Source organism: Escherichia sp. 93.1518, assembly GCF_013368915.2.
GTDB lineage: Bacteria > Pseudomonadota > Gammaproteobacteria > Enterobacterales > Enterobacteriaceae > Escherichia > Escherichia ruysiae.
Genome location: NZ_JABWMT020000020.1, coordinates 1 through 57,671, shown reverse-complemented (window position 1 = coordinate 57,671; position 57,671 = coordinate 1). Strand labels below are relative to the sequence as shown.

Annotated in this window: 55 protein-coding genes, 1 tRNA gene and 4 pseudogenes (1 of these 60 running past the window's edge); 14 read left to right on the top strand and 46 right to left on the bottom strand. The window is 50.3% G+C overall.

What is annotated here, in order from left to right:
- On the bottom strand, positions 1–1,043 hold the 5' portion of the coding sequence (gene hcxA / locus HEN21_RS15395) for a hydroxycarboxylate dehydrogenase HcxA (protein ID WP_105284722.1). 46 nt of this gene lie to the left of the window's left edge; the window shows 1,043 of its 1,089 coding nt (coding positions 1–1,043); it begins with the start codon at positions 1,041–1,043; the stop codon falls past the left edge of the window.
- 108 nt (positions 1,044–1,151) lie between these two features.
- Between hcxA and ybdL the strand changes: the two genes are divergently transcribed.
- On the top strand, positions 1,152–2,312 hold the full coding sequence (ybdL, locus tag HEN21_RS15390; RefSeq protein WP_176251617.1) for a methionine-oxo-acid transaminase: 1,161 nt from the start codon (positions 1,152–1,154) through the stop codon (positions 2,310–2,312).
- Here ybdL and HEN21_RS15385 read toward each other — a convergent pair whose 3' ends face one another.
- The 4 genes and pseudogenes from HEN21_RS15385 to dsbG form a co-directional block, all read right to left on the bottom strand.
- Positions 2,313–2,942 carry an IbrB-like domain-containing protein gene (locus HEN21_RS15385; RefSeq protein ID WP_000528560.1) on the bottom strand — a complete coding sequence of 210 codons (630 nt, stop codon included), beginning with the start codon at positions 2,940–2,942 and terminating at the stop codon, positions 2,313–2,315.
- A pseudogene (locus tag HEN21_RS15380) lies at positions 2,915–4,136 on the bottom strand (phosphoadenosine phosphosulfate reductase). The gene HEN21_RS15385 and the pseudogene HEN21_RS15380 overlap by 28 nt, the downstream one beginning before the upstream one ends.
- 140 nt (positions 4,137–4,276) lie before the next feature.
- Positions 4,277–5,182 (bottom strand): DNA-binding transcriptional repressor CitR, encoded by a 906-nt coding sequence (gene citR / locus HEN21_RS15375; protein ID WP_000002458.1) that lies wholly within the window; start codon positions 5,180–5,182, stop codon positions 4,277–4,279.
- Positions 5,183–5,390: 208 nt separating this feature from the next.
- Positions 5,391–6,137, bottom strand: coding sequence for a thiol:disulfide interchange protein DsbG (gene dsbG, locus HEN21_RS15370; RefSeq protein WP_000913741.1), 747 nt, complete (start codon positions 6,135–6,137; stop codon positions 5,391–5,393).
- A gap of 373 nt (positions 6,138–6,510) precedes the next feature.
- Between dsbG and ahpC the strand changes: the two genes are divergently transcribed.
- Both ahpC and ahpF read left to right on the top strand, forming a co-directional pair.
- Positions 6,511–7,074, top strand: coding sequence for an alkyl hydroperoxide reductase subunit C (ahpC, locus tag HEN21_RS15365; protein WP_000052804.1), 564 nt, complete (start codon positions 6,511–6,513; stop codon positions 7,072–7,074).
- Positions 7,075–7,202: 128 nt separating this feature from the next.
- Positions 7,203–8,768 (top strand): alkyl hydroperoxide reductase subunit F, encoded by a 1,566-nt coding sequence (gene ahpF, locus HEN21_RS15360; protein ID WP_105282573.1) that lies wholly within the window; start codon positions 7,203–7,205, stop codon positions 8,766–8,768.
- A gap of 119 nt (positions 8,769–8,887) precedes the next feature.
- On the opposite strand, the gene uspG is transcribed toward ahpF, so the two are convergent.
- The 11 genes from uspG to citC form a co-directional block, all read right to left on the bottom strand.
- Positions 8,888–9,316 carry a universal stress protein UspG gene (gene uspG / locus HEN21_RS15355; protein ID WP_010352343.1) on the bottom strand — a complete coding sequence of 143 codons (429 nt, stop codon included), beginning with the start codon at positions 9,314–9,316 and terminating at the stop codon, positions 8,888–8,890.
- Positions 9,317–9,439: 123 nt separating this feature from the next.
- Positions 9,440–9,529, bottom strand: a complete 90-nt coding sequence (gene yldA / locus HEN21_RS23455) for a small membrane protein YldA (RefSeq protein WP_016231624.1) — start codon at positions 9,527–9,529, stop codon at positions 9,440–9,442.
- Between the two features lie 142 nt (positions 9,530–9,671).
- Positions 9,672–10,082 (bottom strand): nucleoside diphosphate kinase regulator, encoded by a 411-nt coding sequence (gene rnk, locus HEN21_RS15350; protein WP_016159108.1) that lies wholly within the window; start codon positions 10,080–10,082, stop codon positions 9,672–9,674.
- A 228-nt stretch (positions 10,083–10,310) separates the two neighbouring features.
- On the bottom strand, positions 10,311–11,117 hold the full coding sequence (gene rna / locus HEN21_RS15345) for a ribonuclease I (protein ID WP_010355769.1): 807 nt from the start codon (positions 11,115–11,117) through the stop codon (positions 10,311–10,313).
- 113 nt (positions 11,118–11,230) lie between these two features.
- The gene (citT, locus tag HEN21_RS15340; RefSeq protein ID WP_000050310.1) at positions 11,231–12,694 is read right to left on the bottom strand and encodes a citrate/succinate antiporter CitT; all 1,464 of its coding nucleotides are present in this window, start codon (positions 12,692–12,694) and stop codon (positions 11,231–11,233) included.
- Between the two features lie 50 nt (positions 12,695–12,744).
- The gene (citG, locus tag HEN21_RS15335) at positions 12,745–13,623 is read right to left on the bottom strand and encodes a triphosphoribosyl-dephospho-CoA synthase CitG (RefSeq protein WP_000062486.1); all 879 of its coding nucleotides are present in this window, start codon (positions 13,621–13,623) and stop codon (positions 12,745–12,747) included.
- Positions 13,598–14,149 (bottom strand): citrate lyase holo-[acyl-carrier protein] synthase, encoded by a 552-nt coding sequence (gene citX, locus HEN21_RS15330; RefSeq protein ID WP_000550395.1) that lies wholly within the window; start codon positions 14,147–14,149, stop codon positions 13,598–13,600. The genes citG and citX overlap by 26 nt, the downstream gene beginning before the upstream one ends.
- 3 nt (positions 14,150–14,152) lie before the next feature.
- Entirely contained in the window at positions 14,153–15,685 is a 1,533-nt protein-coding gene (citF, locus tag HEN21_RS15325) for a citrate lyase subunit alpha (protein ID WP_176251616.1), read from the bottom strand.
- A gap of 10 nt (positions 15,686–15,695) precedes the next feature.
- Positions 15,696–16,604: a citrate (pro-3S)-lyase subunit beta gene (citE, locus tag HEN21_RS15320; RefSeq protein ID WP_000622357.1), complete on the bottom strand. Its 909-nt coding sequence runs from the start codon at positions 16,602–16,604 to the stop codon at positions 15,696–15,698.
- On the bottom strand, positions 16,601–16,897 hold the full coding sequence (citD, locus tag HEN21_RS15315) for a citrate lyase acyl carrier protein (RefSeq protein ID WP_000700703.1): 297 nt from the start codon (positions 16,895–16,897) through the stop codon (positions 16,601–16,603). The genes citE and citD overlap by 4 nt, the downstream gene beginning before the upstream one ends.
- Before the next feature lie 14 nt (positions 16,898–16,911).
- Positions 16,912–17,970, bottom strand: coding sequence for a [citrate (pro-3S)-lyase] ligase (citC, locus tag HEN21_RS15310; protein ID WP_176251615.1), 1,059 nt, complete (start codon positions 17,968–17,970; stop codon positions 16,912–16,914).
- A gap of 378 nt (positions 17,971–18,348) precedes the next feature.
- Here citC and dpiB point away from each other — a divergent pair, with 378 nt between their 5' ends.
- Both dpiB and dpiA read left to right on the top strand, forming a co-directional pair.
- Complete coding sequence (dpiB, locus tag HEN21_RS15305; RefSeq protein WP_016235164.1) at positions 18,349–20,007, top strand: sensor histidine kinase DpiB; 1,659 nt, start codon at positions 18,349–18,351, stop codon at positions 20,005–20,007.
- Complete coding sequence (dpiA, locus tag HEN21_RS15300) at positions 19,976–20,656, top strand: two-component response regulator DpiA (RefSeq protein ID WP_000126492.1); 681 nt, start codon at positions 19,976–19,978, stop codon at positions 20,654–20,656. The genes dpiB and dpiA overlap by 32 nt, the downstream gene beginning before the upstream one ends.
- Before the next feature lie 38 nt (positions 20,657–20,694).
- Here the strand turns inward: dpiA and dcuC are convergent, their stop codons facing one another.
- The gene (gene dcuC, locus HEN21_RS15295) at positions 20,695–22,080 is read right to left on the bottom strand and encodes an anaerobic C4-dicarboxylate transporter DcuC (RefSeq protein ID WP_000955045.1); all 1,386 of its coding nucleotides are present in this window, start codon (positions 22,078–22,080) and stop codon (positions 20,695–20,697) included.
- A 568-nt stretch (positions 22,081–22,648) separates the two neighbouring features.
- Here dcuC and pagP point away from each other — a divergent pair.
- Together pagP and cspE are read left to right on the top strand one after the other, a co-directional pair.
- Positions 22,649–23,088: pseudogene (gene pagP / locus HEN21_RS15290) on the top strand (lipid IV(A) palmitoyltransferase PagP).
- A gap of 174 nt (positions 23,089–23,262) precedes the next feature.
- Positions 23,263–23,472, top strand: a complete 210-nt coding sequence (gene cspE, locus HEN21_RS15285) for a transcription antiterminator/RNA stability regulator CspE (RefSeq protein WP_000034825.1) — start codon at positions 23,263–23,265, stop codon at positions 23,470–23,472.
- Between the two features lie 53 nt (positions 23,473–23,525).
- On the opposite strand, the gene crcB is transcribed toward cspE, so the two are convergent.
- Complete coding sequence (gene crcB / locus HEN21_RS15280) at positions 23,526–23,909, bottom strand: fluoride efflux transporter CrcB (protein ID WP_000939738.1); 384 nt, start codon at positions 23,907–23,909, stop codon at positions 23,526–23,528.
- A 92-nt stretch (positions 23,910–24,001) separates the two neighbouring features.
- Here crcB and HEN21_RS15275 point away from each other — a divergent pair, with 92 nt between their 5' ends.
- On the top strand, positions 24,002–24,790 hold the full coding sequence (locus tag HEN21_RS15275) for a deaminated glutathione amidase (protein WP_010351627.1): 789 nt from the start codon (positions 24,002–24,004) through the stop codon (positions 24,788–24,790).
- 128 nt (positions 24,791–24,918) lie between these two features.
- Positions 24,919–25,122 carry a twin-arginine translocase subunit TatE gene (gene tatE, locus HEN21_RS15270; protein ID WP_000503931.1) on the top strand — a complete coding sequence of 68 codons (204 nt, stop codon included), beginning with the start codon at positions 24,919–24,921 and terminating at the stop codon, positions 25,120–25,122.
- A gap of 98 nt (positions 25,123–25,220) precedes the next feature.
- Here the strand turns inward: tatE and lipA are convergent, their stop codons facing one another.
- The 14 genes from lipA to leuS form a co-directional block, all read right to left on the bottom strand.
- Positions 25,221–26,186: a lipoyl synthase gene (lipA, locus tag HEN21_RS15265; protein ID WP_000042625.1), complete on the bottom strand. Its 966-nt coding sequence runs from the start codon at positions 26,184–26,186 to the stop codon at positions 25,221–25,223.
- A gap of 411 nt (positions 26,187–26,597) precedes the next feature.
- Entirely contained in the window at positions 26,598–27,239 is a 642-nt protein-coding gene (gene lipB, locus HEN21_RS15260; RefSeq protein WP_105284729.1) for a lipoyl(octanoyl) transferase LipB, read from the bottom strand.
- 101 nt (positions 27,240–27,340) lie between these two features.
- Positions 27,341–27,604, bottom strand: coding sequence for a DUF493 family protein YbeD (gene ybeD / locus HEN21_RS15255; protein WP_000850550.1), 264 nt, complete (start codon positions 27,602–27,604; stop codon positions 27,341–27,343).
- 108 nt (positions 27,605–27,712) lie between these two features.
- Positions 27,713–28,924: a D-alanyl-D-alanine carboxypeptidase DacA gene (gene dacA / locus HEN21_RS15250; protein WP_001092444.1), complete on the bottom strand. Its 1,212-nt coding sequence runs from the start codon at positions 28,922–28,924 to the stop codon at positions 27,713–27,715.
- Positions 28,925–29,063: 139 nt separating this feature from the next.
- Complete coding sequence (rlpA, locus tag HEN21_RS15245) at positions 29,064–30,152, bottom strand: endolytic peptidoglycan transglycosylase RlpA (protein WP_001231395.1); 1,089 nt, start codon at positions 30,150–30,152, stop codon at positions 29,064–29,066.
- 10 nt (positions 30,153–30,162) lie between these two features.
- On the bottom strand, positions 30,163–31,275 hold the full coding sequence (mrdB, locus tag HEN21_RS15240; RefSeq protein ID WP_000131717.1) for a peptidoglycan glycosyltransferase MrdB: 1,113 nt from the start codon (positions 31,273–31,275) through the stop codon (positions 30,163–30,165).
- Between the two features lie 2 nt (positions 31,276–31,277).
- A complete protein-coding gene (gene mrdA / locus HEN21_RS15235; RefSeq protein ID WP_000776182.1) occupies positions 31,278–33,179 on the bottom strand; it encodes a peptidoglycan DD-transpeptidase MrdA in 1,902 nt (633 codons plus the stop codon).
- 30 nt (positions 33,180–33,209) lie between these two features.
- Positions 33,210–33,677: a 23S rRNA (pseudouridine(1915)-N(3))-methyltransferase RlmH gene (gene rlmH / locus HEN21_RS15230; RefSeq protein ID WP_176251614.1), complete on the bottom strand. Its 468-nt coding sequence runs from the start codon at positions 33,675–33,677 to the stop codon at positions 33,210–33,212.
- 3 nt (positions 33,678–33,680) lie between these two features.
- Positions 33,681–33,998 carry a ribosome silencing factor gene (rsfS, locus tag HEN21_RS15225; RefSeq protein ID WP_001161665.1) on the bottom strand — a complete coding sequence of 106 codons (318 nt, stop codon included), beginning with the start codon at positions 33,996–33,998 and terminating at the stop codon, positions 33,681–33,683.
- A 259-nt stretch (positions 33,999–34,257) separates the two neighbouring features.
- On the bottom strand, positions 34,258–34,869 hold the full coding sequence (locus tag HEN21_RS15220; protein WP_176251683.1) for an adenosylcobalamin/alpha-ribazole phosphatase: 612 nt from the start codon (positions 34,867–34,869) through the stop codon (positions 34,258–34,260).
- Between the two features lie 23 nt (positions 34,870–34,892).
- Positions 34,893–35,534: a nicotinate-nucleotide adenylyltransferase gene (gene nadD / locus HEN21_RS15215; protein WP_024191079.1), complete on the bottom strand. Its 642-nt coding sequence runs from the start codon at positions 35,532–35,534 to the stop codon at positions 34,893–34,895.
- A gap of 1 nt (position 35,535) precedes the next feature.
- Positions 35,536–36,567, bottom strand: coding sequence for a DNA polymerase III subunit delta (gene holA, locus HEN21_RS15210; RefSeq protein WP_105286575.1), 1,032 nt, complete (start codon positions 36,565–36,567; stop codon positions 35,536–35,538).
- Positions 36,567–37,145 (bottom strand): LPS assembly lipoprotein LptE, encoded by a 579-nt coding sequence (gene lptE, locus HEN21_RS15205; protein ID WP_176251613.1) that lies wholly within the window; start codon positions 37,143–37,145, stop codon positions 36,567–36,569. The genes holA and lptE overlap by 1 nt, the downstream gene beginning before the upstream one ends.
- Positions 37,146–37,159: 14 nt before the next feature.
- Positions 37,160–39,742 carry a leucine--tRNA ligase gene (leuS, locus tag HEN21_RS15200; protein ID WP_176251612.1) on the bottom strand — a complete coding sequence of 861 codons (2,583 nt, stop codon included), beginning with the start codon at positions 39,740–39,742 and terminating at the stop codon, positions 37,160–37,162.
- A gap of 234 nt (positions 39,743–39,976) precedes the next feature.
- On the opposite strand from leuS, the gene HEN21_RS15195 reads away from it, so the two are divergent.
- Positions 39,977–40,459: a zinc ribbon-containing protein gene (locus HEN21_RS15195; protein ID WP_001044880.1), complete on the top strand. Its 483-nt coding sequence runs from the start codon at positions 39,977–39,979 to the stop codon at positions 40,457–40,459.
- Between the two features lie 74 nt (positions 40,460–40,533).
- On the opposite strand, the pseudogene HEN21_RS15190 reads toward HEN21_RS15195, so the two are convergent.
- Positions 40,534–40,779: pseudogene (locus tag HEN21_RS15190) on the bottom strand (hypothetical protein); the annotation flags it as partial.
- 4 nt (positions 40,780–40,783) lie between these two features.
- Here HEN21_RS15190 and HEN21_RS15185 point away from each other — a divergent pair.
- Positions 40,784–41,053, top strand: a pseudogene (locus tag HEN21_RS15185) (J domain-containing protein); the annotation flags it as partial.
- Between the two features lie 9 nt (positions 41,054–41,062).
- Here the strand turns inward: HEN21_RS15185 and HEN21_RS15180 are convergent.
- A complete protein-coding gene (locus tag HEN21_RS15180; protein WP_176251611.1) occupies positions 41,063–41,617 on the bottom strand; it encodes a tetratricopeptide repeat protein in 555 nt (184 codons plus the stop codon).
- Between the two features lie 101 nt (positions 41,618–41,718).
- On the opposite strand from HEN21_RS15180, the gene HEN21_RS15175 reads away from it, so the two are divergent.
- The gene (locus tag HEN21_RS15175; protein ID WP_105284734.1) at positions 41,719–42,426 is read left to right on the top strand and encodes a DUF1266 domain-containing protein; all 708 of its coding nucleotides are present in this window, start codon (positions 41,719–41,721) and stop codon (positions 42,424–42,426) included.
- Entirely contained in the window at positions 42,423–43,874 is a 1,452-nt protein-coding gene (gene djlC / locus HEN21_RS15170) for a co-chaperone DjlC (protein WP_176251802.1), read from the top strand. The genes HEN21_RS15175 and djlC overlap by 4 nt, the downstream gene beginning before the upstream one ends.
- 59 nt (positions 43,875–43,933) lie before the next feature.
- Here the strand turns inward: djlC and hscC are convergent, their stop codons facing one another.
- From hscC to miaB, 11 genes are all read right to left on the bottom strand, one after another.
- The gene (gene hscC, locus HEN21_RS15165; protein ID WP_176251801.1) at positions 43,934–45,604 is read right to left on the bottom strand and encodes a molecular chaperone HscC; all 1,671 of its coding nucleotides are present in this window, start codon (positions 45,602–45,604) and stop codon (positions 43,934–43,936) included.
- 83 nt (positions 45,605–45,687) lie between these two features.
- Positions 45,688–46,623 (bottom strand): pyrimidine-specific ribonucleoside hydrolase RihA, encoded by a 936-nt coding sequence (rihA, locus tag HEN21_RS15160; RefSeq protein ID WP_021550427.1) that lies wholly within the window; start codon positions 46,621–46,623, stop codon positions 45,688–45,690.
- A gap of 117 nt (positions 46,624–46,740) precedes the next feature.
- Complete coding sequence (gltL, locus tag HEN21_RS15155) at positions 46,741–47,466, bottom strand: glutamate/aspartate ABC transporter ATP-binding protein GltL (protein ID WP_000631384.1); 726 nt, start codon at positions 47,464–47,466, stop codon at positions 46,741–46,743.
- Complete coding sequence (gltK, locus tag HEN21_RS15150; RefSeq protein WP_000272809.1) at positions 47,466–48,140, bottom strand: glutamate/aspartate ABC transporter permease GltK; 675 nt, start codon at positions 48,138–48,140, stop codon at positions 47,466–47,468. Before gltK ends, gltL begins: the two co-directional genes overlap by 1 nt.
- On the bottom strand, positions 48,140–48,880 hold the full coding sequence (gene gltJ, locus HEN21_RS15145) for a glutamate/aspartate ABC transporter permease GltJ (protein WP_000020950.1): 741 nt from the start codon (positions 48,878–48,880) through the stop codon (positions 48,140–48,142). The genes gltK and gltJ overlap by 1 nt, the downstream gene beginning before the upstream one ends.
- A gap of 169 nt (positions 48,881–49,049) precedes the next feature.
- Complete coding sequence (gene gltI / locus HEN21_RS15140) at positions 49,050–49,958, bottom strand: glutamate/aspartate ABC transporter substrate-binding protein GltI (protein ID WP_016231629.1); 909 nt, start codon at positions 49,956–49,958, stop codon at positions 49,050–49,052.
- 396 nt (positions 49,959–50,354) lie between these two features.
- Positions 50,355–51,893 carry an apolipoprotein N-acyltransferase gene (lnt, locus tag HEN21_RS15135; protein ID WP_105284737.1) on the bottom strand — a complete coding sequence of 513 codons (1,539 nt, stop codon included), beginning with the start codon at positions 51,891–51,893 and terminating at the stop codon, positions 50,355–50,357.
- Between the two features lie 24 nt (positions 51,894–51,917).
- A complete protein-coding gene (gene corC / locus HEN21_RS15130) occupies positions 51,918–52,796 on the bottom strand; it encodes a CNNM family magnesium/cobalt transport protein CorC (protein ID WP_001278605.1) in 879 nt (292 codons plus the stop codon).
- Between the two features lie 89 nt (positions 52,797–52,885).
- On the bottom strand, positions 52,886–53,353 hold the full coding sequence (gene ybeY, locus HEN21_RS15125; RefSeq protein ID WP_000084457.1) for an rRNA maturation RNase YbeY: 468 nt from the start codon (positions 53,351–53,353) through the stop codon (positions 52,886–52,888).
- Positions 53,350–54,390 carry a PhoH family protein gene (locus HEN21_RS15120; protein ID WP_001018040.1) on the bottom strand — a complete coding sequence of 347 codons (1,041 nt, stop codon included), beginning with the start codon at positions 54,388–54,390 and terminating at the stop codon, positions 53,350–53,352. Before HEN21_RS15120 ends, ybeY begins: the two co-directional genes overlap by 4 nt.
- 152 nt (positions 54,391–54,542) lie before the next feature.
- Positions 54,543–55,967: a tRNA (N6-isopentenyl adenosine(37)-C2)-methylthiotransferase MiaB gene (gene miaB, locus HEN21_RS15115; RefSeq protein WP_000162741.1), complete on the bottom strand. Its 1,425-nt coding sequence runs from the start codon at positions 55,965–55,967 to the stop codon at positions 54,543–54,545.
- Positions 55,968–56,112: 145 nt separating this feature from the next.
- Here miaB and ubiF point away from each other — a divergent pair, with 145 nt between their 5' ends.
- Positions 56,113–57,288 (top strand): 3-demethoxyubiquinol 3-hydroxylase, encoded by a 1,176-nt coding sequence (gene ubiF, locus HEN21_RS15110; protein WP_176251800.1) that lies wholly within the window; start codon positions 56,113–56,115, stop codon positions 57,286–57,288.
- Between the two features lie 216 nt (positions 57,289–57,504).
- On the opposite strand, the gene HEN21_RS15105 is transcribed toward ubiF, so the two are convergent.
- Positions 57,505–57,579: transfer RNA gene (locus HEN21_RS15105), tRNA-Gln, on the bottom strand.
- Positions 57,580–57,671 lie beyond the last annotated feature (92 nt).

Below are 57,671 nucleotides of genomic sequence, written 5' to 3'. Positions count from 1 at the left end.
TCTGATGTCAGCGTAACAGGCAGATAATGAATGGACTCTACCGGACGCAAAGTATGGGCAATCACTTTGTCGATCTCCGCCTGATTATTGATATCCACATCCAGCTCCGCCAGCGTGGTCGGCAGATGAAAACGCTGATACGCCTTGGTTAATTGCGCCAGCACATCATCTTGCCCCAGCAAGGCGCTTTGCACCAGAATGCCGTAAGCGACTTTGGTGCCGTGGAGAAACTTCTCGGTTTGCGGCAGCACAGTCAGACCGTTATGTACGGCATGAGCCGCCGCCACACGCGTAAAACGATCGCCCAGACCGCCGACCATTCCGCCACCAGCGATAATGGCATCCACCACATCGCAAAATGATTGCGTTAACTGCTGATTTTGCTGATCGGCAAGCGCCTGTTCGCTACTGTTTAACAAGACGTCGCGAATGGCTTGCGCGTTATTAATCCCCAGACGCACGGTTAGCGGCAAGGTTTCTGGCTGCGGAGCCAGTACCACCGCTTCATACCATTTCGCCAGCGTGTCGCCGATCCCCGCCAGCAGATATTCTTGCGGCGCATTGAGGATAATCTCCGGTTCCACCAAAACCATAAAATTGGCGTCGTCGAAAATCTCATAATGCAGCGCCTGTCCGGCATCGTTATACCAGACGGAGAGCGGTGTCCAGGCGGCGCAAGTAGCGGCGATCGTTGGAACGGCAACAAACGGCAGACCGAGACGGCGGGCGAGGGCTTTCGCGGCGTCGAGCAGTGCGCCGCCACCGACGCCAATTACTACGCTGCGATCGTCACCAGACTGTGTCGCCAGTTGTTGCACATCGCTTTCGCTGCAATGACCGCGAAACAAAATATGCTTTGCTCCTGGCAGTTCAAACGCTAGTGGAAGTTTGGTTTGCGCCGCAGCAATGGCACGTTCACCATAAATCCACACAGCGCGAGAAAGCTGTTCAGTCGTGAAAAAATCATGCAGGTGATTGAGACTGCCGGGATGAGAAAAGTAGTTAGCCGGGCCGACGACGACGCGGATAGGATTGTGAGGCATGTTGTGTTGTCCTTATTGTTTTATTTAGACATCTAAACGTCTTGATTGCCAAATACTAGCATCGTGTTATAGTGCCTTCAACACGCAACTTCGTCAGGCACAATAAAAATGACAAATAACCCTCTGATTCCACAAAGCAAACTTCCACAACTTGGCACTACCATTTTCACCCAGATGAGTGCGCTGGCGCAGCAACACCAGGCGATTAACCTGTCGCAAGGCTTTCCTGATTTTGATGGTCCGCGCTATTTACAGGAGCGACTGGCGTATCACGTTGCCCAGGGCGCAAATCAATACGCGCCAATGACCGGCGTACAGGCATTGCGCGAGGCGATAGCTGAGAAAACAGCACGGCTGTATGGCTATCACCCGGATGCCGACAGCGATATCACCGTAACAGCAGGGGCGACGGAGGCGTTATACGCGGCGATTACCGCGCTGGTACGTAGTGGCGATGAAGTTATCTGTTTCGACCCCAGTTATGACAGTTATGCGCCTGCCATTGCGCTATCAGGTGGGATCGTGAAACGCATTGCGCTACAGCCGCCGCATTTTCGCGTTGACTGGCAAGAATTTGCTGCGCTATTGGGCGAGCGCACCCGGCTGGTGATCCTCAACACGCCGCATAATCCCAGCGCCACCGTCTGGCAGCAGGCTGATTTTGCCGCTTTGTGGCAGGCAATTGCCGATCGTGAGATTTTTGTCATTAGTGATGAAGTTTACGAGCACATCAACTTTTCACAGCCGGGTCATGCCAGCGTGCTGACGCATCCGCAATTGCGTGAGCGGGCGGTGGCGGTGTCATCGTTTGGTAAGACCTATCACATGACCGGCTGGAAAGTGGGGTATTGCGTTGCGCCAGCGCCCATCAGCGCCGAGATACGTAAGGTGCATCAGTATCTGACCTTTTCGGTCAACACCCCCGCACAACTGGCGCTTGCCGATATGTTGCGGGAAAACCCTGAACATTATCTTGCATTACCGGACTTTTATCGCCAGAAGCGCGATATTCTGGTGAACGCGTTAAGCGAGAGCCGGCTGGAGATTTTACCGTGTGAAGGCACATACTTTTTGCTGGTGGATTACAGCGCCGTGTCTACGCTGGATGATGTTGAGTTTTGCCAGTGGCTGACGCGGGAGCATGGCGTGGCGGCGATCCCGCTGTCGGTGTTTTGCGCCGATCCCTTCCCGCATAAACTGATTCGTCTCTGTTTTGCCAAGAAGGAATCGACGCTGCTGGCGGCGGCTGAACGCCTGCGCCAGCTTTAGTTATTTGACAGTCCAGGCGCGGGAATATTGGCGGTCGGCAAACAGTTCTTGCAGGCCGTTAATTTGCTTCAGGCGCAACACTTCGTCGCTGTCCATTCCCAACTCTTTGCCGATTTTATTGTCATCCCAACCTAACTGGCTGAGTTCACGAACAATTTCTGACATTGCCGTGACCTGGTGGCGACCGCGCGCCCGGTTGTGGCGAATAGTTGCAGCGATACGTTCGTTACGTGTTCCTTCCAGGCAGGTGACCGGTAAATACCCTTTTAATCGCAATTTTAACGTGTTAGAGCCTTTACCAATTTCATGACGGTGAAAACCATCAACAATTTCAAGTGTGCTGGCTCGTGTGTTGGTCACCACAATTGGCTGGGTAAAACCATCGACCTCAATTGATTTTTGCAGTAATCGTTTCTCTGGCGGCGCGACATTATTCGGATTGTAATCATTGGGAGTGAGTTGGGTGTTCTTAACCCACAAAACACAATCTACCGGTTCGTCGCGAAATGGACTTACTTGATGGATCGCCGTTCTGATCTCATTGATCGCCTTAATGCGATCTTCTTCCGCCAGACTGGCGAGAAATTGAGTTAAATCCTGCGTTAATCGCTGCTGCATAGTATTCCCCATTCCTGACGTTTTCCTTTAATCCGTTCGTTATAACGTTGATAATTTTTGGCTTTTGTGGGGCTGAATGATAATGCCCGACACCAATAATCATTGTTGAGCAATACTTTGCAGATACGTCGCCAGGAAGGGACATCTTTTGAGCCAATATCTCCATGCTGTGTCTGAGGGATCTCGATGCCTTTTTTTTGATACCAGTGCAAATAAACAGCAATCTTATTGCGATAATGTTCAGCCGTTTTTTCCGGCATACTATTAAGCAGTAATAAGGCATATTCTTGCCAGTCTAAATGGTCGGGCTTAAGGATTTTCCTATGCCCATAAAATTGATTGTCATGACCAGCGTAAATTCCACCGCTTTTTACGCCACTGACCCGGGCGCACATTGCGGCCCATCGGTCAGGTTCAAGAACATGATATAGCCATAAACCTTGCCGTTGCTCTGGACCAAAAGGTTCGCAGATTCGCATATGACGCAGAGGGACGCCAGCCTGGTACATCAGGTTATACAAAGGGTTAGATAGAGTCTGGTGTTTAGCATACCAGGTCCAGATATCGGCCACCTTCCAGTCGTAAATGGGATAAATATACCAACAATGACCACCTGGTGCGGCGGTGGTCCACGGTTTATCGTCAGCAAAACGTTGTTTATTTAAGCTGGCAATGGCGACGAAACGATTATAAGACTCGTCGGCACGGATACCGACTAACATTGCGGCTGGACGATGTTGTGAAAACCATTCGGCAAATTCACGCACAAAATGTTCAAAGGTCATGCCTGATTGATAAAACGAGAAAAATGCCGGATCGGTTATCGCATCTTCTGGCGGCTGACGAACCCATTCAATATCAGGCTGCCAGCACTGCCATTCGGGTTGATATTGGGATAATGAATTTTGCGTTGTTAGCGGTAGTGCTACCCAATAAAACTCTTCGATAACATCGGCATACTGCTCACGTAGCGATTGAACATAGTCAATCGTACAAGAAAACTGAGCTTCCCAGTCGATAAACAGGACGTGTATTTTTTTTTCCCATTTTTCTGGCCAGATCTGCGGTCAAATGGAGCATTAAGCCAGAATCTTTACCACCAGAAAAAGAGACGCATACGCGAGGCAGAGTATTAAGTGTCCAGGTGATACGGTCTTGTGCTGCTTCCAGGATATTGAGAGGTAGCGGGATTTTATAAATGGACATCTGAAGACGCTCTCTTAACGTGACCGTGAGAAAAGTGCGATAGTTTCCTGATTATAATATTAATAAATTAAAATGAGGTATCTTATTTTATATTCACATGCTGAATTTTTAAGACGAATATTATCCATGCCGGCAGATGTTTAACATAAGTTGTCATTCAAACGATCAATAAAACGAGAGAAACTCAGGTTGTTTAATGATGATTTATTATAGGAAATATAAAGTGTATTAGACGGTAGATTCTGTTCTATCTTTATTTGTTTTAATTGAAGGTTTTTTTGATAGCTACGATATAATTCGAAGGGCACAATGCCCAGTAAATCGGTAACCGCAATAGTATTGACAATAGTAAACAGTGAAGAGCTACGGAATGCTATTTTTCGGTTTGTAAGAATCGCTTCTATTTCCATCTGAAAATCTTCAAGGCCAGGTGCTTTCGATGTCAGAGAAGTGAACTCTTCATCAAGAATTTCTTCGCGGCTACTGTGTTCCGTTATTCTCGGATGGGATGCGCTACAGATAAGCGTGTTTCGTATCGACTGAAAAGGCATACAGCTTACCGAGCGACTGATGACCGGCATTAATGTGATGACCAGATCTGCTTTGCGATAAGTCAATAAATCTTCGGCGCTTTCTGCTGACATCATGATGTCATGATGTTCAATTTCTACGGCTGTATCTTGTCGCAGACATCCGATCAAGAGGCTACTGTTGGTTGAAGAGATGAGTTGCGGGCCATAAATAATAAATTTTTTCTTCAGTTCTGCTTTATTGACAATGTTGATTGTTTGCTCAAGGTTCTTGAGATTTTTCTCAAGGTGATGATGCAAATTTAACCCTGTCGTTGTTGGTGCAATACCTTTCCCGGAGCGAATAAATAAGGGGTCATTAAATTGTGCACGTAGACGTTGTAAAGACTGACTCACCGCAGAAGGGGTTATATATAACGATTCTGCGGCCTTGCTAATGCTAAGATGTTGGTATATGCATTCAAAAATGACAAGCAAGTTCAAATCGAATTTTTTTAAGTCGTAAAGATTAGCCATGATGCGCTCCATTCATATGCTTGTTCTCATAATATTCATCAAGTCAATGATATGGCTTTATGTATTTATATATATTATGTTGTTTTACTTAATTTACGATTAAGTTTTTCTAAAATACCATAGTTGATATGAGCGGGGTGAACAATACTTGCGATTTTATGGATAACTGAAAAGGAGTGAACAATTTCAGCTATCCATACAATGAATGTTATTTATTTCCCATAATAATATTTAAGGTCTTTTGATCCGGTAATCCGACAGCCTGCTGCAATGTGTTCTCTGGACTCATGTAATAAATCGCAGGTGTGACATTTGCACCCAGTTCGTCCATCAACGCCTCATTGGCACTTAGAATCTTCATCTGTTCCGGGCCCACGCTCCCGGAGAGGTTCAGCTTTAACTTGCCGCCTGATGCTTCATACTCTTGCCACGTTTTTGCCGGATCCTTAGACGCAAGGATTGCCGCCGCAGTTGCTGGGCTTTCGGGTTTTATCACGCCAACCAGTAGGGTACGGATTTGTACTTTACCGGCATCAACCCATGGGCGCGCTTGTTGCCAGAATTGTTTGCAATACGGACAGAAAGGATCGGCAAAAACATAAACCACGACTGGTGCATCTTTTTTACCGTCAAGTAACCAGCTTGATTGTTCCATGCGTTGCCACATTTCGCGTCCGGCAGGTGCGTAAATCTCTTTTTCAATAAGGGCGTTACTGAGGTTCTCTCCCTTTTCGTTGTACATATAGCCAGATATGGCATGTTTGCCGTCGGGCGTAAGGTAGATAGTGACTCCCATGTCCTGATATTTCCCCAGATAACCTTTCATGCCGCCAGGTGCATCGAACGATTTGATAATCGTAATCCCCTGTTTTTCAATCGCTTTAACGGGTGCAGGAAGCTCTTCGGCGTAAGCAAATCCAGGGAGTAGGGTAAACAAAATTATCTTTTTTAACATTGCTTTGTCCTTTTCGTTCAGTGCAAATACACAATAAAAGGCTTAACCTATCACTGTCATAGTTAAGACCTTATGTCAGATGATTGCCCTTTGTTTATGAGGGTGTTGTAATCCCTCTCGTCGTTGCGATCATCATTGCAACACCGCAGCCTGTTGAACAGGCGCTGAAGATACCAAAGGGTAGTTCAGGTTATGCGGTCACCTGGAAAGGGGACCCTTTTTACTTTTTATCGCCGCTGGCGGTGCAAAGTTCACAAAGTTGTCTTACGAAGGTTGTAAGGTAAAACTTATCGATTTGATAATGGAAACGCATTAGCCGAATCGGCAAAAATTGGTTACCTTACATCACATCGAAAACACGGAGGAAGTATAGATGTCCTTGATTAACACCAAAATTAAACCTTTTAAAAACCAGGCATTCAAAAACGGCGAATTCGTTGAAATCACCGAAAAAGATACCGAAGGCCGCTGGAGCGTCTTCTTCTTCTACCCGGCTGACTTTACTTTCGTATGCCCGACCGAACTGGGCGACGTTGCTGACCACTACGAAGAACTGCAGAAACTGGGCGTAGACGTATACGCAGTATCTACCGATACTCACTTCACCCACAAAGCATGGCACAGCAGCTCTGAAACCATCGCTAAAATCAAATATGCGATGATCGGCGACCCTACTGGCGCCCTGACCCGTAACTTCGACAACATGCGTGAAGATGAAGGTCTGGCTGACCGTGCTACCTTCGTTGTTGACCCGCAAGGTATCATCCAGGCTATCGAAGTTACCGCTGAAGGCATTGGCCGTGACGCGTCTGACCTGCTGCGTAAAATCAAAGCAGCACAGTACGTGGCTTCTCACCCAGGTGAAGTTTGCCCGGCTAAATGGAAAGAAGGTGAAGCAACTCTGGCTCCGTCCCTGGACCTGGTTGGTAAAATCTAAGTTCCGCAATCGCGTAATTAATCGGGTGCTGCGGCACCCGATTTTCTTCCCCGCACCATGATGCAAGCTGCATCCAGGTAGCCGATGAGGCCGCTTGCATGATGATGTTTAAAGCCCAGGAGATAAACATGCTCGACACAAATATGAAAACTCAACTCAAGGCTTACCTTGAGAAATTGACAAAGCCTGTTGAGTTAATTGCCACGCTGGATGACAGCGCAAAATCGGCAGAAATCAAGGAACTGTTGGCTGAGATCGCAGAACTGTCAGACAAAGTCACCTTTAAAGAAGATAACAGCTTGCCGGTGCGTAAACCGTCATTCCTGATCACCAATCCAGGTTCCAACCAAGGGCCGCGTTTTGCAGGTTCCCCGCTGGGTCACGAGTTTACCTCGCTGGTACTGGCGCTGCTGTGGACCGGTGGTCATCCGTCGAAAGAAGCGCAGTCTCTGCTGGAGCAGATTCGCCATATTGATGGTGATTTTGAATTCGAAACCTATTACTCGCTCTCTTGCCACAACTGCCCGGACGTGGTGCAGGCGCTGAACCTGATGAGCGTACTGAACCCGCGCATTAAGCACACGGCGATTGATGGCGGTACGTTCCAGAACGAAATCACCGATCGCAACGTGATGGGCGTTCCGGCTGTGTTCGTGAATGGTAAAGAGTTTGGTCAGGGTCGCATGACTATTTCCGAAATCGTCGCCAAAATTGATACTGGCGCGGAAAAACGTGCGGCAGAAGAGCTGAACAAGCGTGATGCTTATGACGTATTAATCGTCGGTTCCGGCCCGGCGGGTGCAGCGGCGGCCATTTATTCCGCACGTAAAGGCATTCGTACCGGTCTGATGGGCGAACGCTTTGGCGGTCAGATCCTCGATACTGTTGATATCGAAAACTACATTTCTGTACCGAAGACCGAAGGGCAGAAGCTGGCAGGTGCACTGAAAGTTCACGTTGATGAATACGACGTTGATGTAATCGACAGCCAGAGCGCGAGCAAACTAATCCCGGCAGCAGTTGAAGGCGGCCTGCATCAGATTGAAACAGCTTCCGGCGCGGTACTGAAGGCACGCAGCATTATCGTGGCGACCGGTGCAAAATGGCGCAACATGAACGTTCCGGGCGAAGATCAGTATCGCACCAAAGGCGTGACTTATTGTCCACACTGCGACGGCCCGCTGTTTAAAGGCAAACGCGTAGCGGTCATCGGCGGCGGTAACTCCGGTGTCGAAGCGGCAATCGATCTGGCAGGTATTGTTGAACACGTAACCCTGCTTGAGTTTGCTCCAGAAATGAAGGCAGACCAGGTATTGCAGGACAAACTGCGCAGCCTGAAAAACGTCGATATTATTCTGAACGCGCAAACCACTGAAGTAAAAGGTGACGGCAGCAAAGTTGTTGGTCTGGAATACCGTGACCGTGTGAGCGGCGATATTCACAACATCGAACTGGCCGGTATTTTCGTCCAGATCGGTCTGCTGCCGAACACTAACTGGCTGGAAGGCGCAGTAGAACGTAACCGCATGGGTGAGGTAATCATCGATGCGAAATGCGAAACCAACATTAAAGGTGTGTTTGCTGCCGGAGACTGTACGACTGTTCCGTACAAGCAGATCATCATCGCCACTGGCGAAGGTGCTAAAGCCTCTCTGAGTGCCTTTGACTACCTGATTCGCACCAAAACCGCATAAGAAGAAGTAAGATTCACCTGCAATTGTTAGCCGCCGGGGTCAAACCTGGCGGCTTTTTTTCGTTATAAAAAAACCTGCCGGGATTGCTCCGGGCAGGGCATCATAAATACGTTAATCTGTTAACGAACGACTAATACAGGCAGATTAGCATGGCGGATCACGCTGGAAGCGTTAGAACCTAACAGATGGGTTGAAATTGATGGATTACGCGAACCGATAACCACTACATCTGCATTCAGTTCTTTGGCTAACTCGTTCACCTCATCCCGCACGCTACCAAAGCGGACATGTGGTTTGATACGGGAGGGATCAATATTGAAATGACCAACCATTGTCTGTAGGCGTTCTTCCGCCTCATGTTGCAAATGCTCTTCGAAACGACGCACATCGGCAGCAAAACGGTGCAGACTAAGGCTTGCGGCGCCAGGTAATACATGGAGTAAATGAATTACACCATCATCCTGGGCGAGAAATTCAGCATGACGAACGGCTTTGTCGCTTAATTCCATTTCAAATACGTCTACCGGCATAATGATTGTTTTGTACATAAGCATTCTCTCCTTGCTGTTGCATGAATACATAACATCACATTATTGATTGCAGTTCTGTGATTTGCGACGTTGATTTTATATCTATTAAATATTGATTGGTAAAATATATTCACATAAACACTACCAGTGTTGCTCAAGGTATAGCACCGCGACAACGAGTATTGCCGCGATGAAAATATAAAGCACTGTAATACCAAGAGCTTCACTCATAATGGAGTCCGCAGGTTGATAACTTGTTCAGATTAGAACGTAGCGGGGAAGAGCAAAATGATAAGTCTGGTTGATATTTGAACAGAAAGAGGATGCGGATGCATCCTCTGGGCAAAGCGAGTAAACGCTTGTGCAGATGGGATTAAAGCAGGTAGTCGCCAGCGGCTTCAGGCTGGTATTCGAGTTCCAGCACTTCAAGGTGGGTTGCGGTGCCGCCCGGAAGTTCCCAGTGAATGGTATCGCCAACGCGAAGTCCCAGCAGTGCGGCACCCACCGGAGCCATCACGGAAAGCTGAGTATTGCTGTCGGTCATTTTGGCCGGATACACCAGCGTGCGCACACGCACTTCGCCATCGCTAAGATTGCGGAATTTAACCCGGCTGTTCATCGTCACCACGTCGTGTGGCATCTCTTCTGGTGAACACATTTGGGCGCGATCCAACTCTGCGTTTAACGCGTCGGCGATTGGCAAACCGGCATAGGCGGGTTGCTCCAGCAGAATATCGATGCGTTCGGCATCCAGGTCGTTAATGATGATAGTTGGTCTGGACATTTTTACTCCATGTCGTCGGTACTGCGAGTGTCGCAGATAAACATACCCAAAAGAAAACCCTCACCGTCAGGCGGCGAGGGTTTAACTCATATGATGATACTGACTGTTGCTCACTCTTTGAAGTGATATACGTCACATTCAGGTAATTCCTCAATGCAGCGCATTATGTATATATATTAATCATCATGTTTTATGTAAAACGCGCTACACGTTTTACAGATCTGATCATTAATAACCCGCTTTATCAATCACAAAGGCTTTGCCACAGTTGCCAGGGTGTGGTTGTGGTAAGAATGAGTTTGCTGAGAGTGGTGCGTTGATGGCGTCAGCTTTTATCGAAATCTGGATTTCAGTCAAATACGCCGGGTTACCCTGGCACGTTAACTTGACTGCTTTGACGTTCTCTTTCCCCCAACTTTTGGCAAAGGCGGCGTCAAAGTCACTGCGGCTCACGGTTTTTCCGTAGTTATCCGCGAGGAATTTTCCGGCTGCGCTCTCTTTAATTTCTTGATTCAGACGCACCATCGTGCCGAAATAAGCATCCGGGTCAAAACCAAAACAGGCACCATGTTTCGCGTATTCGTAACGTTCCAGACAAGAGCGTCCGCCAGCCCCCGGCATAACTTCACTCAGTTTAGCTGCGGTTTCCAGCGATAACCCGGTTTCCGGTGAGGAACACATCCGGCTGGCGCGAGCTTCCGGCAAGTTCGGGATTGGACGAGTGGCGCAGCCGAAGCGCATCCAGCGGCGTTCATCAACGCCACGCGCTGCAACTGATTTTGGCAACCCCGGCCACAGACCATGAACGGTCAGAAAATCGGCTTTGTTGGTCGTTTCGGTTTGCAGGCGACATTCATCCCGTTCGTTACGATTTCGATCGTGCTGGCTCTGGCAAAATCCTGTTTGCCAGGAGAGAGCCAGGACATAGCGGTCAAAATCGCCATACTGTTTTGCCTGCAACGCAGCGGCGTTGACAGAAGATAAGGGGAGCAGAGAAGCCGCCAGTAAAGCGGCGTTACGCCAGAATGCTTTCATAATGGGTGTGGGACTCATACATACACTGAATACTATCTATTAAATCATAAAAAAGCCCGCCAGGTGGGGTTACCTGGCGGGCGTGATGATTTATTCAGCGTTTGACGAACGTATTAGTTCCACATGGCGAGAATCGGCCAGCCTACCAGAAGCAGCATGGCAATATAAATCACCCCGAAGATAGCGCCAAGACGCCAGTAATCTTTCGATTTCACATAGCCGCAGCCGTAAATAATAACCCCTGGACCGGTTGCATATGGCGTCAGGCAGCCCATGATACCGATAGACAGAACCAGCAGGATACACAGTTGTTCCATCGGTACGCCCGGAATACCTTTACCGACGGCCAGAATGACCGGCAGCATGGTTGCGGTATGCGCAGAGAGGCTGGCAAACAGGTAGTGTGCAAAGTAGAAGACCAGAACCAGTACAATCACTGTGGCGTTTGGTGAGAAGCCTTCCAGGTGAGTACTCATGGTGCTGGCGAACCAGTCGATAAAGCCAGAACGGGTCAGGCCATTAGCCATAACAACCAGTGTTGCCAGGTTGACCAGCGTGTTCCATGCGCTGTTATAGCGGGTAATGTCTTTCCACGGCACAACGTGCAGCGCCAGCATCAGCGAAACCGCCAGCAGGCCAACTGCAGTGGCGTTAATGACTTCACTACCAAATACCCACAAACCTAAGCTGAGCAGAACAAGACCAATCAGCGTCCACTCTCTGCGTGTCAGCGCACCCATGGTTTTTAGTTCATCACCCGCCCAGGTTGCCACTTCTTCACTGTGTGTGATTTCCGGTTTGTACAGCACGTAGGAAAGCCACGGCGCAATGATAAGTAAGATAACCCCAACTGGCAGGAAGCAGAGGAACCACTGCAACCAGCTAATCTGGATACCGGCAATTTTGCTGACGAACTCCAGACCCAGCACGTTTGGTGCTGCACCGGTGACAAACATGGAGGAACTCAGACTGGTACTGATGACCATCATCCACATTAAATAACCGCCAATGCGACGTGCAGACGGATCGTTCGGGAATGATTTAAACAGCGGCGGCAGGTTTTTAATGACCGGGAAAACCGTACCCCCGGTACGTGCGGTGTTAGACGGTGTAAACGGAGCCAGCAGAATGTCGATAATGACAATTGCATAACCCAACGTCAGCGTGCGTTTACCCATGAATTTTACCAGGAAAAGGGCAATACGACGGCCTAATCCGGAAACTTCATACCCTAATGCAAAGATAAATGCGCCAAATACCAGCCAGACAGTGGTACTGGAAAAACCAGCCAGTCCCCATTTCAGCGCCTGTTTTTGGGCATTAAAAGCGGGGTCAGCTAATTCTTTGGCGTCAAAGAGCAGGTAATTACTGCCAATAACGCAAATAGTCACTGCAATAAAACTGATCGCTGTTGCCGGAATTGGCTCGAGGATCATGCCGACAATCATTGCCACAAACACGGCGAAGTAATGCCATGCCTGCGGCGGCATACCGTCGGGTACAGGGATAAGAAACATGACGCCCATCACCACCAGTGGGGCCAATAATTTCCATATCTTATCTTTTGCTAAAGACATACGGGTTCTCCGAAAATTAATATTTCCAAATTTATCAAGTGCTTAAATTTTTAAATCTGTGCTAAAAACCAGGTAAGAATCAGCAGGTCGGCGCTGCCGCCTGGACTGAGATTTCGTTCGATACACTCCCTGTCGAACTGCCGGAGATAATCGAGATCGGCGGGGGTTCGGATGCCCCCTTTTTGCAATAATGTTTGCGCCTCGCGCTGTAGCCAGCGCAGGCCCCCTTCGCCACCGCGCGATGCGACGTTGGTATCGCCGTTAATCGCCATCAGTAGGAGCAAGGTATCGAGCAATGCCAGTTCAGGATCCAGCCCCTGATCCAGCAGAGTGAGGTAATGCGGGAGGGCGCGGTTGATAACCAGCGGGTAGCCCGCTTCGGCTTCACCGCGCGCACCGGTAAGGCCAAGTTGCTGATATAACCGTTGGCCTGCCGTCAGTTGTGGATTATTGGTGCGCAGTTCGCGATCGGTCAGACCACGGCAAAAACTGGCTGCCGTCGCACAAACGGTTTTGGGCGTTACCGGCTGGTTGAGCTGAAGCAAACGACCAATTGCCGCACACATCAGCCCTAAAGAAAAAATACTGCCTTTATGGGTGTTTACACCTGCGGTAGCGCGGAACATATCGCCTTCGCAGGCCATACCAATTGGGCGTAATCCGCTGAGTACCGATTCTGGTGCCATTTCTGCACTACAGGCACCAAATTCAATGAAACGTGGTAACCAGCCCTGAATCGCCAGCGCGCTACGGTGGAAATCCTCCAGCGACATATCTTTGTGCGCACCGCAGTTAATGCGATCCACGAGACCGGGTTTCGGTGACAGATTGACTTCAGTCAGCATGGCGCGCCAGCCCAGAAGGGCATAGTCATTGATTAATGACGTCGCAAGCTTTGTGGTTTTAGTTGACGTTGCAGGCATCGACATCGTTCAGCAGCGCCTCCATACGGTTGAGTAAATCGGTCAGTTGATGCGTTTTTCCACGCGCACAAACAGCCGCACTTTGCTCGCATAACAGGCAGCGGCGAGGCGGCAGCGAATAATCGCGGCGGGAGAGAATTTCGCCTTCGGGCGTCAGGACATCGATATCCCACAAACGCCCGAGAGCATGACTATGCTCAAGCTCAATGGTTGCGAGCTTGAGGTCGCGAGCCGGTGCGGCAATGCTCAACATGCCCTCCGGCCCGCTGGCGGAAACCAGTGCAGCCTGCTCCTGAATTTGCCAGCCCTGTTTTGCGGCTAAAGCACGCAGGGCAGTCACGCCATGATTAAAAATCCGGCGTGTGACCTCGCTGTCTTTAACCGGCCCAGGCGCAACCACGGTAAAGGAGACCAGTGGAACAGGATGGCGCTTGAGCCAGGCGTGTTGCCGTGCTTGCCTTTCATCCCGGCTGATGAGCAACTCGGGAATCGAAACCGCATGGTGGCTGGCGAGTTCAGGGAGCAGGTGCATGGCTTATTCCTTCACCTGATGTACAACATCAATCACCGAGCCATCGCGGTAACGCACGACGGCAACGACGCGGTCGGTGAATTCAATCGGCTGTGGTTCACCGGTCAGCAGACGCGCGCGTTCGCGCAGCCACTCAATGGAAACCACTTTAATGCCCGCCTCCTGCAGACGCTCTGCCAGTTCAGGACGTGCCGGGTTAACTGCGATACCGTGGTCGGTAACCAGGATATCGATGCTGGAACCCGGGGTGATGCAGGTCAGCACGTTATCCACCAGGGTCGGAATACGACCGCGCACCAGCGGTGCGACGATGATGGAAAGGGCGGATGCAATCGCGGTATCGCAGTGACCACCGGAAGCGCCACGCAGTACGCCGTCAGATCCAGTCAGCACGTTGACGTTGAACTGGGTGTCAATTTCCAGTGCGCTCAGTACCACCACGTCGAGACGATCAACCGATGCGCCTTTCGAACCCCAGTTGGCGTACTGGTTGGCGCTGATTTCGATGTGATTCGGGTTACGTGCCAGCGATTGCGCAGCGTGGCTGTCAAAGCTCTGTACATCCAGCAGTTTGCGGATCAGCCCTTTTTCATGCAGATCAACCATCGTTGCGGTAATACCGCCGAGGGCGAAGTCGGCGCGAATATCGCGGCTACGCATTTTGTCTTCCAGGAAACGGGTGACTGCCAGCGAAGCGCCGCCGGTGCCGGTCTGCATGGAAAAACCTTCTTTGAAGTAGCCGGAGTTGACAATCACATCCGCTGCGCTGCGGGCAATCAGCAGTTCGCGCGGGTTAGTGGTCATACGGGTCGCGCCTGCGCCGATTTTTGCGGCATCACCAACGCGATCGACTTTGACGATCAGATCGACCTGATCCTGTTCAATACTGGCCGGGTTATGCGGATAAGGCAGCAGTTCTTCGGTGAGCATCACGACTTGTTTTGCGTTGTCGGCATCGACCATCGCATAGCCGAGAGAACCGCAGCAGGCTTTACCGGTGTAGCCGTTGGCATTACCAAATTCGTCGCAGGACGGGACGCCGAGGAAAGCCACGTCGATATTCAGTTCACCGCTCTGTACCAGATGCACACGACCACCGTGAGAGTGGATTTGTACCGGTTCAGCCAGCAGACCACGGGAAATTTCTTCCGCCAGTGGGCCGCGCAGACCAGAGGTATAAATGCGGGTGACCACACCCTGACGAATATGTTCTACCAGCGGCGCATGGCAGTCGCTCAAAGAGCTGGACGCCAGTGTCAGGTTTTTAAAGCCCATCTTCGCGATGACGTCCATCACCATATTGACGGTCAGGTCACCGCCACGGAAAGCGTGGTGGAAGGAGACGGTCATGCCGTCCTTTAAACCAGAACGACGAATAGCGTCTTCCAGGTTGGCGCACAGTTTGCGATCGCGCGCTTTTTCAGCCTGGTAGGTTTGCTTTGGCGAGTTCTGGAAAGCGGCAAGATCGCATTCAGTGCGACGATTCCAGGCCGCTACCCGTTCTTGTCGTTGAGATTGTTCAATTTTCTGCGTCATTTTGATTGCCTTATTCTTCGCGGATGCCGGAAAGTTCTGCGCGGGAGAGCACCAGACGGGCACGATCGATAACCGGACCGTCAACCATCTTGCCGTTCAGGGAAACCACGCCGAGGCCTTCGCGAGCGGCGGCTTCAGCGGCTTCTACGACGCGGCGTGCGTGATCCACTTCTTTCTGGGTTGGTGCGTAGAGGTTGTGCAGCAGATCAATCTGACGCGGGTTGATCAGCGATTTGCCATCAAAGCCCAGCTGTTTGATATGTGCAGCTTCTTGCAGGAATCCGGCTTCATTGTTAGCGTCGGAATAGACCGTATCGAACGCCTGGATACCGGCAGAGCGCGCGGCCTGCAAAATGGAGCAGCGAGCGAACAGCAGTTCCGTACCTTCCGGTGAGCGTTCTGTACGCAGGTTGCGCACGTAGTCTTCCGCACCCAGCGCGATACCGATTAAACGTTCAGATGCGTGAGCGATTTCTACCGCACGGGTAATACCCAGCGGAGATTCAATCGCTGCCAGCAAACCGGTGCTGCCAGGTTCACGTCCACAGGCTTTTTCAATACGCAGGATCTCTTTTTCGATATCCAGCACATCCTGAGCGGTGTCAGTTTTCGGCAGACGCACAACGTCTGCGCCACCGCGAACGACGGCTTCCAGGTCGTTAACGCCCCATTCGGAATCCAGTGCGTTTACACGCACAATGGTTTCAATGTCGCGATACAGAGGATGTTGCAGTGCGTGGTAAACCATGCGGCGAGCGGTGTCTTTTTCACGCAGCGCCACGGAGTCTTCGAGGTCAAACATCAGGGCATCTGCCGGGTAGATGAAAGAGTTGCTGACCATCGCGGCATTAGCGCCAGGCACAAACAACATGCTGCGGCGGGTGCGGGTTTTACGTTGTTGCAGCGAAGCGGAAATCATTGGCAATCCTCCCATGGCAGAGCCGGGATACCGCTGGCGCGCGCCAGCAGGGCTTCCAGTCGTGCACGTAAAATGCAGTCCAGTGCGCCTTTGTCATCGACATTCAGCTGTACGCCGCGCACGTTATAGCGGGCGAGAACGTCCAGAATGGTGGTGCGAATCGCATCGCCAAACTGTTTCTCAACGCTGCTGTTGATTTGCAGGTCGATATCCTGCGTATCGAGCGGGGCGATGCGTATCATCACATCCCCAGACTCAAGGGTGCCTGCAACGGCGGGCTGGTTTATTTTCATTTTTCACCTGTTTCTCATGCGGGGGTCTTTTGACGAGCTGCCGCGTCCTGGCGGGAGTGTTCAAGCAGATTCTGCAAGTAATGCAGCGTGGCTGCCGGAACCAGCGGCGCGATAGCCGTGAGATCGTTTTTCACCAGTAGTTGGCGTACCCGGGAAGCGGATATCGGCATCTCCTGGTAACGCAGCCGCTCAATTTCAACCAGTTCAATGGGCGGTGCGGAGATAGTCGGTGTTTCCAGCCAGTAGCGCATATCCTGGTTGTACTGGGCGGTCACGCGGCAATAAGGTTCAGTACCAACAAAGCGATGGGTAACGCCCAGTGCGGGAGCGAGGTACTGACGGAAAATCTTCAGATCAATTTCGGTGTAACAATGGTTAATGACGCTCTGTTCTTTAATGAAGTAGCAGGGGAACGTGGCGCGGGAGATGATGTATTCGGAGCCGCGATGCACGGTCAGGCGCGGAATATCGGCGGTGCCTTTCAATACCAGATCCAGCCGGTCTTCATAGGGAAAGCGCGAAGAATCTTCTTTGACTAAAAACAGATGCAGCCAGTCACACTGTGCCGCTGCTTGTTGAATCAGATAACGGTGACCGTTAGTAAAGGGATTGGCGTTCATCACAATGCAGCCAATTTTGTTCCCTTCATGACGAAGTTTTTTTAGTGACTCGGCATAGCGTTTCAGACGTGTGGCACTGTTTTCCATCAACACCATCACGCCAGGTACGCTGGTCAGCGTGTAAAAACCGCACTGGCGGAACAGCGCCTCGTATTCGGTTTTGGTATAAATAAACAGATGCGTGCTGTGTCGTTCATAGGCGAGGTTTATCAGTTCAGTGGCTAATGTCAGCGCCAGTCCTTCACCGCGAACAGATTCGCTGATAGCGACGCACTTAATAATATTTCCGGCGATTCCACCGCAAGCGATAAGCTTTTCATTGCGAGTTACGGTAATAAATACTTCGACTGTTGTGTCAACGCTCAAATCATTGTCATGCAGAAATTGGGCAATTTCTGCCATTTTTTTATTTTCTGAACGTTTTACCCGGGTGAAAATATCATTGCCGAACATAATAAGTCATATCCTGAAGGTATGTGTTGTTATCAATTTGCAATGAATGTTATTTAGTGTTGCAAGTTGGTAACCTTTTATTTTCAATTGGGAGAAAGGACTGCGAGCGAGGTATATCTGTTTCTCCTTTTGCCATACATCCTAAGGAGTATTGCGGCGTGAAATTTTGATTTATTTCACATAGAGTTAGTGGTTTTTTATTTATTTAATGGTTTTAAGTTTTTTAATTAATGTAATTGCGAATTAGTGCGTGGTTTTAAGTTATTTAATTGATTTAATGAATGATTTTTGCCACGATCATATTTGATTTTTATATATCGAGATTCAACATTTTAATCACATTCACCAAAAGACAGGGTTTACCCCGCAAGGAAAACAATGTTGCAGTTTAATGAGAATAAACAGTTTGCTTTTTTCGAACGACTGGCATTTCCGTTGCGTATCTTCCTGCTGATTCTGGTGTTCTCAATATTTGTCATCGCAGCACTGGCACAATATTTCACGGCCAGTTTTGAGGACTATTTAACGCTTCATGTGCGCGATATGGCAATGAATCAGGCGAAAATTATTGCCTCCAATGACAGCATCATCACGGCAGTTAAAACGCGTAATTACAAACGGCTGGCGACCATCGCCAATAAATTGCAAAGAGATACTGATTTCGACTACGTGGTGATAGGTGACCGCAACTCGATCCGTCTTTACCATCCTAATCCCGAGAAAATTGGTTATCCCATGCAGTTCACCAAACCCGGCGCGCTGGAGAAAGGGGAGAGCTACTTCATCACCGGGAAAGGGTCAATTGGTATGGCGATGCGTGCCAAAACACCAATCTTTGATGATGATGGCAAAGTCATCGGCGTGGTGTCGGTGGGTTACCTTGTCAGTAAAATCGATAGCTGGCGCGCCGAATTTTTATTACCAATGGCCGGCGTATTTGTCGTGCTGCTGGGTATTCTGATGCTGTTGTCGTGGTTCTTAGCCGCACATATCCGCCGCCAGATGATGGGGATGGAACCGAAGCAAATTGCGCGCGTTGTTCGTCAGCAGGAGGCGCTGTTTAGTTCGGTTTATGAAGGGCTGATTGCAGTAGACCCGCACGGTGACATAACCGCCATCAACCGTAACGCAAGAAAAATGCTGGGACTGAGTTCCCCGGGGCGGCAGTGGCTGGGCAGACCCATTGCAGAAGTGGTCAGACCCGCCGATTTCTTCACCGAGCAGATTGATGAAAAACGCCAGGATGTGGTGACAAATTTTAACGGCCTGAGCGTCATTGCTAATCGGGAGGCTATTCGTTCTGGTGATGATTTGCTGGGGGCAATTATCAGCTTTCGTAGTAAAGACGAAATTTCCACCCTTAACGCACAACTGACGCAAATTAAACAATACGTTGAAAGCCTGCGCACATTGCGTCATGAACATCTCAATTGGATGTCTACGCTCAATGGTCTGTTGCAGATGAAAGAGTATGATCGCGTGCTGGCGATGGTTCAGGGGGAGTCTCAGGCTCAGCAACAGCTTATTGACAGCCTGCGCGAAGCCTTTGCCGATCGCCAGGTGGCGGGGCTGTTGTTTGGTAAAGTACAGCGCGCCCGCGAACTGGGGCTAAAAATGACAATCGTCCCCGGTAGCCAGCTTTCTCAACTGCCGCCAGGGCTGGACAGCACTGAGTTTGCGGCGATTGTGGGCAACTTACTCGATAACGCCTTCGAAGCCAGTTTGCGCAGCGATGAAGGGAATAAGATCGTCGAATTATATTTGAGTGATGAAGGCGCTGATGTGGTGATTGAAGTCGCCGATCAGGGTTGCGGCGTCCCAGAGGCTCTGCGCGACAAAATATTTGAGCAGGGCGTCAGTACGCGTGCTGATGAACCCGGTGAGCATGGCATTGGGTTGTATCTTATTGCCAGCTATGTAACGCGCTGCGGTGGAGTTATCACTCTTGAAGAGAATGACCCCTGCGGTACTTTATTTTCAATCTATATTCCGAAAGTGAAACCTAATGACAGCTCCATTAACTCTATTGATCGTTGAGGACGAAACGCCGCTGGCAGAGATGCATGCGGAATATATTCGTCACATTCCCGGATTCAGTCAGATATTGCTGGCGGGAAACCTGGCGCAGGCCCGAATGATGATCGAGCGTTTTAAGCCGGGGCTTATCTTGCTGGATAACTATCTCCCTGACGGTAGGGGAATTAATTTACTGCATGAACTGGTGCAGGCGCATTATCCTGGTGACGTGGTGTTTACTACTGCTGCCAGCGATATGGAAACGGTGTCTGAAGCAGTACGCTGTGGTGTGTTTGATTATCTGATAAAACCAATTGCTTATGAGCGTCTGGGACAGACGTTGACCCGTTTTCGCCAGCGTAAACATATGCTGGAAAGCATTGATAGTGCCAGTCAGAAGCAAATTGATGAGATGTTTAACGCTTATGCGCGTGGCGAACCGAAGGACGATCTTCCGACTGGTATTGATGCGTTGACACTTAACGCAGTGCGGAAACTTTTCAAAGAGCCAGGTGTGCAACATACGGCGGAGACGGTAGCGCAGGCATTGACCATCAGTCGCACTACCGCCAGACGTTATCTTGAATATTGCGCCAGCCGCCATCTTATTATTGCTGAAATTGTTCACGGCAAAGTTGGCAGGCCGCAGCGCATTTACCACAGTGGCTGAAGAGAGTGCCGGAGGAAGCACGCCTCCGGCAAGGAGAATTACTTACCTGTAACTGCGGCGGCTGTACCGGGTACAATCAACTCTGTAGCCACGATGACAATCACCAGCCCAACAAGCACCGGTACCGAGGTGCGTTTAACCACTTCAAAAGGCGAAATTTTTGCCATCCCGGCAACCGCAACCACCACGCCAGAGACAGGCGAAATCGTGCGACCCAGGTTTGACGCCTGGAGCATTGGAATAGTCAGGTATGCCGGGTTAATACCAGAAGAGTGCGCCAGTTTCGGGATCATCTCAACGAATGCATAGAATGGCGCATTGCCGGAACCCGTAGTCACCGCCGCCAGCATCGTCAGGATAACCAGCACCAGCATGAGGATAATGCTCGCTGAACCAAACGAGGTAGCGATTGAGATCAGGCTTTGGATAAAGCCAATGGTGCTAAGACCCTGAGCAAAAACCCCTGCCGCAACTAATAGCATTACCACGTTAGCGAAGGCATCAGCCATGCCGCGATAAGCCACTTCGAGGCCAGAAAAGACTTTTTGAGTATTAAAGCTGCGAATAAATTCCAGAACGGAGGCAATCAGCATACATATCACCAGAATGGTGATGATGTGTAATTGCGGACCCCATTTGCCGTCAAAAAATAGCACGCCAATGATCGGTGTGAACGGCAGAATGGCGTAAAACGCGGGAGCGGTGGTAGTGATTTCGCTGACATCTAACATTTCATGAGAGATGTGCTCTTTTTTATCCAGATAACGCTGCCAGAAAAAATGGGCAATCGCCATGCCGATAATTGCGGCAATTGAGATAGGCAGCGTCGTTTTGAAGGCGAAGTCAATTAACGGCATTTCGGAAGCCTGCGCCGCCAGCACCACATCACCGGAAGTTGGTGCGAGAATAATCGCCGCCGGTGAGGCGCAAATGGCAGCTGCCGCGCCGCGACTAATACCCACGTTCACCATGACCGGGAACAACGTTGCCATCAGTAAAACGCCCAGGCCCGTTGCGGAGGAAACTGCCAGTGACATCAGGCAGGCAACAAAATAGGCGGCAATCATCAGCAGGTAAGGGGAATTTATGTACTGTAGCGGTTTTGACGCCAGCTTGACGACCATATCATTTGCGCCGATATGGGTCATATAAGCGGCAAAACCACACAGCATCATAATCATCATGCCAAGATCGCCACCGCGACTCATCAGCAATATTTTAATGTATTCAACGATATCCGTGGCACTGTAGCCCGTTGAAGTCTGGCTGGCAGGTAAAACTTTGTGCCCCATAATGGCACTGATAATCAGCAATAACAGACCACCTGCAAATAATACCCCGGTGGCGGAATACCCTTTAATGATGTAGCGAGCTACACCCACAATAACCATAACTCCAATAAGGAGCTCAATGAATGTCAGCATAATTTTTCCTGTTCCAGACTCCAAGATAAATAATAACAAATTCCTAAGGCTAAAGAGAAAATATGCCGAATAAATGGGTGTCGAATGCTGATTAAAATCAAGAAAAGCTACCATTAAGACATTGGTGTTTTTGTTTTTTATACCTGAATAACAAAATGCATTTTTATGACCGGTATTTATTAATATGATTATGTGTGCTAATTGATAAGTAATTGATGCAGTTTTGTTAATTGTTTTGGTGGAGGATTGTTTTTTACGTAGAAAATGATTTTCTTTATACGCGTGCTGGTAGTGTAATGGATATTGGCTTGCTGGGTTATTATTGCATGTGATTAAAAAATAAGATTTTTTTGTTGTCAGTTTCGAAACGTGTCGGGACGAAATTTTTTGATTAAGCGGCTATATGAAAGAAAAATACCGATTAAGTCTCCGGAATAACTTGATGATATTTTCTTTTATAACGCTATTAAATATTAAGTTTGTTCTTTAGGTTGGAGTAATTAAGGTTTGTTTATTTTAGTTTGGCAATGCTGATAGTGGATTTCTGATAAGTATTTCATGGTCACTAATGGGCGTAAGTAAATTTATTGCCGTAATTCCTCTTGTTTTTATTGCGCTAATCCGTGTTGACTAAGTTTCTGCTGGCACGGAGCTATGGATTATCACATTTAGATAGAGTCTCGGTAAAACCTGGCAGCAGCCAGAACATTATGAATTGTATATTCCCGCCATCACCTGGCATTCACTTTTCGCTTATGACAAAGAAAAAACGATCGCTATAGCGAAAAATCGTGGGGCAGCGGTTTGGCTCAGTTGCGTTGAGATGAGAAAGGTAACGGGTACGGTTTGTACGTAACGGCGCGTGCTAATGGGAACGACATACCTGTCCCGGTGTTACTGCCATTGGTTTCTGTAGGCTATGGGCTGGCTACTTTTCAGATGACCTGTATTCCTGGCACCTGCGACAATGGCAATGTTTACTTTGCCTGGATGCGGTTTCAGTTTTAGACAAGTTATGTTTTTGCAAAACCCTTAAAAATCATAGTGTAAGGCAAGTATCACCAAAAATAACGCGACTTTTATCACTTTTTAGCAAAGTTGCACTGGACAAAGCGTACCACAATTGGTGTACTGGTAACCGACACAGCATTTGTGTCTATTTTTCATGTAAAGGTAATTTTGATGTCTAAGATTAAAGGTAACGTTAAGTGGTTTAATGAGTCCAAAGGATTCGGTTTCATTACTCCGGAAGACGGCAGCAAAGATGTGTTCGTACACTTCTCTGCAATCCAGACTAATGGTTTTAAAACTCTTGCTGAAGGTCAGCGCGTAGAGTTCGAAATCACTAACGGTGCCAAAGGCCCTTCTGCTGCAAACGTAATCGCTCTGTAAGATACGCCAGCAAGAATTCAAAACCCGCTTAATCAGCGGGTTTTTTTTGGTCTTTAGTGTGCAGTTGATGCTGAAAACAACCAGAAAGCCAGTGCTGTCATGGCAAAAGAACCTAACAGGTTTACGAAGACGTTCAGTAATGCCCAGCCAAAACGCCCTTCCTGCAATAAAAACACTACTTCTGCTGAAAATGTTGAGAAGGTTGTCAACCCGCCACAAAATCCGGTGGTGATTAACACTTTCCACACTGGATCAATGTTCGTCATCCGACTGAACCAGGCAAATCCCATACCTATGATGAATGCGCCGATCAGGTTTGCTGCCAGTGTTCCCAAAGGAATCGCCTGATGCAGCGGGTTAAATCGCATACTTAACAGCCATCTCGCCACGCTTCCCGTACCACCGCCAATAAAAACTGCTAAAAGGAGTTGTAACACTGCAAAATCCTGCTATTTGATTTGTATGAGTGATAAGTGTAACGCTGAATAATCGTCGTTGGCGAATTTTACGACTCTGACAGGAGGTGGTAATGCTGGTTGCCGCAGGACAGTTTGCTGTTACATCCGTGTGGGAAAAGAACGCTGAAATTTGCGCCTCGTTGATGGCGCAGGCGGCGGAAAACGACGTCTCGTTGTTTGTCCTGCCGGAAGCCTTGCTGGCGCGAGACGATCATGATCCGGATCTGTCTGTTAAATCAGCGCAGCTGCTGGAAGGCCAATTTATCGGGCGTTTATTGCGGGAAAGTAAACGTAACATGATGACGACGATTCTGACGATTCATGTTCCCTCTGCGCCGGGGCGCGCATGGAATATGCTGGTGGCTCTTCAGGCGGGAAAAATTGTCGCTCGTTATGCCAAACTGCATCTTTATGATGCGTTCTCCATTCAGGAGTCGCGTCATGTTGATGCGGGTAATGAAATAGCCCCGTTACTGGAGGTCGAAGGCATGAAAGTTGGGCTGATGACCTGCTATGACTTACGCTTTCCGGAGCTGGCGTTGGCACAGGCCATACAGGGAGCAGAAATCCTGGTCCTTCCGGCAGCCTGGGTTCGCGGACCGCTCAAAGAGCATCACTGGTCAACGTTGCTTGCCGCTCGTGCTCTGGATACCACCTGTTATATGGTGGCGGCAGGGGAGTGCGGGAACAAAAATATCGGGCAAAGCCGGATTATAGATCCCTTTGGCGTCACCATTGCGGCGGCGGCAGAAATGCCGGCCTTAATCATGGCGGAAGTGACACCTGAACGCGTGCGTCAGGTACGTGCACAACTCCCCGTCTTAAACAACCGACGGTTTGCGCCACCGCAATTATTATGATGTTTTTTTATTCGGCGCTTGATTCACCTTGTTACAGATTGCTATTGTGTGCGCGCGTCGAATGACCGTTAATATTCTCTGGTTTTTAAGGCGCGTTCTGTTGCCGGTTTTATGTCAAGAAGGTATCTATGGGTGAGATTAGTATTACCAAACTGCTGGTAGTTGCGGCACTGGTCGTTCTGCTGTTTGGGACTAAGAAGTTACGTACGCTGGGCGGAGACCTTGGAGCGGCTATCAAAGGATTCAAGAAAGCGATGAATGATGACGATGCTGCGGCGAAGAAAGGCGCAGACGTTGATCTTCAGGCTGAAAAGCTCTCTCATAAAGAGTGACGTGGCGAGCAGGACGCTCCCTCAATATCTTGTTCGATAAAAAAACCCGCTTCAGATAGCGGGTTTTTATCAGACAGATGTAAGTAATTATTACAGGATTACTTAACTTCCATCCCTTTCGCCTGCAAATCGGCGTGGTAGGAAGAACGGACAAACGGGCCACATGCAGCATGGGTAAAGCCCATCGCCAGTGCCTCAGCTTTCATTTCGTCGAACTCATCCGGGCTAACGTAACGTTGAACCGGCAGGTGATGACGGCTTGGCTGCAAATATTGCCCCAGCGTTAACATGGTCACACCATGACGACGCAGATCGCGCATCACTTCAATAATTTCTTCATTGGTTTCGCCCAGACCCACCATTAAACCAGATTTGGTCGGGATTTCCGGATGAGCTTCTTTAAAGCGTTCTAATAGTTTCAGCGACCAGTTGTAATCCGCGCCCGGACGTACCTGACGGTAAATACGTGGTACGTTTTCCAGGTTGTGGTTGAACACGTCTGGCGGCGTGGCGGTCAGAATATCCAGCGCGCGATCCATACGACCACGGAAATCCGGCACCAGAGTTTCAATTTTGATTTCCGGGCTTTTTTCCCGAATGGCTGTAATACAATCCGCAAAGTGCTGGGCACCGCCATCGCGCAGGTCATCACGGTCAACGGAGGTGATAACCACATAACGCAGCGCCATATCAGCAATGGTCTGTGCCAGTTTCACCGGCTCATTGGCATCCGGAGCTACCGGGCGACCGTGGGCAACGTCACAGAACGGACAACGGCGGGTACAAATAGCGCCGAGGATCATAAACGTTGCTGTACCGTGGTTGAAGCATTCTGCCAGGTTAGGGCAGGAGGCTTCCTCGCAGACAGAATGCAGGCCATTTTTGCGCATTGCGGCTTTGATGCCCTGGATACGTGTAGAGTCTGCAGGAAGCTTGATTTTCATCCATTCCGGCTTGCGCAGCAGGGCTTCGCGCTCTGTTGCCACGTTTTTAACCGGGATAAGGGCCATCTTATCGGCATCGCGGTATTTAACACCGCGTTCCATCACAATGGGTTTACTCATAGCGTGCGTGTTCCAGTTGCGAATTACGAAGGAAAGCGTTCAACTCAATAGATTGTTGTAATTATCAACTATTTTTGAATTAACGACTGGCAGTATATCATTGAAACGGTCCAGAAAGCAGCCAAAGCGGTCGCGAAAATGTAAAATTGTTGTTGGTTTGTGCCATTTTGTCGTTTATCTCTGTGATCTGGCTGTAACAATAATTTTTTCAAATGGCGTTATCGGTAACACCAATCATTCATGAAGTCTGGGGCACGCCGGATGAATTTGTTGTAATAGGCAGCAAAATCCATTTGCTCCTCATTTAATGCTGAAAAGAGCTATCTCTCCAGAGGCCAGCAACGGTTAAAGAGGACATAAATGTGGGCATGAGTAATGACCCAGTGCAAGTTGGGTCATTTATGAGCGTCGTTAAGCAGGTATATATTCTACGGCAGGATTATTAAGCAGTGCTAAAATATTTCTCAGCAACCGTGGTGCAACATTATCGGTTGTCGCATCAGGTCTCCATTGCGATATTTTATCCATTTCCATTCCCGCATAACCACAAGGGTTAATGCGTAAAAATGGCGAAAGATCCATATTGACGTTTAATGCCAGGCCGTGGAATGAACAACCACGACGAATACGTAAGCCGAGCGAGCAAATTTTCTTTTCCCCGACATAGACACCCGGAGCATCGGCACGAGGATGTGCATCAATATCCAGTTCAGCCAGGGTATTCACTACCGTTTGTTCGAGTAAGGTCACCAGCTCACGCACACCCAGTTTGCGGCGTTTAAGATTAAACAGAACGTACATTACCTGCTGACCTGGGCCGTGATAAGTCACCTGACCGCCACGGTCGCTCTGGATCACCGGAATATCGCCCGGCATTAAGATATGTTCCGCTTTTCCTGCTTGTCCCTGAGTGAATACCGGATAGTGCTCGACCAGCCAGATCTCATCAAGGGTATTTTCATCGCGGGTATCGGTGAATTCATGCATAGCCTGGGAGATTGGCTCGTAAGGCTGAAGACCGAGCTGGCGGACAAGAATTTTATCCTGATACAAAACGGCATCTCCGTGGAGAATGAGTAAAAGTGGGGAAAAAGTATATCACAGAGGAGGGAGGGGAGTTACCCGACCAGGAGGCCGGGTAATGGTAAAGCGAGTTACAGAACCATGCGGACAATATCGATTTTGCCCAGTTCTTCATACAGTGTTTCAACCTGCTCGATATGAGTGGCGTTGATAGTGATAGATACCGAGTGGTAGTTGCCTTTGCTGCTTGGTTTTACCGTTGGGGTGTAGTCACCTGGCGCATGGCGCTGTACCACTTCAACCACCTGATCAACCAGCTCAGGTAACGCCTGCCCCATTACTTTGTAGGTAAAAGGAGTAGGGAATTCAAGCAGTTCGTTAAGTTTGGTTTTCATGTCAGCTCCGGCGTAACGTAATTAAATAGCAACTCCCGCCAGAAGGCGGGAGTTTTTACTGATGCTTAGTATATGGAGGCGGAAATTACACTTTCAAGTATTTAATTTTTAACCAAACCAGTGATGAAACATTAATTTAATGTAATCAATGATTTTACCGAAGAAGTTACCTTCCGGAATTTCCTGTAACACCACCAACGGACGTTGTTCAATGGTTTTACCGTCAAGCTGGAAGTTAATAGTACCGACGACCTGATTCTTTTGCAGCGGCGCATGAAGCTCACTGCTGTTCAGCACGTAGCTGGCTTTCAGGTCTTTCATGCGGCCACGTGGAATGGTCAGGTAAACGTCTTTATCAACACCTAACGAAGCACGGTCAGAATCACCAAACCAAACCGGTTCAGAGGCGAACTCTTTGCCTACTTTCAGCGGGTTAACGGTTTCGAAGAAACGGAAGCCCCAGGTCAGCAGTTTTTTACTTTCGGCTTCACGGCCTTTGAAAGTACGTCCGCCCATGACTGCGGAGATCAGACGCATCTGACCTTCTGTCGCGGAAGCAACAAGGTTGTAACCTGCCTTGTCAGTATGACCGGTTTTGATACCGTCAACATTCAGGCTGTTATCCCACAGCAGGCCGTTACGGTTGAGCTGACGAATGCCGTTAAAGGTGAACTCTTTCTCTTTATAGATAGAGTATTCATTTGGCACGTCACGAATCAGCGCCTGGCCGATCAGCGCCATATCACGTGCAGAGCTGTACTGGCCGTCAGCATCGAGACCATGCACGGTCTGGAAGTGGGTATTTTTCAGACCCAGCGCGTTAACGTAGCTGTTCATCAGGCCAACAAAAGCATCCTGACTACCGGCGGCAAAGTCTGCCATAGCAACACAAGCATCGTTGCCGGATTGCAGGTTAATACCACGGATAAGCTGTGAAACCGGCACTTGCATACCAGGTTTGAGGAACATCAGCGAAGAACCTTTAAACACTGGGTTACCGGTCGCCCAGGCGTCATTGCCGATGGTCACTAAATCAGTTTCTTTAAATTTACCCGCTTTCATTGCCTGGCCGATAACGTAGCTGGTCATCATTTTGGTCAGACTGGCAGGATCGCGGCGGACATCTGCATTTTGCTCGGCGAGAACTTTGCCGGAGTTATAGTCGATCAGGATGTAGGACTCCGCGTCGATCTGCGGTACACCCGGGATCATAGTTTTGATATTCAGGTCATCGGCATGTGCAGCAGAGATAAAGGCTGTGCAAAGAGCCGTGGTGAGCGCCAGGCGCTTCATGATACGAGCGGAAGAAATGGTATTCATGGTCTGAACTACGACATCCGTGATGGAATTAAAAAAAGTGCCCTACTATAGCAAATGCACTACCGGCAGGCATCTGACTTTCCGCGTGACTTTGTTAACGTCATTTACAGAAATTGACACTTCAGTTGCCTGCTTTACGCTACTGCGCGGTGGTAATAAATGACTGTAATTGGGCTTCGGTTTGTAAACGTTGCTGCAAGGTACTGGCTTCGGCTTTGCTGGCAAATGGGCCAAGCTGGATCCGCCAGACTGCGCCGTTTTGGGTCACACGACCGGGAACGCCGAACTTCTGTCCTAACTGCTGTTGATACTGTTGAGCGCGCGCCTGATCGCTAACAGCACCGACTTGCACCATAAAGTTACCGCTGACATTTTGCGAAGCTGCTTGCGGTGTCACCATTGCTGGTGTTGTTGCAGGCGTTGAAGCCGGAGCTGTGACCACTGGCTGCGGTGCCGGCGTCGGTTCGCTGCCCTCCAGTACACCAGGTGCTAAGGTGGTTGGTGCGCCGAGAAAACCGCTGCTGGTTACCGGCGCGCCGGTCGGATCTTCGCTTTTTAGCGTCGCATTACTGACCGGAAGAATGTCACCCTGCGGGCCAGACCCTGAGCTTGTTCCCGCGCCGCCGCTTAAGTCGGGTGGTGCGGGCAGGGCATAAGTCTGTTTGGCGACAGTAGTACAAGCCATACCTGGGCCAGAAAGTGAACCATCCTGGGCGACGATAATCGGGTCGATGCGAACTTTGGTGTTGTTCGAGGTGTTAAGACGGTCGGCTGCCGCGCGGGAAAGTGAAATTACGCGGTCGTTGCCGTAGGGACCACGATCGTTAATGCGCACCACAATCATCCGACCGTTAGCCAGGTTAGTTATTCGCGCGTAGCTGGGGATTGGCAGCGTCGGGTGTGCCGCTGTTAGCTGCATCGGATCGAACGCTTCACCTGAGGCCGTCAGATTGCTGCCCGGTTCGGCATCATAAATAGCAGCCAGGCCAGCCTGACTAAAGCGTGATGGATCCTGCACGATTTTGTAGCTTTTGCCATCGCGCTGGTAATCCTGATTCGCTGTCGCGTTCAGTGGTTCGAAACGCGGTTCTGCCCCGCCAATCTCAACTATTGGGCCGTTACATACCGCAGGCTGCGGTACACTTACCGTCTGTTGCTGACCATCATCGCTTGTACATGCCGCGAGCATTCCTGCCGCGATGCAGATCCCGAGCCACTGCTTACGCATTGCGCACCTCTTACACGCTTTTCGACAACATTTTCCTGTGGGTGTGGATTGACATCACAATCCCGAACCCAGCCATCAGCACTATAAGCGCCGATCCTCCATAACTGACCAGTGGGAGCGGAACCCCTACAACCGGCAGAATACCGCTTACCATACCAATATTTACGAAGACATAAACGAATAATATCAGCATTAAGCCGCCAGCCATGACGCGACCAAAGGTGGTTTGCGCTCTGGCGGCTATCCACAGTCCGCGCATGATCAGCAGAATATAGAGAGCGAGCAGAATCAAAATACCCACTAATCCCAGCTCTTCTGCCAGTACCGCGAAGATAAAGTCGGTATGGCGTTCGGGCAGAAATTCAAGCTGTGACTGAGTACCGTGCAGCCAGCCTTTGCCGCGTAATCCGCCGGAGCCAATAGCTATTTTAGACTGAATAATGTGATAACCCGCGCCAAGAGGGTCTGATTCTGGGTCGAGGAGCATCATTACGCGCTGGCGTTGGTAATCATGCATCAGGAAGAACCACAGAATCGGAATGAACGCGGCTACCAGCACCACTGCAACGCCGATTAGGCGCCAGCTAAGGCCAGAGAGGAACAGTACGAACAGACCGGAAAGCGCAACGAGAATTGATGTCCCCAGGTCAGGCTGCGCTGCGACCAGCAGCGTGGGCATAAATATCAGCACCAGCGCGATGGCGGTATTTTTTAACGACGGCGGACAAACGTCGCGGTTGATAAAGCGCGCCACCATCAGCGGTACGGCTATTTTGGCAATTTCCGACGGCTGAAAACGGACGATACCGAGATCCAGCCAGCGTTGAGCACCTTTAGAGATGGCACCAAAGGCATCTACCGCCACCAGCAAAATAATACAGATGATATAGAGATAGGGCGCCCAGCCTTCATAAACGCGCGGAGGGATTTGCGCCATTACGACCATAATGACCAGACCCATTGCGATCTGACCGATTTTACGCTCCATCATGCCGATATCCTGGCCGCTGGCACTCCAGATTACCAGAGCACTGTAGACCAGCAATGCCAGTAAAATCAGCAGCATCGTGGGATCAAGATGGACTTTATCCCAGAATGTTTTTTTATTCGGATTATCCGTCATGATTAATGGTCCTCCGCTGCGGTAACCGCTGGGTTTTCCGCAGGCAGATCGGTGTTGTTATCGCCCAGCATAATGTGGTCGAGGATCTGGCGCATCAGCGTACCGACCGCCGGGCCTGCGCCGCCGTTCTCCAGAATCATGGCGACAGCCACTTGTGGATTGTTATACGGCGCAAAGGCGGTCATCAATTTGTGGTCACGCAGACGCTCAGCAATTTTGTGCGCATTATAGGTTTCGTTCGCTTTCAGACCGAAGACCTGAGCTGTACCCGATTTCGCCGCAATTTTGTACGGTGCGCTGGCAAAGTATTTATGTGCCGTACCGTTAGGGCGGTTAGCAACCCCGTACATACCGTCTTTCGCCAGCTCCCAGTAACCGGAGTGAATATCGCCGACTGGCGGTTCATGCGGTTGTACCCATGGCACCTGTTTGCCGTCTTCGGCGGTACTCATCAGCAAATGCGGAACCTTCACGACACCGTCATTAATCAGGATCATCAGTGCCTTACTCATCTGGATTGGGGTCGCTGTCCAGTAACCCTGACCGATACCGACCGGAATGGTGTCACCCTGATACCACGGTTTTTTAAAGCGTTTTTGTTTCCATTCGCGGGTAGGCATGTTGCCGGAACGTTCTTCTGCAAGATCGATACCGGTGTAATGGCCATAACCGAATTTACCCATCCATTCGGAAAGGCGATCGATCCCCATATCGTAGGCCACCTGGTAGAAGAAGGTGTCTGCAGATTCTTCCAGCGATCTTGTGACATTCAGGCGACCATGGCCCCATTTTTTCCAGTCACGGTAACGTTTTTCCGAACCAGGCAGCTGCCACCAGCCTGGGTCAAACAGCGTAGTATTGCGAGTGATCACCCCCGCACTTAATGCTGAAACTGCCACATAAGGTTTAACCGTAGACGCCGGTGGATAAACCCCCTGCGTGGCTCGGTTCACCAGCGGGGTGTTCGGGTCGTTCAGCAATGCGGAATAATCTTTGCTGGAGATACCGTCAACAAACAAGTTTGGGTCATAGCTTGGCGTGGAAACCAGCGCCAGCACACCGCCTGTGCGCGGATCGGTGACTACTACAGCCGCGCGGCTGCCTGCCAGCAGTGTTTCAATATACTGCTGGAGTTTGAGATCTATCGTCAGGTAAATATCGTGTCCGGCTTGCGGCGGTACTTCTTTTAACTGGCGGATGACGCGACCACGGTTGTTAACTTCAACCTCTTCATAACCGGTTTGACCGTGCAGCACATCTTCATAGTAACGCTCAATTCCCAGCTTACCGATATCATGCGTTGCCGCATAGTTGGCTAGTTTGCCGTCATTATTCAGGCGTTCGACGTCTTTATCGTTGATTTTCGACACATAGCCGATGACGTGAGTCAACGCTGAACCGTAGGGATAGTAACGGCGTTTATAGCCTTTAACTTCCACCCCGGGAAAACGGTACTGATTGACGGCAAAGCGCGCCACCTGTACTTCGGTCAGGTTAGTTTTCACTGGAATCGAGGTGAAACGGTGTGAACGTGCGCGCTCTTTTCTGAATGCAGCGATATCATCATCGGTCAGATCGACGACGCTGCGCAGGGCATCCAGCGTTTGCTGCACGTTATCGACTTTCTCCGGCATCATTTCTATCTGGTAGATAGTGCGGTTAAGTGCCAGAGGGATGCCGTTACGGTCGTAGATAATGCCGCGACTGGGGGCGATAGGCACCAGTTTGATGCGGTTTTCATTAGAACGGGTCTGATAATCGGTAAAACGAACAATTTGCAGATTATACAGGTTGGCGATAAGCACGCCGGTCAGCAGCAAAATTCCCAAAAAGGCGACCAGCGCCCGGCGCACAAACAGTGCGGACTCTGCCGTATAGTCGCGAAAAGAGTTCTGTAGTTTCATCCGCTGCGTTTTCTACTCAAAGCTTTCTTATCACTCACGATGATAAGGATGGTTGGTGGTAATGCTCCACGCCCGGTACAGACTCTCTGCGACCAGTACGCGAACCAGCGGATGGGGGAGGGTCAGCGCGGAAAGCGACCAGCTTTGTTCTGCCGCTGCTTTACAGGCAGGTGATAACCCTTCAGGCCCGCCAATAAGCAGGCTGACGTCGCGGCCATCAAGCTTCCATCGTTCCAGTTCAGCGGCTAACTGCTGTGTGTCCCAGGGCTTGCCTGGAATGTCGAGGGTGACAATGCGGTTTTTGCCTGCGGCTGCCAGCATCTGCTCACCCTCTTTGTCGAGTATGCGCTTGATGTCCGCGTTCTTGCCGCGTTTTCCAGCCGGAATTTCAATCAGCTCAAAAGGCATATCTTTCGGAAAACGACGCAGGTACTCAGTAAAACCGGTTTGTACCCAGTCCGGCATTTTCGTTCCCACGGCCACAAGTTGCAGCTTCACACATTAACTCCAGAGTTTTTCCAGTTCATACAGGCGACGGCTCTCTTCCTGCATGACATGGACAATAACTTCGCCCAAATCAACGACAATCCAGTCGGCGCTGTTTTCACCTTCTACGCCGAGCGGCAATAGACCAGCAGCACGAGACTCCTGAACAACGTGGTCAGCAATGGACATAACATGACGGCTGGACGTACCCGTACAGATGATCATGCAGTCGGTGATGCTGGATTTGCCCTGAACGTCTAAGGCGATGATGTCCTGACCTTTGAGGTCATCAATTTTGTCGATAACAAAATCCTGGAGTGCTTTACCCTGCAAGTTTTCCCCCTGGGTGAATTAAAAAGATAAAAACGGTTTGTCAGTATACCTGAACCAGAGGCGATTTCGGGACAATTGTCGCCGAATCGGCTTTCGAAAGTGGGCTATCATCCCACCCCGCGCCGCAGATTGCATCGCCATTTTTGTAAAACAATTTCTACAAAGTCGTGTTTAGCGGAAAAAGTCTGGCTGCGGAGAATATCAGCCTGTCCGGGGCTGTCAATGGGCGCTGCACCTTACATGCAAAAAAACAGAAAAGTCATGCATCCCTATGCCATATAGCACGGCTATTGAGGACACGTAGAGTTGCGAATGCGTCATTGACTTCAATGGCGCTCCAGCAGCCCTGGTCTACACGAAAATGCCACATCGCCCCGGCTGGCATACCAAGTAAGCGGGCAATTAACAGACTCAACACGCCCTGATGGCTGACGACTAATATATTTTTGTCGTGCTGATATTCAACAAATCTGGCAATAAACCTTTCTATCCGCTGCGAAAACGCCTGAAAACCTTCACCGTTAGTTGGGACGGTATGCTGCCAGTCATTGCACCATGCGTTATAGTTTTCGGCATCTTCTTGCATCAAATCGCGATGATGCCGCATCTCCCAGTCACCAAAAAACATTTCATTAAGCTCAGGGACGGTTTGTACAGGGAGCTGGCGGTCACTGAGAACCAGCCGCGCGGTATGCTGCGCGCGTTCCAGTTCACTACATAAAACCCTATCGAAGGGAACATCACGCAACAGGGTATGCAGGCTTTGAGCTTGCTCGATACCGCGTGCAGTCAGTGGCGTCGGCGCATGACCGCTGTACAATCCATCGACATTTGCCTGCGTTTCGCCGTGACGAATTAACCACAGTCGCATCATTCCCTCCGTGATGACAGCTATCAGCGATACAAGCCTTGTTGGTTAATGTAAGTCAATACAGATTCCGGCAACAAATCTTCACATGATTCGCCGTTTTGCAAGCGTTCGCGGATGATGGTCGCCGAGATGTTAAACCACGGCGTTTCAGCGAGGTAAATTTTACCGGCAGACTGAAGGTGCAGATCTTCCGGATTATGCGTCAAATGATCTTCCAGCCACTGCTGGTATTGTGGTTGCGCCATTTCAAGCGGGTAGCCAGGACGCCGACAGACAATTAAATGCGCATTGTCGAGGATCGTTTCGTATTCGTACCAGGTTGGAAAAGTCAGCAGTGAATCCTGACCAATAATAAACGCCAGTGGCACATCGGCACCTTGTTCCTGTCGCCACTCTTTGAGTGTTTGCGCAGTGTAAGAGGGGGCATTGCGTTTTAACTCACGTTCATCAAGGGTAAACAGTGGTTTATCGGCAATAGCCAGTTCAAGCATATGTTTTCGCTGCGCGCTGTTTGCTTCCGGCTGTGGACGATGCGGAGGAACATTGTTAGGGATAATAGTCACTCGCGTCAGACCAATCAGATTCGCCAGCGTTTCCACGGGTTTAAGATGACCATAGTGCACCGGATCGAAGGTGCCGCCAAACAGAGCCTGTAAAGATTTCATATCAACCATTGATAAATACGTCTGCCAGTGGTTTATGGCACAACAGAAGGGATAATCCCTCCAGATCTGCCCACACCGACTGGCCGTAATCTTGTTTGAGGGTGAGTTCCGTTCGTGTCAGAAGTTGCACGGCCTGACGTAACTGCGGCTGGCTTAAGCGATTTAATGCCTCGCCCATCATGCCCCGCCGGTTCTGCCAAACGCGATGCTTATCAAATAACGCGCGTAGCGGCATATGGGCAGATTGACGTTTCAAATTAACCAGTAACAACAGTTCACGTTGTAATGTGCGCAACAAAATAACCGGCTCGCTGCCTTCCAGACGCAGTTGCTGAAGAATGTGCAACGCGCGCTTGCTTTTGCCCATCAACAAAGCATCAACCCAATGAAAAGGGGTGAAATGCGCGGCATCATTCACTGCCTGCTCAACGCGCGGTAATGTCAGTTTGCCGTCCGGCCAGAGAAGCGATAAACGCTCCAGTGCCTGTGCCAGCGCCAGCAGGTTACCTTCATAACAATAGCAGAGCATCTGATTTGCAGCGTCATCCAGCTCCAGGTTGAGCTGTTTTGCACGCGCAGCAACCCAGCGAGGAAGCTGAGCCTGCTCCGGTGTCTGACAGGTTACCTGCACGCTTCGATTAGCAAGAGCAGTAAACCAGGCAGCATTTTCCTGCGCTTTGCTTAATTTATTGCCGCGCACGATCAATAGCAAATCGTCATGCAGCAGTCCGGTCAGTGTCAGAAGTTGTTCATTGATCGCCGCATTTGGTCCGTTTTCTGGTAACAGCAGCAATAGCGTTTGTCGACTGGCGAACAGACTCATGGCCTGGCATAGCGAAAATATCGCATTCCAGTCGGTGTTGGGATCAATGGAAAAAGTGTGGTGTTCTGCAAATCCTTGTGTTGCTGCCACCTGACGAACAGCGTCCTGGCTTTCCTGCAACAACAGAGGATCGTTACCAAGCAAAAGATACGCCGCGCGCAGCCCTTCATTGAGCTGCGCGCGGAGTTGTTCCGGGTACAACCGAATCATCAGTTACCCAGTGTGGCAGAGACGCGTGCAGGCGTTGCTGCAGTATCCGTTGTTTTCGACGTATCTTCGTCGGAACGGATATCCGCAGCGCGAATGCTTGGCAGCTTACGAATCAGCTGTTCGGCAGCACGGTCGTACATCTCTTGAATGATCATGCCTTGCTCATTATCTTTCGCTAACGCCATTTGCGGGTTATCGAAGAACGAACGGAAGACTTTGGCGCTAATCGGGTAGATGTCACGGCCAGGGATCAATACCGACGCGCTGACGGTCATCACCATTTGATATTCAGCAGTTTGACCATTACGGAAAACTGAAGCGGTATCCTGGGAGATTGATACAGCGCCCAAACGCAGGGATGGAACGTCCTTACGCGTGGTTTCTTTATCAAGCAACTCGACACCGTTCAGACGTAACTGATTACGCACCGCACGGCTTAACGGCCCGTTCGGGTCGCCTGAGTCCAGGATCATGACCTTCATAGTGGAAGGAACCTGCGTGGTATCACGCAGATGCCAGCCACACCCGGCGGTGATTAACACCGCCAGAGATAACAACAATGTTGCCAGATATCGCACGCTTCCTCCCGCGCTTAGCCAACGACCAGATTGAGGAGTTTACCCGGTACGTAAATCACTTTACGCACGGTAACGCCATCAAGATATTTTGCTACCAGATGTTCCTGGCCAGCACGTTCGCGAACCTGTTCTTCCGTTGCATCTACCGGAACGGTGATTTTGGCACGGACTTTACCGTTAACCTGCACCACCACCAGCGTGGAGTCTTCCACCATCGCTTTCTCGTCTGCAACCGGCCACGGCGCGTTGTCGATATCGCCTTCGCCTTTCAGTTCCTGCCACAGCGTGAAGCAGATGTGCGGCGTGAACGGGTTAAGCATACGGACAACGGCCAGCAGGGCTTCCTGCATCAGCGCGCGATCCTGCTCGCCATCGGTCGGTGCTTTCGCCAGTTTATTCATCAGCTCCATAATCGCCGCAATTGCGGTGTTGAAGGTCTGACGACGACCGATATCATCGGTCACTTTAGCGATAGTTTTATGAACATCACGACGCAGAGCTTTCTGATCTTCAGTCAGTGCATCAACGTTCAGCGCCGCAACATCACCTTTCGTAGTGTGCTCGTAAACCAGTTTCCAGACACGTTTCAGGAAGCGGTTAGCCCCTTCAACGCCGGACTCTTGCCATTCGAGAGTCATATCCGCCGGAGAAGCGAACATCATAAACAGACGAACGGTGTCCGCGCCGTAACGTTCAACCATCACCTGTGGGTCGATACCGTTGTTCTTCGACTTGGACATTTTGCTCATGCCGGTATACACCAGTTCATGGCCTGCCGCGTCTTTCGCTTTCACGATACGGCCTTTCTCGTCGCGCTCAACGATAGCATCAACCGGGGAAACCCAGTTACGTTCGCCGTTTTCGCCTACATAGTAGAAGGCGTCTGCCAGCACCATACCCTGACACAGCAGCTGTTTCGCTGGTTCGTCAGAGTTCACCATGCCTGCATCACGCATCAGTTTGTGGAAGAAGCGGAAGTAGAGCAGGTGCATGATGGCGTGTTCGATACCACCAATATAGATATCCACCGGCAGCCAGTAGTTAGCCGCTTTGGAATCCAGCATACCCTCTTTGTACTCTGGGCAAGTGTAGCGCGCATAGTACCAGGAGGACTCCATAAAGGTGTCGAAAGTATCGGTTTCACGCAGCGCCGGCATACCGTTAACGGTGGTTTTCGCCCACTCAGGATCTGCTTTGATCGGGCTGGTAATACCGTCCATTACCACATCTTCCGGCAGGATCACCGGCAGTTGGTTGTCCGGGGTAGGCATCACCGTGCCGTCTTCCAGCGTCACCATCGGAATCGGCGCACCCCAGTAACGTTGACGGGAAACACCCCAGTCGCGCAGGCGATAGTTTACTTTACGCTCGCCAACACCCATTGCCGTCAGTTTGTCGGCAATGGCGTTAAAGGCCGCTTCATGGTCAAGACCGTTGAACTCGCCAGAGTTGAACAGCACGCCTTTTTCCGTCAGCGCCTGCTGGGAGAGATCCGGTTCAGAACCGTCAGCCGCCAGGATAACCGGCTTGATGTTCAGGCCGTATTTAGAGGCAAACTCGTAGTCGCGCTGGTCGTGACCCGGAACTGCCATGACTGCGCCAGTGCCGTACTCCATCAATACGAAGTTTGCTGCCCAAACCGGAATTTCTTCGCCCGTTAATGGGTGAACCGCTTTAAAGCCAGTATCGACACCTTTTTTCTCCATCGTTGCCATTTCAGCTTCAGCAACTTTGGTGTTACGACATTCGTCAACGAAAGCCGCCAGTTCAGGATTATTTTCTGCCGCTTTCTGCGCCAGCGGGTGACCCGCCGCTACCGCCAGATAAGTACAACCCATAAAGGTGTCCGGGCGGGTAGTGTAAACGGTCAGCGTGTTGTCATAGTCGTTAACGTTGAAGGTGATTTCCACGCCTTCGGAACGACCGATCCAGTTACGCTGCATGGTTTTAACGGTGTCTGGCCAGTGATCCAGTTTATCCAGATCGTTGAGCAGTTCGTCAGCGTAAGCGGTGATTTTGATAAACCACTGCGGGATCTCTTTACGTTCAACTTTGGTATCGCAGCGCCAGCAGCAGCCGTCAATAACCTGTTCGTTAGCCAGTACGGTCTGGTCGTTCGGACACCAGTTGACCGCAGAAGTCTTCTTATATACCAGGCCTTTTTTATACAGCTCGGTGAAGAATTTCTGTTCCCAACGGTAGTATTCCGGCGTACAGGTTGCCAGCTCGCGGCTCCAGTCATAACCAAAGCCCAGCATTTTGAGCTGGTTTTTCATATACGCGATGTTGTCGTATGTCCACGGTGCCGGTGCGGTGTTGTTTTTCACCGCCGCGCCTTCCGCAGGCAGACCAAACGCGTCCCAGCCGATCGGCTGCAGGACGTTTTTGCCCAGCATACGCTGGTAGCGGGCGATCACGTCACCGATGGTGTAGTTACGTACGTGGCCCATGTGTAGTCGACCAGAAGGATAGGGAAGCATAGACAGGCAGTAATACTTCTCTTTGCTCTCGTCTTCGGTTACTTCAAATGTGCGCTTCTCATCCCAGTGAAGCTGTACTTTGGATTCTATCTCTTCCGGGCGGTATTGCTCTTGCATGGCAGCCAGTGGTCCTGTTTTCAATACGGCTACAAATGTAGCGTTGAGGTGGTTTTTCAGATCCGCATAGCATAGCCCAAACGTCCGCGTCAAAACAGCCTTTCGCGCACTCGACGTTGAAATGATGCCCGGATTATTCATACATTAATTTACAGAGTTTGTGGGCGTATTAGCAAAGCAAGGAACAAAGAACGTCTATTATTATAGTCAGTTAACGACCCGGGAGATGAAACGATGAACAAGGTTGCTCAATATTACCGTGAACTGGTCGCGTCACTGAGCGAACGCCTGCGCAATGGCGAACGTGATATCGACGCACTGGTGGAACAGGCGCGCGAGCGCGTAATAAAAACAGGGGAGTTAACGCGAACCGAGGTCGATGAGTTGACGCGAGCTGTCAGGCGTGACCTGGAAGAGTTCGCCATGAGCTATGAAGAGAGCCTGAAAGAAGAGTCTGACAGTGTTTTTATGCGGGTGATTAAAGAAAGCCTCTGGCAGGAACTGGCGGACATCACCGATAAAACGCAGCTTGAATGGCGCGAAGTTTTCCAGGATCTCAACCATCACGGGGTTTATCACAGCGGAGAAGTGGTAGGGCTGGGGAATCTGGTCTGCGAGAAATGTCACTTCCATCTCCCGATCTACACGCCGGAAGTCCTAACGCTATGCCCGAAATGTGGTCATGACCAGTTCCAGAGACGCCCGTTCGAGCCGTAATAGTCTGATTTCGCACAGCAATAAAGATAATTGGGGTCGAATGAAAATCGTCCGGCCCTTATTTGTTTTTATCTCTACAGTAAATCTTCAACCTCACGGATTTCTTGATTGACATCTCTTGTACTGGATGCCTGAACCTTACGGTATAAGTCGAGAGCCTGTCGGAGCTCGGCAGGTCTTCCTTCGCCATAGTGGTACATAATGGCCAGGTTATACCAGGCGGTGGCGTCATTGCATTCAGCGGCTTTCGTGAACCATTCAAAGGCAGCTTTCAGATACCAGTACATCGCTTGCTTATAGTTCTGCTCTACCCCTTTGCCTGGTGCTGGCGAACCAACTACGGAAGAATCATTAATGCCGCTCTTGAGCTGTCTTGATGCAGAAGATCGTTGTCCATTGGAAGCATTAATTATTAGGCGATTATTAATTCAGTCAGCGAATTTTGTCGGTCAACAAACCATCGAGCCAGAGCCGAAATCGAAGCCAATGCCCGTTGACGATGGTGGACCGGGCTGCCTGGGCGTCATCAAAATTATTTTCTACATTTTTATCTTTGCCTGTTTGATAGGGAAAATACTCCATCTACTGGGTTGAAACTCAACCTTAATGTGCGGGAAGTTCAGCCAGTAATCTTTCCGCATTTTTATAATGTTGATCCGCCGCCAGTTTCAGCCATTTGCGTGCTTCATAATTGTTGATGTTAATTCCAGTGCCGTTTCTGTAGATCAAACCCAAAGTGTATTGAGCATGGGCATATCCTTTTTCCGCAGCTTGTTTATACCACTGGATTGCCATTCGACTATCGGGCTTTACACCCAATCCTTTCAGGTAGATCCAACCTAGTTTGCTCTGCGCGCGCGGATTTTCCTGTTCTGCCGATTGCTCATACCAGTATCTCGCCATCGTGTAATCCAGAGGCTTACCATTGCTGCCATGAAGATAAAATCCGCCAAGGCTATATTGTGACGTCGAGTGACCATGAATGGCGGAAAGCTCCGTTGCTGCCGTGGTAAATGGAAGACTGCCCGGTGCGCTTAAATAATCAAAGACATAATTCGCCATAGTTTTATCGCGCAAGGTCGTTTTCTTAGGTTGGCTAATACAAGTGATTGCCGCAACTATAAATATTGCGAATATAAAATATATTTTTTTGTTCATTTATCAATGCTTCGATTTTCTTTTTATTTTGAAAGCGTCAAGCTTATACTCATCATTAATAAAAAAGTAGTCAGTTAATGTACTTAAAGGATTGTTAATAAATGGATAAGGAAGAACAACACCTTCTATTTGCGCTTTCTACGCCAATGGAAATTCTTAATCAGGGATGCAAGCCCGCACATGACTCGCCAAAAATGTATACCGGAATAAAAGAATTTGATCTCTCATCATCCTGGGGAATAAATAATCGTGATGATTTAATTCAGACTATTTACCAAATGACTGATGATGGTCACGCAAATAATTTAGCTGGTTTATATCTGGCATGGCATCGTTCTTCCCCTGATGAGTGGAAAACATTAATTGCTGGCGGCTCCGAACGCGGGTTGATTTATACCCAATTTGTTGCCGAAACTGCCCTGTGTTGTGGGGAGGCAGGAATCAAAGCCTGGGATTATGTTCGCATGGGCTTTTTATCGCGCGTCGGTGTGCTCAACAAGTGGCTGACGGAAGACGAGAGTTTATGGCTGCAATCGCGCATTTATGTACGAGCTCACCATTACTATCACAGCTGGATGCACTATTTTTCTGCCTATTCGTTAGGACGTCTCTACTGGCAATCCTCTCAGTGTGAAGATAACGCTTCGCTACGCGAGGCGCTAACCCTGTACAAATACGATAGCGCCGGGAGCCGGATGTTTGAAGAGCTGGTGGCAGGAAGCGATCGTTTCTATGCCACGCTTCCCTGGCAGCCGTTAACTGTCCAACCAGAATGTCCGGCAACGCTTAAGGATGTGAGCGACCTATGAAAACATGTTGGCAAATTCTCGAAATTGAAAGCACGACGCAAACAGAGATTATCCGTCAGGCTTATCTTGCTCGCTTACCGTTGTGTCACCCCGAAACCGATCCGCAGGGGTTTAAAGCATTACGCCAGGCCTATGAAGAGGCGCTGCGACTGGCGGTAAATCCTGTCGAGGAAGCAGATAATGAAGATAAAGATGCCGCCGCTGAACATGAAATACTACGTGCATTCAGGACATTACTGGATTCAGAAAGTGATCGTTTTCAGCCCTCCGCCTGGCAGAAATTTATTCAGCAATTAAATACCTGGAACATGGAGGATGTCGATCAATTACGCTGGCCGCTGTGTGCAATCGCCATAGAAGCGCGATACCTTTCATTAAATTGCGCTTCTTTGCTGGCAGAGCGTTTGAACTGGCATTCGTTTAATGATAGCGAAGGAATGGTCGAGGAAGAACGGGAGGCTTTTCTTGAGGCTATTCAGGCTGGGGATTGTTTCGATTTTCTCAGCCTTCTGGAATATCCCGTCGCGTTACAGAACCAGACTGTTGAGTATTACTTCGCGCTGGAACGCTGCTGTCGTTACCATCCTGACTATGTGACTGCGTTTTTAGCGATGAAAGGTCCGTGGTTCATTCCTGATGATGCAAAGTTACATCGCAAACTGTTGCGCTGGTACAGCTCGGTGCAAACAGGTATGGCGGAACTCATTCCTGTTGCCCAACAATGGCAAACGGAAGAACCAGAAAGCGAAGATGCCCGGTATTACCAGTGTGCACAACGTTTGTACTGCGGCGAGGGGGAAAGCCTGCTTGCCGATCTCTGCGCGAACTGGGAAAGTTACCCATCTACACAAGCTGATAATTTGTTGTTGCAGTGGAGCAAGCGTCATTGCCCGGATTATTTCGCGTTATTAGTGATGGTTATCGAAGCGCGGAGCATGGTAGATGCGCAAGGTAATCCGCTGAAATATGTGCCTGGCGAGAACGCCCGGACGCGGCTGTTATGGGCGCAAATTTTACATAGCGGTAAATTATCGCCGTTGGGTCAATCATTTATCGAGTCGCTGTTTTATAAGCGCAAAGCATGGGCGTGGTGGAAATCGAGAGTAGGTAGTGAGACAGATCAAGATTCACCATTACTGGATCTGTATCGGGTAGCGGAACAGGTAGTGCTGGAAGCGTTTCCGAAACAAGAGATGCTGGCCCGTCTGAACGCGCGGCTGGAACGCGGAGATGCTCATCCATTAGAGGCCATTATCACCCGAATGTTGTTGACGAAAGTGAAACTCGAGCCGGTGGATGAAGATGTCGATGAGCCAATACCTGAAAAACATGAAGAAAAAAATGATGAGGATGAAAAACCACAGAGCATTACCAGCATTATCAAAATCAGCTTAACGGTGCTGGTGATAGGTTATGCTCTCGGCAAAATCGCGATGTTGTTTAGTTGACGATGTGTTTTTTGCGCCGATGCCGGATGCAGCATTTACGCCGCATCCGGCAGCCATGATTATGGGATCTCAATGGCTAAATAATCGCTCGCCCGCCGCCTGACCTCATCGACGCGCGCCATATCGTTTGACTGCAACGCCGCATCAAAATCGGTGATCACCCGACCAATATCTTCTCGCTCGTCACCCAGCGCCCGCGCCCACAACTCTTCCAGTTTGGCTTTAAAGGTGCGATTGATGAGCATATCGCGCGGATAAATTTTCAATGCGGATAACCGCGTCCGACTCTCTTCAATCTGCTGCGCGCTCAATGTTACCGGGCTGTGGTTAATGACTCTGGACTTAACGCTACCGTCTTCCAGAAGTACGTCAACTTCAAGCAAGCCGTTGATATCATAGCTAAATCTAATATCTATAGACTGGTAATCCCCGTTTTTTTTCAACGGCACATCGAAGGATTCCACCAGAATGTTATTTTTAACTTTGTGGTTTTCTCCCTGATAGACGTTAACCGTAATTGAATCCTGTTCCGGGTGCATGGTCGAGTAAGTTTCTACACGCGACACAGGCACAGTGGTGTTTCGTTCAATAATCGGCGAGAAAATGCCGGAAACGCCCTGGCGGTTAACTTCAACGCCCAACGAGTAAGGGCAAATATCAGTGAGGATCACCTCTTCAATATCTTCGCTACGTAAGCGGCAGGCGGCCTGGATTGCTGCGCCTAGCGCGACAATGGTGCTCGGGTCGTAACTTTGATACGGTAATTTGCCAAACAGACGCACGGCGATTCGCTGTACCAGCGGCATTTGCGACGCGCCGCCAACAAGTACCAGGCTGTCGATTTGGCTCGGTTTCAGACGCGCATCGCGCAATGCTTGTTCGATTGGCACACGCAAGCGGTTGAGCAGCGGCAACCACAAATCTTCCAGTTCGTTCTCGTAAAATTCGCACTCACGCGTTTCTTCCTGATACTGCCAGCTAATTTGCAGCGGTAATTGATTGCCACATTTTGCCGCTTCCACGCTGGTGTACAGGGCTGCCAGTTCACTTTCGTTGAGCATGTTTTTAGCCACTGTGGCGCGTTTTAAAACTTTATCCACCAGCATATGAGTAAAATCTTCGCCACCAAGAAAGTTGTCGCCAGCGGAGGCGTGAACTTCAATCACCGGCGTGGCGTATTCGAGCACCGTGACGTCAAACGTGCCGCCACCGAGATCAAAAACCAGCGAGCGGGTGTTTTGCTGCGTATGCAGGCCATAAGCCATCGCGGCTGCCGTGGGTTCATTAATTAAGCGTACCGCATTTAACCCTGCCAACTCTGCTGCTAAACGGGTATGTTTGCGTTGTTCATCACTGAAATAAGCCGGAACGGAGATCACCACATCTTTAATTGTGCGTTGCAGAAATTCTTCGGCATCTTCTTTTAATGAACGTAATACCAAAGAAGACAATTCCGGCGCGTTAAATGTGCCATTGCCTAAGCGCCAGTTGGTATTACTGCCCATTGCACGTTTAAATAACGCAGCGGTTTTATCAGGATGTGAAGTACGCCGTGATACAGCCGGTTTTCCGACCAGAATATGATTATTTTCATCCATGCTAATTATAGATGGTGTTAAATATTCACCGAATTTATTTGGAATTAATTGCGCGGCACCGTCTTTCCAGACGGCAATTAAACTATTGGTAGTACCGAGATCGATACCAATGGCGAGTTCTGCATTATCCATTGCATTTATATCTTGAAGGAAAAAGAGAGCGTCAGAGTAAGACCACCACATTTTTACATGGTGATCTTAATCAATGACGTGTATTAAGCGTAAAATTTCAGACGATCTGCCAGTAAATCAACAAAGCCCTGACGATCAACATCGACCATGACGGTGGCATTCGGTTTATTGCCGGTCAGATAGTAATAATCAACAACTGTCATGCCCTGGGTATATTTCCCTTGCGTTTCGACGCCAACCCAGCGTTCAACGGTGGTGAACAGTTCAGGTTTCAGCAGCCAGGCGATGGTGCATGGGTCATGCAGCGGTGCGCCAACAAATCCCCATTTTTCATCTTTATGATATTCGAGGAAGAAATCCAGCAGTTCGGCGACGATGGTTGAAATCGGGTTGCCAATCGCGCGGAAACGCTCGGTGTCCTCAACGTGAATTTGCGCTTTGTGAGTGACATCCAGACCTGCCATTACCACAGGAATTCCAGACTGGAAGACAATTTCTGCCGCTTCCGGGTCAACGTAAATATTAAATTCAGCCGCAGGCGTCCAGTTACCAAGCCCCATTGCGCCGCCCATAATCACGATACGGGCAATTTTGCTATGCAGTTCCGGATGGCTATTGAGCAGCAAGGCAACGTTAGTTTGCGGCCCGGTAGAAACAATGGTGACAGGTTCCACACTTTCGCGCAGCGTTTTTGCCATCAGCTCCACCGCCGTACAGTTTTGCGGTGCGAACGTCGGTTCCGGTAATGCCGGGCCGTCGAGACCGCTTTCGCCGTGCACGTTGTCTGCGATAATCAACTCACGCATTAACGGTTTCACCGCGCCGCCTGCCACCGGAATATCGGTGCGATTAAGCAGGGTCAGCATACGCAGAACATTACGTAATGTTTTTTCTGGTGTCTGGTTTCCGGCGGAAGACGTAATTGCTTTGACATCAAGCTCTGGTGAGGCGAGGGCGAGAACTATTGCGATAGCGTCATCATGACCTGGGTCGCAATCTAACAGAATTGGCAGTGCCATTGTTGCTCCTTGTTGTGTGCTTCTTTGCGACAAGGGTAACGCCAGGATGTAACAGATACGAGAGGCGAAATGATAAAGCGTGAGATGGCGCGCACTTGGCTATGCGCGCCAGAGTGATTAATGCAGTATTTTCGCGAGGAAGTCTTTTGCACGGTCCGATTTCGGATCATCAAAGAAAGCGTCTTTCGGCGAATCTTCGACAATTTTACCTTCATCCATAAAGATCACCCGATTCGCCACTTTGCGGGCAAAGCCCATTTCGTGGGTCACCACCATCATGGTCATCCCCTCGTTTGCCAGTTCCACCATCACGTCCAGCACTTCGTTGATCATCTCCGGATCGAGTGCCGATGTAGGTTCGTCAAACAGCATCGCAATAGGGTCCATACACAGCGCACGAGCGATTGCCACACGCTGCTGCTGACCACCGGAAAGCTGCGCAGGAAACTTATTGGCGTGAGCAGAAAGCCCGACTCGCTCCAGCAGTTTCAGTGCTTTTTCACGAGCCGGCGCTTTATCGCGTTTAAGTACTTTCACCTGCGCCAGCGTCAGGTTTTCGATAATCGACAGATGGGGGAACAGCTCGAAGTGCTGGAACACCATTCCGACGCGGGAACGCAGCTTTGCCAGATCGGTTTTCTTATCGTTAACCACGATGCCATCAACGGTGATTTCGCCTTGCTGCACCGGTTCGAGGCCGTTGACGGTTTTTATCAGCGTTGATTTACCGGAACCAGACGGGCCGCAAACCACCACTACTTCACCTTTTTTCACTTCGGTTGAGCAGTCGGTCAGCACCTGAAAGTGACCATACCATTTTGAAACATTTTTCAGGGTAATCATTATGCTGTCCTTCTTTTCAAGTAGCTGACCAACAACGATGCGCTAAGGCTAATAACGAAATAAACAAATCCGGCAAACAGGATCATCTCAACCTGCGTACCATCACGCTCACCAATGGTTGAGGCGGTACGGAAGAAATCAGCCAGAGATAACACATACACCAGTGAGGTATCCTGGAACAGTACGATGCCCTGAGTGAGCAGCAGCGGCACCATTGCACGAAACGCCTGTGGCAGAATGATGAGTTTCATCGACTGCCAGTGAGTCATGCCCAACGCCAGCGCGGCGCTCGACTGCCCACGAGAAATACTTTGAATACCGGCACGGATAATCTCTGAATAGTAGGCCGCTTCAAACATCGAAAACGCCACCATCGCAGAAATTAAGCGGATATCGGTTTTCGGCGATAATCCCAGCACGTTTTGCAGAAAACCCGGCACAATCAGGTAAAACCACAGCAGAACCATCACCAGTGGGATTGAACGGAATACGTTAACGTAGGCTTTGGCAAACCATGCCACGGGCGCAAAGCTGGACAGGCGCATCACTGCCAGCATGGTGCCCCACAAAATACCAATCACTACCGCCGTAATGGTGATTTTCAGGGTGATCACCAGCCCATCCAGCAGATACGGCAGGGAAGGGACAATGGAACTCCAGTCAAACTCGTACATTATTTGCCTCCCATATTGCCGGGCAGGCGAACTTTACGTTCAACCAGCGTCATCACCAGCATGATAACCGCGTTAATCAACACATACGCCAGCGTAATAGCAGTGAACGATTCCCAGGCGTGAGCGGAGTAATCGAGCAATTTACCGGCCTGCGCCGCCATATCCACCAGCCCGATGGTCGAGGCGATGGCGGAGTTTTTCACCAGGTTCATCATCTCGGACGTCATCGGCGGGACGATAACGCGATAAGCGTTAGGCAGTAGTACGTAGCGGTAAGCCTGCGGTAGCGTCAGACCCATTGCCAGCGCGGCATTTTTTTGCCCACGCGGTAACGACTGGATCGCGGCGCGTACCTGTTCGCAAACACGGGCGGCGGTAAACAGCCCCAGGCAAAGCATGGAGGAGAGGAAAAACTGAATATTAGGATCCAGCTCCGCCTTAAACCACATGCCAATTTTCTCCGGCAGTAGCTCCGGGATCACCAGATACCAGGTAAAGAACTGCACAATCAGTGGCACGTTGCGGAACAGTTCGACATACAACGTACCCAGACCGGAGAGAAAACGGTTAGGAACGGTACGCAAAATGCCGAATAACGAGCCGACGAGGAAAGCGATAATCCAGGCGCAGATCGACAGAGCGATCGTCACCTGAAAGCCGCTCCAGATCCAGCCGAGATAGGTGGTGTTGCCGAACGGGGCTTGTTGTAAAAAAATACCCCAGTTCCAGTCTATAGACATAAATCTACTCCAGAAAAAAGAGGGTAGCAGCGTTAACTGCTACCCTCGAAGATTGTTACCCAGCGTATTGCGGTTTTCAGGCCCGATGGGGAACGACCATCAGGCGTATAGTCTGTCCGTGCTACGTAACAATCGAGAGGGCTGGAATTTCCGCCCCTGGTTCTTGTAATTAGTTCAGTGCCTTGTCATTCGGTTCTTTGAACAGTGCTTTCATTTCGTCTGACAGTTCGAAATTCATGTTCAGGTTTTTCGGCGGAATTGGATTTTTGAACCACTTATCAAACCATTTTTCCGCTTCACCGGAGGTCTGCACCTGAGCGATAGTGTCATCCATCAGCTTTTTGAACAGCGGATCGTCTTTACGTAACATGCAGCCGTAAGCTTCCTGAGACTGCGGTTTGCCGACGATTTCCCAGTTGTCTGGTTTCTTCGCTTTCGCACGTTCACCGGCCAGTAGGGCATCGTCCATCATAAAGGCAACGGCACGACCGCTTTCCAGGGTGCGGAAAGAGTCACCGTGATCTTTGGCGCTGATGATGCGCATATTCATTTTTTGCTCTTCATTCAGTTTGTTGAGCAAAACTTCAGAGGTGGTGCCGGAAGTGACGACTACGGCTTTATCTTTCAGATCGGCAAAATCTTTAACATCGCCGCCTTTTTTGGTCAGCAGGCGCGTACCGACCACGAAAATGGTGTCAGAGAAAGCCGCCTGTTTCTGGCGTTCGAGGTTGTTGGTGGTTGAACCGCATTCAAAATCGAAAGTGCCGTTTTGCAGCAGCGGAATACGATTTTGTGAGGTGATCGGAATCAGTTTCACCTGTAAGTCCGGTTTGTTGAGTTTCTTTTTCACTGCTTCAACGATGGCGTTGGAGTAATCCTGTGAGTAACCCACCACTTTTTGCTGATTGTCGTAATAAGAGAAAGGTACTGAAGATTCACGGTGACCGACGACAATCACGCCGTTTTTGGCGATTTTGTCCAGCGTACTGCCCGCTGCCGGGGCAGCGTCTTCTGCCTGTGCCAGTCCTGCAGAAAGCGCCAGGGCCAGGATTGCTGTGGCAGGTTTACGTAATTGCATATCCAACTCCTTTATCTCCTGCGTTAAAAACGCATGGATACCCGTTGTGAGTGTTTGTGTTGTTATCATCTGCAACTTTATTGTGCAGTGTTGTGCTTGTTAGGTAACATTTAGTTTGGCTAAATGTAAAGATATTGCTGTTTTATTGTTTGTTTTTGCGAGATGTACCGCACCATTCCGAAGCAAAATTCTTAAAATGCACTCTTTTGGTGCTGCCCGTGGATTGCTGTGGTGCAACCGGGTTGTACTGACGCCGGTTCAAGGTTTGCCTTGTATAACAAAGCAATAGATGTGCCAAAGTTGGAGGGACGTATTTTGTCATCCGGATAACGCATTGACGCTGCATCCGGTGAATGTGCCGAAATACGGGATGTATTCCGGCACGATAAGAAGGGATTATTTACGTCGCTGACGCAGACTCATCAGCACAGCGGCAAAACCAAACAGTGCTGTCAGTACCCACAGCGGCCAGTTGCCGGTACGTGCGTACGGTGTGAGTCCGGTGGTTGGCGTCACGTGAGTGGTCAACACCTCGCGGGTGAATTGCGGGATCATCGCCTGAATCTCACCTTGCGGACCAATTACCGCCGTAATGCCGTTGTTGGTGCTACGCAGCAGCGGGCGCGCCAGCTCCAGCGCACGCATTCGCGCCATCTGGAAGTGCTGCCACGGACCAATAGACTTACCAAACCACGCATCGTTTGAGATGGTCAGCAGATAGTCGGTATCCGGACGGAAGTTATCGCGCACCTGCTCGCCGAGAATGATCTCGTAGCAAATGGCCGCAGTCAGCTCAATACCATTCACCGACAGCGGTGGCTGGATATATGGTCCACGGCTGAATGAGGACATCGGCAGATCAAAGAACGGCGCTAACGGACGCAGAATCGATTCCAGCGGGACAAACTCGCCAAACGGCACCAGATGGTTTTTGTTATAGCGATCGGCTGATTCGTAGCTGTACGGCGCACCTTTACCCAGCGTAATGATGGTGTTGTAGGTATCGTAGCGGTTCTGCTTATTGAGGCGCGCGTCGACAATCCCGGTTACCAGCGAGCTCCCTTTATCGCGCAACTCACTGTCCAGTGCTTTGAGGAACGGTTGCTGATTAATTTCCAGATCGGTTATCGCCGACTCCGGCCAGATAATCAGCGACGATTTGCCCATCAGCGGCGCCGTCGCGTTGTAATAAATTTTCAGCGTATTAAGAAGCTGGCCTTCGTCCCATTTCAGTGATTGCGGAATATCGCCCTGAACCATCGAAACCTGAATGGTTTTCTCCGGTTGCGGGGTAAACCACTGGATGTAACGCAGCGGAAAGGGAAGGGCAAACAGCACGACGGCCACTACCAGCGGACGCCAGTTGCGTTTGAACAACGCCAGTGCCAGCAGACCGCTAACCATCATCAGCAGGAAGTTAATGGCTTCCACGCCCATTATCGGTGCCAGTCCTTTTACCGGGCCGTCAATCTGGCTATAGCCGAACTGTAACCACGGGAAGCCGGTCAGCACCCAACCGCGCAGAAACTCGGTCACTTGCCAGAGAGCAGGGGCGGCAATCGCCACGCGCAGCCAGGTTGTTTTTGGCCACAGACGCGACAGCACGCCAGCAAATAGTCCGGTATACAGCGACAAATACGCCGCCAGCAGCACCACCAGGAAGATGTTAACCGGGCCAGGCATTCCACCAAAGGTCGCGATGCTGACATAGACCCAGTTAATACCGCTACCAAAGAGACCAAATCCCCAGCAAAAGCCAATAGCGGCAGACTGGAGTGGACGGCGGTTAAAAGTCAGCGCCTGAAGCCCCATCAGCGAAATAATCGCCGCAGGCCAGACATCGTAAGGAGAGAAGGCCAGCGTTCCGCAGGCACCGAATAATAACGCCAGCAGCAGGCGAATGCGCTGGCGTTCAATTAATGAGGCAAAAGCCATGTAGTTATCTATCCAGTTTCGGTTTTATTCATCCAGCTTCGGCTGGGGTGAGTCATCCGGGATTTTGACATGAACCTGAATAATACGCCGACTATCGGCCATCGCCACTTTGAACTGGTAACCGTCGATGTCGATGGTTTCGCCACGCGCCGGGAGATGTCCAAACGCCTGCATCACCAGACCACCGATAGTGTCGACCTCTTCATCGCTGAAGTGGGTGCCGAACGCTTCGTTGAAATCTTCAATAGAAGCCAGCGCGCGCACGGTCCAGGTATGACGACTCAGCTGACGGAAGTCGATATCATCTTCTTCGTCATACTCGTCTTCAATCTCACCAACAATCAGTTCCAGGATGTCTTCAATGGTCACCAGACCGGAAACACCACCGAATTCGTCAATGACGATCGCCATGTGGTAACGCTGAGAGCGAAACTCTTTCAGCATCCGGTCTACGCGCTTACTTTCAGGAACGACAACCGCCTGACGTAACACTTTGTCCATGCTGAAGGCTTCAGCATCGCTACGCATAAACGGCAGCAAGTCTTTCGCCATCAGAATCCCTTCAATGTGATCTTTGTCTTCGCTAATCACCGGGAAACGTGAGTGGGCGGACTCGATGATGACATCAAGGCATTCGTCCAGCGTCTGGTTGCGTTTCAGGGTAATCATCTGGGAGCGGGGGATCATGATGTCGCGAACGCGTTGGTCTGCGATGTCCATTACCCCTTCGAGCATATCGCGCGTATCTTCGTCGATAAGGTCGTTCTGCCCGGAATCACGGATCAGCGCCAGCAGTTCGTCACGGTTTTTCGGTTCACCGTGGAAAAGTTGGCTGAGTAACAGGGAGAAAAATCCCTTCTTGTTGCTTATCGTGTCACTACTGTGTGAATTGTCGTCGCTCATGGCGTCGTATGGGTTCTCATGTTAGTTAATCAAAACGCCGTCGTTAATCGCCAACGGCGGGGACGTTTGCCAGTCAAATGCCTGGCAAATTACTCTTTCTCGGCAATGTACGGATCCTCATAGCCCAGAGCAAGCATAATCTCTGTTTCGAGGGCTTCCATCTCTTCTGCTTCGTCATCTTCGATGTGATCGTAACCTAACAAATGCAGACTGCCGTGCACCACCATATGCGCCCAGTGCGCCTCCAGTGGTTTGCCTTGCTCCTGTGCTTCCTTCTCAACCACCTGACGGCAGATAACCAGATCGCCCAGTAGCGACATCTCCATGCCAGGCGGCACTTCAAACGGGAAGGAGAGCACGTTGGTCGGCTTATCCTTACCGCGATAGGTCAGATTCAGACTGTGGCTTTCGGCGGTATCGACCAGGCGAATAGTCACTTCCGATTCTTCCTGAAACTGCGGGATCACCGCATTCAGCCATGTTTGAAACTGGCTCTCTTCCGGCAACCCGGAATTATCTTCACATGCCAGTTGTAAATCGAGGATCACCTGACTCATTTTTGTTCCTGTTCTTCGCGCTTGCGTTCTGCCGCCAGCGCCGCTTTTCGTTTTTGTTCGGCTTCTTCCCAGGCTTCATAGGCGTTAACGATACGCGCCACCACCGGGTGACGAACCACGTCTTCGCTGTGGAAGAAGTTAAAGCTGATCTCTTCGACATCGGCCAGCACTTCGATGGCATGACGCAAACCTGATTTAGTATTACGCGGCAGGTCGATCTGTGTGACGTCGCCGGTGATAACCGCTTTTGAGTTAAAACCGATACGGGTCAGGAACATCTTCATCTGTTCGATGGTAGTGTTCTGGCTCTCATCGAGAATGATAAATGCGTCGTTCAGCGTACGACCACGCATATAGGCCAGCGGTGCGACTTCAATAACGTTGCGCTCAATCAGCTTCTCGACTTTCTCAAAGCCAAGCATTTCGAACAGCGCGTCGTACAGCGGACGCAGATACGGGTCCACTTTCTGACTTAAATCGCCAGGCAGGAAGCCCAGCTTCTCACCGGCTTCTACTGCCGGACGAGTCAGCAGAATACGGCGAATTTCCTGACGCTCCAGGGCATCAACTGCCGCAGCCACTGCCAGGTAGGTTTTACCCGTACCCGCCGGGCCAACGCCGAAGGTAATGTCATGGTCGAGAATATTGGCGATGTACTGCGCCTGGTTTGGCGTGCGCGGCTTAATTACGCCGCGTTTGGTTTTGATATTGACCGCTTTGCCGTACTCCGGCACGCTCTCCGCGCTTTGCTCCAGTACCCGCGCTTCTTTAATCGCAAGGTGGATCTGTTCCGGTTCGATATCCTGAATCTGACCGCGCATCGGGGCAGTATCGACATACAGGCTACGCAGAATGTCTGCCGCAGCGGTGACGCAAATCGGACGGCCGGTCAGTTTAAAGTGGTTATCGCGGCGATTGATCTCGATGCCGAGACGGCGTTCGAGTTGCTTGATGTTGTCATCAAACGGGCCGCACAGGCTCAACAGACGCGCATTGTCTGCTGGCTCCAGGGTGATTTCGCGAGTGTCTATGTTCAAACCGTTCCTCTTATCTGTATGCCGCCGGAAGCTGAACATTCACCGGCCTATAAGGAAATTATTCACGCCACAGGAAAAAGGCGCAAGCATTGCGATAAAGATGGGGATAAAGAGAGAAAAAACAAGGCCCACCGGAACGGCGGGCCTGAGAATTACGGCTGATAATAACCCACGCCCAGGTCATTTTCTTTGCGGGTACGGGCAATCACTGATTCCGGGGTTTCTGCCACGCGCAGACCCATTTCCTCTTCGGTACGTACCACTTTACCGCGCAGGGAGTTCGGGTAGACGTCGGTAATTTCTACATCAACGAATTTACCGATCATATCCGGCGTGCCTTCGAAGTTAACCACGCGGTTATTTTCAGTACGACCAGAAAGCTCCATGATGCTCTTACGCGATGTACCTTCTACCAGAATACGCTGGGTGGTGCCGAGCATCCGGCGGCTCCATGCCATCGCTTGCTGATTAATGCGCTCTTGCAGAATATACAGACGCTGTTTTTTCTCTTCTTCCGGAACATCATCAACCATATCGGCGGCGGGCGTCCCCGGACGTGCAGAGAAGATAAAGCTGTAACTCATGTCGAAATTGACGTCGGCAATCAGCTTCATCGTTTTCTCGAAGTCTTCGGTGGTTTCGCCAGGGAAGCCAACGATGAAGTCAGAACTGATCTGAATATCCGGACGCGCCGCACGCAGTTTACGGATGATCGCTTTGTACTCCAGCGCCGTATGGGTACGTCCCATCAGGTTCAGAATGCGATCGGAACCGCTCTGTACCGGCAGGTGCAGGAAGCTCACCAGCTCCGGTGTGTCGCGATACACTTCGATGATATCGTCGGTGAATTCGATCGGATGGCTGGTGGTAAAGCGAATACGATCGATCCCGTCGATCGCAGCAACCAGACGCAGCAGATCGGCAAACGATCCGGTGGTGCCGTCGTAGTTCTCACCACGCCAGGCGTTCACGTTCTGGCCGAGCAGGTTGACTTCACGCACGCCCTGAGCCGCAAGTTGGGCAATCTCAAACAGAATATCGTCGGACGGACGGCTTACCTCTTCACCACGGGTGTAAGGCACCACGCAGTAGGTGCAATATTTATTGCAGCCTTCCATTATGGAGACAAACGCGGTCGGCCCTTCGGCGCGCGGTTCCGGCAGACGGTCAAACTTCTCGATTTCCGGGAAGCTGATATCTACAACCGGGCTGCGGTCGCCGCGCACGGAGTTAATCATCTCCGGCAGGCGGTGCAGCGTTTGCGGCCCAAAAATAATATCGACATAGTGGGCGCGCTGGCGAATGTGCTCGCCTTCTTGCGATGCCACGCAGCCGCCGACGCCGATAATCAGGTCTGGATTCTTCTCTTTTAACAGTTTCCAGCGACCCAACTGATGGAAGACTTTTTCCTGAGCCTTCTCGCGGATTGAGCAGGTGTTCAGCAGCAGCACATCCGCTTCTTCCGCCACGTCGGTCAGTTGATAGCCGTGGGTGGCATCCAGCAGATCGGCCATCTTCGATGAATCGTACTCGTTCATCTGACAGCCCCAGGTTTTAATATGGAGTTTTTTGGTCATCGACTTGCTCTTGCGAAATAGTAGCCAGGAATGCAGGGCGCATAGTGTAATGCTTTGCTGCCGTTGTGACCAGTATGAGCGTTATCAGCCCTTGGGGGTAAAAATCCTGTAAACTTAAAGCATATTGCTAACAGGATGATTGACCATGACAAATCAACCAACGGAAATTGCCATTGTCGGCGGAGGAATGGTCGGTGGCGCACTGGCGCTGGGACTGGCACAGCACGGATTTACGGTAACGGTGATCGAGCACGCAGAACCTGCACCGTTTGTCGCTGACAGCCAACCGGACGTGCGGATTTCGGCGATCAGCGCGGCTTCGGTATCATTGCTAAAAGGTTTAGGCGTCTGGGATGCGGTACAGGCCATGCGTTGCCATCCTTACCGCAGACTGGAAACGTGGGAGTGGGAAACGGCGCATGTGGTGTTTGACGCCGCTGAATTAAAGCTGCCGTTGCTTGGCTATATGGTGGAAAACACGGTCCTGCAACAGGCGCTGTGGCAGGCGCTGGAAGCGCATCCGAAAGTAACGCTACGTGTGCCAGCCTCGCTGATTGCGCTGCATCGCCATAATGATCTTCAGGAGCTGGAACTGAAGGGCGGCGACGTGATCCGCGCGAAGCTGGTCATTGGTGCTGATGGCGCAAATTCACAGGTGCGGCAGATGGCGGGAATCGGTGTTCATGCCTGGCAGTATGCGCAGTCGTGTATGTTGATTAGCGTACAGTGCGAGAACGATCCCGGCGACAGCACCTGGCAGCAGTTTACCCCGGACGGCCCACGCGCGTTTCTGCCGCTGTTTGATAACTGGGCGTCGCTGGTGTGGTATGACGCTCCGGCGCGCATTCGCCAGTTGCAGAATATGAATATGGTGCAGTTGCAGGCGGAGATAGCGAAACATTTCCCGTCGCGTCTGGGTTATGTGACGCCGCTTGCCGCTGGTGCGTTTCCGCTGACGCGTCGCCATGCGTTGCAGTATGTGCAGCCAGGGCTTGCGCTGGTGGGCGATGCCGCGCATACCATCCATCCGCTGGCGGGGCAGGGGGTGAATCTTGGTTATCGTGATGTCGATGCCCTGATTGACGTTCTGGTAAACGCGCGCAGTCATGGTGAAGCATGGGCCAGTTATCCCATTCTCAAGCGTTACCAGATGCGGCGCATGGCGGATAACTTTATTATGCAGAGCGGTATGGATCTGTTTTATGCCGGATTCAGCAATAATCTGCCGCCGCTGCGTTTTATGCGTAATCTCGGATTAATGGCGGCGGAGCGTGCTGGCGTTTTGAAACGTCAGGCGCTGAAGTATGCGTTAGGGTTGTAGCGTAACGGTTGATACCAAAGCTACAAAAGCGTGCGGACGATCCCCTCGCCCCTCGTGGAGAGGGTTAGGGTGAGGGGGAAAGCCGCGCCTGAGTGTGCTTCCAGGCTGGTTTGCCCTGAACCGTGAGCCAAATTCAAATTAGCTGTATCAACATCGCATTCGACATTGAATATACGCAGAAAAGCAAAAAGCTCGCCGAAGCGAGCTTTTTTAATGTGGCTGGGGTACGAGGATTCGAACCTCGGAATGCCGGAATCAGAATCCGGTGCCTTACCGCTTGGCGATACCCCAACTGGGTGCACTTACGATGTAAGCGTCTTGAATAAATTGGCTGGGGTACGAGGATTCGAACCTCGGAATGCCGGAATCAGAATCCGGTGCCT

Bases quoted from the DNA above. Each gene is read 5' to 3' on its own strand.
- citG (WP_000062486.1), bottom strand. From the start codon at position 13,623: ATGTCGATGCCTGCAACGTCAACTAAAACCACAAAGCTTGCGACGTCA.
- dpiB (WP_016235164.1), top strand. From the start codon at position 18,349: ATGTTGCAGTTTAATGAGAATAAACAGTTTGCTTTTTTCGAACGACTG.
- hscC (WP_176251801.1), bottom strand. From the start codon at position 45,604: ATGGATAATGCAGAACTCGCCATTGGTATCGATCTCGGTACTACCAAT.
- citE (WP_000622357.1), bottom strand. From the start codon at position 16,604: ATGATTTCCGCTTCGCTGCAACAACGTAAAACCCGCACCCGCCGCAGC.
- cspE (WP_000034825.1), top strand. From the start codon at position 23,263: ATGTCTAAGATTAAAGGTAACGTTAAGTGGTTTAATGAGTCCAAAGGA.
- HEN21_RS15220 (WP_176251683.1), bottom strand. From the start codon at position 34,869: ATGCGACTGTGGTTAATTCGTCACGGCGAAACGCAGGCAAATGTCGAT.
- dacA (WP_001092444.1), bottom strand. From the start codon at position 28,924: ATGAATACCATTTCTTCCGCTCGTATCATGAAGCGCCTGGCGCTCACC.
- gltK (WP_000272809.1), bottom strand. From the start codon at position 48,140: ATGTACGAGTTTGACTGGAGTTCCATTGTCCCTTCCCTGCCGTATCTG.
- gltL (WP_000631384.1), bottom strand. From the start codon at position 47,466: ATGATTACCCTGAAAAATGTTTCAAAATGGTATGGTCACTTTCAGGTG.
- lipA (WP_000042625.1), bottom strand. From the start codon at position 26,186: ATGAGTAAACCCATTGTGATGGAACGCGGTGTTAAATACCGCGATGCC.
- lnt (WP_105284737.1), bottom strand. From the start codon at position 51,893: ATGGCTTTTGCCTCATTAATTGAACGCCAGCGCATTCGCCTGCTGCTG.
- mrdA (WP_000776182.1), bottom strand. From the start codon at position 33,179: ATGAAACTACAGAACTCTTTTCGCGACTATACGGCAGAGTCCGCACTG.
- gltI (WP_016231629.1), bottom strand. From the start codon at position 49,958: ATGCAATTACGTAAACCTGCCACAGCAATCCTGGCCCTGGCGCTTTCT.
- rna (WP_010355769.1), bottom strand. From the start codon at position 11,117: ATGAAAGCATTCTGGCGTAACGCCGCTTTACTGGCGGCTTCTCTGCTC.
- ybdL (WP_176251617.1), top strand. From the start codon at position 1,152: ATGACAAATAACCCTCTGATTCCACAAAGCAAACTTCCACAACTTGGC.
- nadD (WP_024191079.1), bottom strand. From the start codon at position 35,534: ATGAAATCTTTACAGGCTCTGTTTGGCGGCACCTTCGATCCGGTGCAC.
- citX (WP_000550395.1), bottom strand. From the start codon at position 14,149: ATGCACCTGCTCCCTGAACTCGCCAGCCACCATGCGGTTTCGATTCCC.
- mrdB (WP_000131717.1), bottom strand. From the start codon at position 31,275: ATGACGGATAATCCGAATAAAAAAACATTCTGGGATAAAGTCCATCTT.
- dsbG (WP_000913741.1), bottom strand. From the start codon at position 6,137: ATGTTAAAAAAGATAATTTTGTTTACCCTACTCCCTGGATTTGCTTAC.
- miaB (WP_000162741.1), bottom strand. From the start codon at position 55,967: ATGACCAAAAAACTCCATATTAAAACCTGGGGCTGTCAGATGAACGAG.
- uspG (WP_010352343.1), bottom strand. From the start codon at position 9,316: ATGTACAAAACAATCATTATGCCGGTAGACGTATTTGAAATGGAATTA.
- ahpF (WP_105282573.1), top strand. From the start codon at position 7,203: ATGCTCGACACAAATATGAAAACTCAACTCAAGGCTTACCTTGAGAAA.
- ubiF (WP_176251800.1), top strand. From the start codon at position 56,113: ATGACAAATCAACCAACGGAAATTGCCATTGTCGGCGGAGGAATGGTC.
- holA (WP_105286575.1), bottom strand. From the start codon at position 36,567: ATGATTCGGTTGTACCCGGAACAACTCCGCGCGCAGCTCAATGAAGGG.
- citF (WP_176251616.1), bottom strand. From the start codon at position 15,685: ATGACGCAGAAAATTGAACAATCTCAACGACAAGAACGGGTAGCGGCC.
- rihA (WP_021550427.1), bottom strand. From the start codon at position 46,623: ATGGCACTGCCAATTCTGTTAGATTGCGACCCAGGTCATGATGACGCT.
- HEN21_RS15195 (WP_001044880.1), top strand. From the start codon at position 39,977: ATGAACAAGGTTGCTCAATATTACCGTGAACTGGTCGCGTCACTGAGC.
- yldA (WP_016231624.1), bottom strand. From the start codon at position 9,529: ATGAGTGAAGCTCTTGGTATTACAGTGCTTTATATTTTCATCGCGGCA.
- corC (WP_001278605.1), bottom strand. From the start codon at position 52,796: ATGAGCGACGACAATTCACACAGTAGTGACACGATAAGCAACAAGAAG.
- djlC (WP_176251802.1), top strand. From the start codon at position 42,423: ATGAAAACATGTTGGCAAATTCTCGAAATTGAAAGCACGACGCAAACA.
- HEN21_RS15385 (WP_000528560.1), bottom strand. From the start codon at position 2,942: ATGGGGAATACTATGCAGCAGCGATTAACGCAGGATTTAACTCAATTT.
- HEN21_RS15180 (WP_176251611.1), bottom strand. From the start codon at position 41,617: ATGAACAAAAAAATATATTTTATATTCGCAATATTTATAGTTGCGGCA.
- rnk (WP_016159108.1), bottom strand. From the start codon at position 10,082: ATGTCCAGACCAACTATCATCATTAACGACCTGGATGCCGAACGCATC.
- dpiA (WP_000126492.1), top strand. From the start codon at position 19,976: ATGACAGCTCCATTAACTCTATTGATCGTTGAGGACGAAACGCCGCTG.
- HEN21_RS15275 (WP_010351627.1), top strand. From the start codon at position 24,002: ATGCTGGTTGCCGCAGGACAGTTTGCTGTTACATCCGTGTGGGAAAAG.
- HEN21_RS15175 (WP_105284734.1), top strand. From the start codon at position 41,719: ATGGATAAGGAAGAACAACACCTTCTATTTGCGCTTTCTACGCCAATG.
- citR (WP_000002458.1), bottom strand. From the start codon at position 5,182: ATGGCTAATCTTTACGACTTAAAAAAATTCGATTTGAACTTGCTTGTC.
- dcuC (WP_000955045.1), bottom strand. From the start codon at position 22,080: ATGCTGACATTCATTGAGCTCCTTATTGGAGTTATGGTTATTGTGGGT.
- ybeD (WP_000850550.1), bottom strand. From the start codon at position 27,604: ATGAAAACCAAACTTAACGAACTGCTTGAATTCCCTACTCCTTTTACC.
- leuS (WP_176251612.1), bottom strand. From the start codon at position 39,742: ATGCAAGAGCAATACCGCCCGGAAGAGATAGAATCCAAAGTACAGCTT.
- ybeY (WP_000084457.1), bottom strand. From the start codon at position 53,353: ATGAGTCAGGTGATCCTCGATTTACAACTGGCATGTGAAGATAATTCC.
- rlpA (WP_001231395.1), bottom strand. From the start codon at position 30,152: ATGCGTAAGCAGTGGCTCGGGATCTGCATCGCGGCAGGAATGCTCGCG.
- gltJ (WP_000020950.1), bottom strand. From the start codon at position 48,880: ATGTCTATAGACTGGAACTGGGGTATTTTTTTACAACAAGCCCCGTTC.
- citT (WP_000050310.1), bottom strand. From the start codon at position 12,694: ATGTCTTTAGCAAAAGATAAGATATGGAAATTATTGGCCCCACTGGTG.
- ahpC (WP_000052804.1), top strand. From the start codon at position 6,511: ATGTCCTTGATTAACACCAAAATTAAACCTTTTAAAAACCAGGCATTC.
- tatE (WP_000503931.1), top strand. From the start codon at position 24,919: ATGGGTGAGATTAGTATTACCAAACTGCTGGTAGTTGCGGCACTGGTC.
- citD (WP_000700703.1), bottom strand. From the start codon at position 16,897: ATGAAAATAAACCAGCCCGCCGTTGCAGGCACCCTTGAGTCTGGGGAT.
- citC (WP_176251615.1), bottom strand. From the start codon at position 17,970: ATGTTCGGCAATGATATTTTCACCCGGGTAAAACGTTCAGAAAATAAA.